Here is a 54,390-nt window from a genome sequence, read left to right as displayed (position 1 = left end):
ACGGTTGTCCAGCCCCTCCACGACGAGGTTCAGTATCATAGTTTCGGCGGGCGTCAGGCCGGCATCGCGGACGGCGCCAGGTTGCGCGGCCCGATCCTGCCCGAGGAACCTGCCGAGTTCAGAGTAGAAAACAGGCCAGGCAGGTTCGTCCGGCAAGAGCACGTGGTTCTTGCTTTCCAGCGGAACGAAGCGGGCGCCAGGAATCGTGGCAGCCAGCCTGCAGCCTTCGTCGAATGGAACACGCATATCGCCACGGCTGTGTGCTATCAAGGTTGGGACCCGCAGAGCGGCGGCAAGGTCCATCACGTCGATCCCCTGCATCTGCCATAGCAGTTGCGCGGCAACCTCGGCTGTCGCCGTCTCCCGCTCCAGATCACCCCACCAGCGGTGCTGCTCCGGCGTCCCGTCCGGAATGAAGAGGTTCGTGAAGAACTGGCAGAACGCAGGGTTGTCACGTCCCCAGCCGATACGGATGAAATTGACCAGTGTCTCGGCCTCCAGACGATCGGTGTCGGTTTGGGCGCGAGCCCGCGCGCCCAGACCGTACGCGTTCACGAGCACCAGATGCGAGACGCGCTCGGGATGCTTCACGGCGTAGGCAATGGCCAGCGCACCGCCTTGCGACAGGCCGAGCAGGACAAAGCGCGGCTCCTTGATTGATGCGGCCACGGCCTCCAGGTCCGAGTGCCACGCGTCGACGGACAGGTCTGCGACGTGCCGCTCCGACATCCCACATCCGCGCGGATCGTAGCGCACGAAACAATTGCGCGCCGACAGTTGGCTGAGCCACGGCCGCCACACTGGACTTTCAAGATCATAGTCGACATGGCTTAGCCAATGCGCTGCCCGCAAGATAACCGGCCCCTCGCCGCATGACGCCATAGCGATGCGGGTGCCGTCTGCAGAGGTACAGAACCGTATGCTTTGACTAAGCTTCACGGCGCCATGATAGCGCGACGCAAGGTCACGCGACAGGCCGGCGTCTGGTGTGGTCGATTGACTGCGCACCGGCCAATCGTGGAACGCGTCCGCTTTGCGCCGCATGTCTGCCCTTGAGGCGATCTTTGCGATGCCGGATAGCAGACGCTGCCGGCGACCACCTTGGACATCTTATTGCGCCAGGGCAGATATTTCCGATCGCGGGGCAGGCGGCCCCGGATGAGTCGCTACTTCGGCATTGGGAGGAGACTTCTGAAGTCCGATCCCTCTCCGCCCCAGATCGGTATTGATGTACCGACACCGGGCAGTCATACTTACGGGGTAAGTCACGAGAAACGAGCCACAATGCGTCTGCTGCCAAATCTGCTCTCCCGTTTTGTAAAAAACGGGCGCCTGACTGTCATATTCGAGGACGGTTTCAGGCAAGCCTTCGGCAGTGGACAGGATGGGCCCGACGTGACGATCCGCCTAACCGACAAAGCGGTCGAACGCGAGATCTTCTTCAATCCGGAACTGAAGGCGGCCGAAGCCTACATGGATGGCCGCTTGGTGATCGAGAACGGTGGCAAAGCATTTGACCTCTTGTCACTTTTTTCTGTCAACCGCACTGGGTTGGCAGCCCACCCCGTTCAGAAGGCGTTGCGGAAAGTCTGGCGTGCGTTGCGCCGACGCCAGCAGAACAACAAGCTGGGTCTCGCCGCAAAAAACGTTCAGCATCACTACGACATCCCGACGAAATTTTATGAGCTATGGCTCGACGAGACAATGACCTATTCGTGCGCCTATTATACGGCACCGGACAACAATCTGCTGCAAGCGCAGATGGACAAGCATCGCCACATTGCCGCGAAGCTCAAGCTAGAGCCGGGCATGCATGTGATGGAAATCGGCTCAGGCTGGGGCACTCTCGCCATCTATCTCGCCAAGTATTGCGACGTGAAGGTCACGGCGATCAACGTTTCGACGGAGCAATTGGCGGCGTCTCGGCTTCGAGCGATCGAGGCCGGGGTCGCTCATCAGATCGATTTTCGCGAGGTCGACTATCGCGAGGTCAGCGGACAGTTCGACCGTGTTGTCTCGATCGGAATGATGGAGCACGTGGGCGTCGTTCATTTCGACAGCTATTTCACAATCATCAGTAGATTGTTGAAGGAGGGCGGCTTCGCATTGGTTCATGCGATCGGACGCATGTCACCGCCTGGTACGACGGCGCCGTTCATCCGCAAGTATATCTTTCCAGGTGGGTATGTGCCGGCTTTGTCAGAGGTGTTTGCCTCGTTGGAGCGCACGGGGATCTGGTGCGCCGACTGCGAAAATTTGCGGCTGCACTATTACTGGACGATCCACGATTGGCGTCTCGGTTATGAGGCCAGGCGCGAGGAGGCAGTCGCCATGATGGGCGAACGCTTCTGCCGTATGTGGGATTTCTATCTGGCGTCGGCCGAACTCGGCTTCCTAAACGGTTCAAATTTTGTCTTCCAGATTCTGATCTCGGCTCGCCGTGACGATGTCCCAATCATCCGCGATTATATTGTCGAAGAAGAGCGACGCCTACTGAGCTCGATGCAGACGAATGCGTAGTTTCGCTATCTACACCGTGGGCCCGGTCCGCTGGTTAGCTCGCCCTGCAGGACTCGGATGACATCATCCCGCCGTCAATCTTCGTCCGACGGAAGCGCCAGTGCAACCAATCGACAAGTCCGAAGATCAAAGCGGTCGGCCACGAATGACAGCTTTGCACCTAACTCCGGCCGTTGAGCAATCTCTCGCCAGTGCACAAAAGCTGCCGGTCCGCTCAGATCGCCGCTCCTCCGTGATTGGGAGGTGTCCGCCCACTCGTTCGCCCCGAAAGGAGCGCTGCGTTCCCGTGAACGCTCCACATCCGCTTTCTCAGTCCTTTTTCTTATGACTTCGATAAGCCTGGCGAGGTTGTCGGCTCCGTGACCTTCTCTTATGGCGTCTTCTGTCAGGCGCGGCCTGGCGCTAGGAGTTACGGGTACGCGTTCGTCCCGACATGAATTCGGGCTAGGCGTTCTTGCCAAAAGACGTGATGTGAAGCCGGCGACTATCCGTCGGCTCTACCAACCACATCGCTTCGCCAATAGACGGGCCCGGCTTTCAAAGCGGTCATTGTGTTGCCGGCCAGTTGAATTGGCCTGCGATAGGCGACAAAGCCCGGATGCGCTGTATCACCCCGACTGCATTGACTTCCCGCTCAAAGAACGCTCTTTTCAGGGCCATAAGCTTTGGCGAGACGGACCATGCCTTTCGTTCGAAGGCGTTGGTACCAATAGAATAGTATCATCAAGCCGGTTGTTGTGCCGGCACCAAGGCACAGTGCAGGCGCCAACGCTGATCCGACATATAGTGCTAGAAGGGTCACGCCCGCCGCCGCGACAATGGCATTTACGAAAGCGATCATCGTCGCGGCTGTGGTCAGATGCGCCAGGAGCGGCCCGGCACGCAGCGACGGTTCGGCGTCGTTTTCTGGCCAACGGCCGAACTCTTCGGAAAACTGAAAAGCGGCATCCTCCCCCAGCGTTCGGTAGTAGGCCCTGATCCGGGCGATGCCGATATGGGCCTGCATGTTCTCGGCGGCTATATCGATCAACCTTAAGACGGTGAAGCTACCCAGCAAAAAGAGCGATGGCAGCACGGCTAGGAGAAACGGCTGAAGGAATTCAGGCGACTGCGCGACAAAGCCCGTCGCCACTAGAGCGCTCGATAGAGACATGATGTAGATGGTCGTTCGCGACGCCATTTCGCTGATAGTTGCGCTGATCGCCGATTGCTGCACGAAATGCTCTGTCGTGAGGGCCGCGAGAAGCGCGGTGTGGGGTGTTGTCGTGTCGGCCATTTTATATCTCCTGTGGTGAGCATGCCGCCGCTGGCGCATCCTGAGCGACAGAGCCGTCGACACAGGCTGCATTCGCCTACGCGATTGTGCAGATGTTCAAAGAGTGTTCATCAACTTGGCAATTCCGTTTAAATGGCGCCGGAATTCGGCTTGCCCGATGCCTGTATAACGCCGGAAATCGCGGCTCGCATGGGCTTGATCGAAATAGCCTTGCATGGCGGCCAATTGCGCCAGTCCGCCGGCGGGCGCGTCGGCCAGCAGAGCCCCAACTAGTCGATAATAGCGCATGACGCCCGCGTATCGTTTTGGTGAAAGGCCCACGAGGTTCCGGAACAGTCGATAGAGCGAAGAATAGGACAGCCCCAGCGCGGCCGCGGCAGTAACAACGCCCTGGTTTGGATCGTCATCTATGAGGCGCACGGCTTCCGCAAGATTTTGAATCTGCTGGTGGGCATTGCTCACCCGTCCGGATAGGGCAATGTCGCAACTACGCTCGGTCCCAAACAGTCGCGCCAATTTGGTTAAGGTCCTGGATGGGGTTTAGGTTAGACGTTCGTCCTCGGCAAGATAGTCACAATTCGGTCACTCGCCGCCAAATTGCCGAATGTCCGGACACGGCGGACTGAAGCAACGCAGAATTTTCCACTTTGAGGCGAAGTAATTCTCAACTATGGTCCGCCAAGCTTTTGGTATGGGGGGGAATATTGCCGATGGTTTTATCACGCAGGGGTGTCGTGCTCGGCGGCCTGGCGCTGGTCGCGGTGGGTGCAACCAGCAATATTGCTCAAGCCGCGGCGGCAAAATCCTTTTTCGCCGGTACCGCCAGCGACAACAATTTTGTCTATCGCAAGACCAACTTCGCCAAGATCGACAAGAGATGGCATCGCCAGATCGTCAAGTATTTCAGCAGCGAGCCGGTCGGCACCGTCGTGGTCGATACCCGCCACCACTTCCTCTACGTCATCATGGAAAACAAGACCGCCATCCGCTACGGCGTCGGCGTCGGCAAGGACGGCTTCAAATGGTACGGCCGCGCGACGATCGACCGCCGCGCGCTGTGGCCGCAATGGGTCCCGCCCCCCGAAATGCGTAAGCGCAAGCCGGACCTACCGCACATGGTCGCAGGCGGCGCGTCCAACAATCCGCTCGGGCCGCGCGCGCTCTATCTGCACCGCAACGGCGCCGACACCGGCTACCGCCTGCATGGCACGCTAGAGCCATGGAGCATCGGCACCGACGCTTCCAGCGGCTGCATCCGCATGTTCCCGGAAGACATCATCGACCTCTACCAGCGCTGCCCGATCGGCACCGCGGTGCAGGTCCTGCCGCACATCGCCGACCAGGCGCCCGCTTCCACCCCTGTCGAATGACTGGCGCCTCATGAACCGCATGATTGAAAACACGCGCCGGCTGCTCGCCGCCGGCCTGCTGGTGCTGGCCGCATCCTGCTCGACCAGCAACACGCTGGCCCCTTCCACGCCCGACATCACCAACACCGAGGTTGCCGGCTTCCAGAACGTGCAGCCGGGCAGCGAGGAGGATTTTATCCTCAATGTCGGCCGCCGCACCTATTTCACGCAAGGTTCGGCCGCGCTCGATTCTGTCGCCAAGGCCACCCTCGACACCCAGATCGCCTGGTTAGCAAAGCATCCGCGCTGGCTGCTCAAGCTGCAGGGTTTCGCCGACGATCCCGGCGCAAGTGAAACGGCGCTGTCGCAGCAGCGCGCCGATGCGGTGATGGACTACCTCGCCGCCGGCGGCATAGGCCGCAACCGCATGTGGGCCAAGGGCTACGGCAAGGACAGGCTCGTCCGCGACTGCCCCGACACCGCCTGCAGGTCGCAGAACCGCCGCGTTGTGTCTAATTTGCGCGATGAGAGGGACGAGCCGTAGGGGGCCGCTGTTCTGCTTGTGACCCGAAGCAGAGTCTCACACGCGACGGCGGCAGGGCTGCTTTGCGCCTCATGTCGGCCGTAAAGATCAGCTTTGCGGCTTCCTGAAAGTAGACAGTGCTGGAGGTCGCGGTTGCGCCATTGCCAAGCACCGAGCGAGCTAATGAGACGCCGGGCCGTCCTCGAGCGGACGCTCACTCTTTCAGCCGTGTATAGAGGCCGCGTGTGGCCAACGTCTCTTGCTGTCCGGGACGCGTGAAATAGAGCTCAAAGACATGGCGATCGTTGTTCTCGATTTTGATTACTGTGCGCATGCCGATCGACTTGCCGACCGTGTCTTCGCCAGCCACACCCTGGTCGGTGAAGGCCCCGGACATGCTGATGGGCCTTTGATTTCCGGATCCAGGGATGCCTTCGTAGTACATCATGGTTGTGTTGACAGGATCGATCGTAATCCACTCGTATCGGTCGTCCATGATACTATAGCCGAGCCAGCCTTTGCGCCAGATTGGCGCTCCATCCAGCGTCCCCTCCATCGTGTCTTCGATGTAACGGCCGCCTGCCAACCACTGCCGACGGCTAATGAGGTCGTCCGTCACGAGCGGCGGCTGATCGGGGCTGCGGCCGAGCGTGCCGTAGAAGCTCAACTGGACCCGCCAGGTGCCAACTAGTGGCGCCAGAACCTCATGCGCCTGACCCGGCAAGCCGCGACTAAGCCATTTGGGTAACTCGGACTGCGTCGGGGGCGCGGCCGCGGCCGAGCCATCTTGAGCCAATGCGCCGGAAGGAACGGGGAGGGCGAACGCAACGACAATTAGGGCAACGTGTAGTGCCTCAATGATTCTTCTCATCTGCGGTCCATTGTTTATTGGAAATTGCTGTAACGCGCTTGGTTGAGGGTCACCGTTGTGAACTTTCCGCGTGAACCGGATCGATACTGATCTCTTAACCCTTGAGGCTCTATCTGTTAGATCATTCGATGCTGACCAGCGTTTCACCTCCTGAAACTTCTAGAATAGCGCCGGTCACGAAATCATTAGTCATCAGGAAAAGTGCGGCCTTGCCGATATCGTCGATTTTTCCAACGCGACCTGCTGGGAAGCTCTCGCGCACCAGCGCGAAAAACGCCTCCCGCTTGGTTTGCGGCATGCCGGCCCACATTTCGCTGTCTATGACGCCTGGACGGATTGTGTTGACGCGGATCGGACCGAGTTCGAGCGCAAGGGCTCGTCTCAGCGCCTCCAGACCAGCGAACGCGACCATCATCATCGAAGCGCCCATGCGAGGCTTGGTCACCAAGCCTCCAGTAGTGAATGTGATCGAACCGCCTTTCCGCATCTTGGGCGCCGCGTGCCGCGCGCAAGACCAACTGCCCAGGAGCTTGCCATACAGAACGGGCTGCGCGTCGGCCAGCGTTTGGGAGAGGAAGGTTCCTCCAGGATTTGGTGGAGTTGCGGTGATGAGAAGGTGGTCGAGCGCCCCCAGCGTTTCGAATACTTGCTCGACCGCCGCATCGTCGGTCATGTCCAGCGACTGGAAGGTGATTGAACCGTGGGCGCTTTGTTCTGCAGCCAATTTCGCCGGTGGCCGCCGCCCGAGCGCGATGACCTCGGCGCCTGCGCGCGAGGCCGCAAGAGCCGCCCCCATGCCCATGCCGCTTGTCCCGCCAACGATCACGACTCGCTGATTCAGAAGAGACTGCTCGTCACCGGTCATCGCGGATCTCTGCCGCTGGCATATGGGCTCAGCATCTCAAGCCACTGCGTCTCCATGTCGCCCGGTTCGAGCTCACCACCATCTACGACGAACCTCTGGACATAGGCTTCGCTGAAGTGGCTCTTGACTGCATCGACACTGCGCCAGACTTCGTAGATGACGATGAGATCGGGGTCGGATCGATCACGATGGATGTGGAATTGTAGACAGCCCGTTTCTGATCTCGTCGCTTCGAGATCCTCAAGCATCCGGGTAACGAGCGCTTCGCCTTGACCAAGAGCGGCGCGATGCTTGGCGATAATGCAATAGGGCGTGTGTTCGCCAGTGGCTGGTGGGGGAAGATCAGGCAACACCAACGCCATATGAGTCTCCTTCTGGTAGCGGCCTAGGAGGTATTGTCATGCGTTCATGGCGCATGCGAAATCCCGGCTATTGCTCCTTCGATAATCCGCCGCGATGCAGTCGCTGCTTTGACTCGCGAATCGGTCGAAGTGGTTACGGCATTTGAGAATTTGCAGATCCTGGCGCGGCGCCGCTATGGCAGAAACGCTTGAATGTCTGACCGTTTGTCGCACTGATTACATTAGCCGTGGATCGCATCAGGCGATATGCAGGACCGATCCCGTCTCTGTTTTGCTCACCCGCGCCCGGAATCTCGGACCGCGCCTGGCGAGACGCCTATGAAGCGTTTGAATGCCCTGCTGAAGGATGCATCGGACTCATATCCCAACTCAGACGCGACCTGTGACAGCGACATATATCCGTTCCGCAACCAGGATTCGGCCAGCCTAAGCCTCCATTGCAGGAGATAGCGGGCGGGAGATACCGACAACAGACCCTTGAATCGCTGCGAAAACCTCGATCGCGACAGCCCAGACAATGCAGCCAGGCGATCGACTGGCCAGTCTTCGCCGGGGGAGCGATGGATTCTTGCAAGCGCAGACCCGATTTGCGGATCCCGCACGGCCGCCAGCCAACCAGTCAGATTGTCGGAACACGTCTCGACCCAGGATCTGATTACTTGCGTCATGACAATATCAGCAAGGCGCGCCATTACCGTTGCCGATCCGATTCTTTGCCCATCAGCCTCCCGCGCCATCATAGAAAGGAGGTTTGGCAGGACAGTATCGCTGTGCTCTGCATAGCGGATATGCATCACCGGAGGCAGCAGTTCCAGGAGCGGATTTGCCGTCGGCCCCTCAAAGCCGATCGTACAGCATGCGATCAGCGATCGCGGACCGCCGCCGCCAGACTTCAATTCGTAGGTTCCATTCCCGATCAACGCCGGTTTGATATCGTCCAGTGGCAAGGCTCTCCCTTTGGGCCGGTCGGACATGGTGTGCTCTGTTCCGTGGGGAAGAAGAAGCACATCGCCACATTCCAGCAGCAGCGGTGGCAAGCTCTTGGCTTGTATCCAGCACTGACCCTCGAGCATCGCATGAAATCGTACGCCCTCCCTGAACGGCACAGCGATGCCCCAGGGCGCCGTTAATTCGCTGCGGCCATATCTCGCATGGGCAAGGCGCAGGTCGCGCAGCACCTCGCTCAACAAATCATTCTCGGCCGGCTGGTAGCCCATCGTTGCACGTCCAAGACCGGGCCGATTCATGGATCTAAGCGGATCGTCCATATGCATTCCTTTGCCTCGAACCTTTGCATACTTTATCCATCCCGTTATCTCTTGGTGGGCAGAATATGCTACGGATCGATCCTCTAGGTCCTAAATCTAATAGGTCTGCATGATGGCGGCTGCGCGACTACCGAATTTTCTCGGCTCGCGCGTTCCCATACCGAGGCGACGGCGCAATGTCGGTGTTTGGCAGACTACGTCGTGTGGCTGATCTGCTCGACGATAGAGTTCCAATCAATGTCCGGCTCTTTCGTGCGATATGGGAAGTCCGCAACGGAACATCAGCGCAGGTTGTCGCGAATGTCGGCTATCTGATAGCAAAAGATGGGGGATTCCTGCGCCGAGCTGTATGTCTGCTCACCTACATATCAAACTACAAGCTGCCGGTCCGCCCTCGGCCCCACTTGCGTCATCGCCTGCTTCAGCCCGACCGATCGAACTGGTCATCGGCCCAATGCAGGATTCGTCCGCACTGAGGCAGAACAGTGATGCGTTGGCGCAATAGCAACGCTGAGCACTCCCCCGGCCCAACGACCGGTCATGGCGCGGCTGCTCGTCGCTAAGGTTCTTTCTTCCGCAGGTCTTTGACGACATCGAGAAAGGCCCGCAGTGCGGGCGGTACGGCTCGATGTCCGGGGTAGTAAACCGCAACTTCTTCCGCAGCGGGCATCCACGCGGTCAGGACCTTGCGCAGCCGGCCGTCGGACAAGGCCGCTTCGGCGGCCCAATCGGCCACGTAGGCGACTCCCAGATCCTCAATTGCGGCTTCGACCATCAGTTCTTCGTCGTCGAGGACGACGGGGCCGTTTGCCTCGATCACGAGTTCCTGGCCGGCGCGTTCGAACTCCCATCGGTAAAGCTTGCCGCTGGGCATGCGGTGGCCGATGCAATGGTGGCGTTGCAATTCCTCGGGGGTTCCCGGGTCGCCGAAGCGATCGAGGTAGGCGGGCGACGCGACACAGATGAACCTCAACCGGCGTGCAAGCGGCACGGCGATCATGTCCTTGGGGACCGATCCGAGGAGGCGCACGCCGGCGTCGAAGCCGCTGGACACGATGTCGATCAGCCGCCCCTCGACGACGATGTCCACGATCACGTCCGGAAGGCGCTCCGCCATCCGCGGAAGAACCCCGCGAACGAGAAGCCCGGCCACCAGTCGCGGGGCGTTGATGCGGACGGTGCCCGCGACATTGCCCCTGAACCCGGCGACGCTGTCGAGCGCCTCGTCCAGCGAGGCGAGTGCCGGCTGAAGGCGGCCGAGCAACTGGAAACCGGCTTCCGTCGGCGAGACGCTGCGTGTGGTGCGGTTGAGAAGGCGCACGCCCATGCGCTCCTCGAGCGCACGCATGGCGTGGCTCAATGTGGAAGGTGCCGTGCCGATCTCGTCCGCTGCGCGGCGGAAGCTGCGGTGCGTGGCAACGGCCACGAAGGCGGTGAGATCGTTGAGGGACAGGCGGGGCATTGATGGTAATTTTGCATCACCTCATGCCGATTTCAACGGCTTATGCGCGTAATGCGATTGCCCTATCTCCTGCCTGTATCAACTCGGCGCCTCCGGCGCGCTGCCGTTTTCAAGACAGAAAGGAACACGAAATGCCTGCACGTGACGCCATCTATCCGGCCAAACGCCACGCGTTATACGATATTCATCGATATTCCGCGGCCATTCGCTCCGGCGATCTTCTCTTCGTCTCGGGGCAGGTCGGCAGCCGTGAGGACGGCTCGCCCGAGCCCGCATTCGAGGATCAGGTTCGGCGGGCTTTTGCCAATCTGCGCGCGGTCCTGGCCGCCGCCGGGTGCAGCTTCGACGACGTTGTCGACGTCACCACCTTCCACACCAACCCGGACCAACAGATCGAAACGGTGCTGGCCGTCCGGGCGGAGGAGATCGGCGGACCTCCCTATCCGAACTGGACGGCAGTGGGCGTCAATTGGCTTGCCGGCTTCGATTTCGAGATCAAGGTCATCGCCCGCATCCCTTCGACGACCAGCGGCCAGCCGGCGGACAAGCGTTGATCGTTCCCCCTCACTTCCCCTGATGCAGGATGGGTCAGCAACTCCCATGATCCGGCCGCGTGACGCGTTCTTTCAGCCCTTTTCGTAGCACGTGACTGCCTTTCCCCTTCTGGTATTGCATTATGATCGTAATATGTTATTATGATCATAATTCAACCGGCGAGAGAAGTCTGGCCCTCACGATTTGGAGCACGAAATGAATGCGAATTCCGAAAAAACCGCTGTTGTGACCGGAGCCTCCTCGGGCATCGGCCTCGCCAGCGCCGAGGCGCTTGCGCGGGCAGGATTCACCGTCTTCGGGACAAGTCGCCGCTCCGTCGGCAACGGCCCGGACGGGGTGACCATGCTGGTTTGCGACGTGACCGATGGCGCTTCTGTCAGCGCCCTCGTTTCAACCGTGCTGGCGCAGACCGGGCGGATCGACCTTCTGGTCAACAATGCCGGCGTCGGTCTGCTTGGCGGTGCCGAGGAATCCTCCGTCGCACAGGTGCAGGCGCTGTTCGACGTCAATCTGTTCGGCGTCATTCGCATGATCAATGCGGTGTTGCCGTCGATGCGGCGGCGCGGCGAAGGGCGCATCATCAATATCGGCTCGATTCTGGGATTGGTGCCGGCGCCATACTCAGCTCATTACTCTGCGGTAAAGCACGCGCTTGAAGGCTATTCGGAATCGCTCGATCACGAGGTTCGTGCTTTCGATATTCGCGTCTCGGTCATCGAGCCGGCATTCGTGCGTACCGTCTTCGACCAGAACGGGATCGAGCCGGATTCGGTGTTGAAAGAATACGATCGGGCGCGCGCCGGGCTCAAGGCGCTGCTGGGCGATGTGATGCCGAAAGCCGATCCGCCGGAAGTGGTGGCGGATGTGGTGGTCAAGGCGGCGACCGATGTCCGCCCGCGGCGTCGCTATACCGCCGGCAAGGCAGCGCGCCAGGTCAGCATTCTGCGCCGCTTTGCCCCCGCAGAGATGTTCGACAAGAGCTTGCGCAAACAGTTCCGCCTGCCGGTCTGAACCCGGTTAGCAGTGCTCCACCGCCAACGGCTTCGCATCGAAGTGAACAGGGGTGTTCAGCAAGAACAGTCGAGCGCGCTGTCTCGCAAGCTGGCAGATTGCTCTCACACAGGAGAGCATGATGACGACGCGGCAAGATCCCTACCACGCGCGCATGAAACGGGTGTTGAGCTACATCGACCGGCATCTTGAGGATGATCTTGGCCTGGACACGCTTAGTGCCGTTGCGGCCTTGTCCAAGTACCATTTCCACCGCCAATTCAGAGGATATTTCGGCATATCAGTGCATCGCTACGTCCAACTCGTTCGCATGAAACGGGCGGGACAGGTGCTTGCCTTCAAGGACGAGGCGAGCGTGACCGAAACCGCGCTGGACGTCGATGCGCCCGACGCCTTCGCCCGCGCGTTTCGGAAAAGCTTTGGGCAATTGCCTTCCGCATTTCGGGACACGCCCGACTGGAGGTGTGGTTTGCCAGCCTGTGGCCATTGACCAACGCGAGGAGCAAGCTCATGAAAACGGCGTATTCATTGGCTGACGTCAACATCATCGACGTGCCGGAAACACCCGTCGCCGTCCTGCAGCACCGAGGCAATCCGGCCCTGGTCGCCGAGACTATCCAGAAATTCATCGCCTGGCGAAGGGCTGCAGGTTTGAGCGCGGCGTCCAGTGCAACCTACAATGTGTTTCATTCGGATTCCGACATAACGCCGCCGGACGAATTTCGCCTCGACATCTGTGCAGCGACCGATCGGAAAATCGAGATGAACGACCAGGGCGTGGAAGCCGGTGTTCTTCCGGCCGGACGATGTGCCGTGATTCGCGCAATCGGCGCAGAAAATGTCGAGCCGGCGATCGAATTCCTGTATCGCGACTGGTTGCCGGCAAACGGTGAGGCCCTTCGGGATTTTCCCCTCTACTGTCAGCGGGTGAGTTTTGTTCCGATGGTTGCCGAGCACGAAGCCATCACCGACATCTTCCTGCCATTGGTGTGATTGCTGACCTTCCAATGGCGGTCATCTCCGCTACAGTCGAACGTGGGTCAAATCATCACTGGAGACAGCTAAATTCCGCGCCGAGCTGATGTCTGCTTGGTCCGCACCGCGACCTCCAGAATGGTTCGCCAACAAACACGAGCGGTTGCACAGTGCAGAGAGGCGCCTTCAGGACTCCAAAGAGCGGCATTGTCAGTCGTTTTGAACCAAGAAGCCCTGCAGCGCCTGACATCGCGTATATGGATTGGGCCGGTCATCACCGCGATCGCGTCGGTAAGGAGATACAATGGAAAAGGTGCTCGGCATCGGTGGCTTCTTCTTCAGAGCGAAGGAGCCCGATGCGCTCGCTTGATGGTATGCCGACCATCTCGGCGTGGCGCTGCCGCCAGAAAGCTACGATCAACGCTCGTGGGAGCAACAGCAGGGCGCAACCGTCTTCGCACCGTTTGCTGCGGATAGTGACTATTTCGGTCGCGCCGACCAGCCGTGGATGATCAATTTCCGCGTGCGCGACCTCCAGGCCATGGTCGCACAGCTCACGGCAGCCGGAATTGCGGTTGAGGTCGACACCGAACATTACCCTAATGGTTGGTTCGCCCGGCTTGCAGATCCGGAGGGCAACCCGATCCAGCTCTGGCAGGCGGAGGGGGCCGACCGTGACTAAAGGCACCCGAGCAGGCGGAAACGCAAGCGCCGAACCTGGGCTTCGGTTGAGATCCTTCTAGAGCATCTTTCCTGAACGCGGGTCGGCTCGAGGCGTTGTGCTCCAGAGAGCCGCCTTGCGGCCTCAGTTTCCAACGTCGATCGCCGACGACATGTCCGCCGCCGCCGCGACAATGGCACGTCTCAACCATATGTGCCTGGGCGCGTCCTGCTGGCGCGCGTGCCAGACAAGGCTCATCGTGAAGCTGCCAAGATCGAGGGGCGGCGGCAACGATACGAAGCGCTTCATGTTGGCGGCCGCTCGCGCCAGGCTCGAAGGCAGGGTCATGATGAGGTCGGACCGGGCGGCGATCTCGAGCGCCGCGAAGAAGTTCGGCACGCGCAGCTTCACCCGCCGCGTTCGCCCGATGCGGGCAAGCACCTCGTCGACAGGCGCAGGCCCGACGCCGGTGACGCTCACCACGATATGCTCAAGCGCCAGGAAACGCTCGAGCGTCAGCTTTCGGGCGAGCGCCGGGTGCTCCGCGCGCATCAGCGTCACGAGCGTCTCGTCATAGAGGCCGCGCCGACGGATGCCGGCCGGGGCTTCGTCGACCAGCGCCACCATCGCATCCGCGATACCCTGCTCCAGCGCTTCGACTGCGTCCGTGCCCGGCGCGACGATATCGAGATCGAGGGACGGCGCCTCGCGTCCAAGGCGGGCGAGCAGATGCGGCGCCAGCACGGCGGCCTGGAGATCGGGCATCAGCAGCCGGATCCGGCCGGTGGCGGTGGCGGGATCGAACGCGTTGGCCTCGACCATCTCTCGCACACCCGCCAAGATGCCGCGCAGCACCGGGCGCACCTCTTCCGCACGGGCGCTGAGGACGTAGCCGCCCGGTCCATCGACCAGCAGCGCATCCGAAAACAGCGCGCGCAATCGGCCGAGCGCTCGGCTCGCGGCGGGCTGGCTCATGCCGAGCCGGCTTGCGGCACGGGTGACGTTCTTCTCGTCCAGCAGCGCTTCGAGCGCCACCAGCAGGTTCAGGTCGATCCGGCGTAAATCCACTTCGCGCATGACGACTATATACGCCATGCATTGGACGCATGAAATGCCTGCGCCTATCGTTCCCCCGTCAAGCGAGATGAAGGTCAATCGAGATGAAGGTCAGGCCGGATGAAGGTCAGGCGAGCAGAAGGAGAAGAAGTGATGTATGTCGTGCTTGGAGCAAACGGACGGGCCGGCGGCGAGGTCGCGCGCGCCCTGATCGCAGGCGGCGAAGCCGTGCGGGTCGTCCTGCGTCGCAAGGAACGGGGCGAAAAATGGACAGCCCTCGGCGCGGAGGTAGCCGTCGCAAGCATGGAGGACGTCGGCGCCATGGCCGCTGCCCTGACCGGCGCGCGGGCCGCGTTCCTGCTCAACCCGCCGCCGGTGAGCGGTGATCCCTATCAGCGCACGGAAGAAATCGGCGCCGCGCTTGCCGATGCGGCACGGCGTGCGGGTCTGCCAAAGGCCGTCGTCCTGTCGTCCATCGGCGCGCAGCATGCCTCCGGCACCGGCGTCATCGCCACCCTCAACCGCTTCGAGGCGCTGCTCGACGGTGTGGCGCCGGCCACCGCCTTCCTGCGGTCGGGGTATTTTGTCGAAACCTGGAGCGAGGTGGCGCAACCGGTCCTGTCGCAAAGCATACTGCCGACCTTTATCGAGCCGTCGCAGAAAATCCCGATGGTGAGCACGATCGATGTCGGGCGCGCGGCAGCGACCGTGCTGTGCGAGGAGTGGACCGGAAAGCGGGTCGTGGAGCTGGGCGGACCGGAAGACTGGAGCGCCGGCGACGTGGCATCGGCCTTCGCGGACGTTCTCGGCCGGCCGGTGACGCCTGTGCTTGTTGCGCCGGAGGAGCGTGCCGCGCTGCTTGCCGAGGAAGGCGTGCCGGGCGAGGTGGCAGATGCATTGCTCGGTATGTATGAGGGAATCGCCAATGGCCTGTTCATGCGCCAGGACAGCAGCGAGCACCGGCGCGGCACGACCTTCCTGGCGACGGCGATAGAGCGCGTTGTCGCAACACCAGCCGGCCGCTGATCCTCGGCCGAGTAGCGACGGCCGAAACGGATCACGGGCTTCCAGCCACTTGCAGGGAACGTTTTCGGCCGCAATACCCCCCGCGTCTCGCCGACCAACGCTGTCGGCGACGTGCGGAACTCGCGCCTCTCGTTTGGACTTAACTCTATTCCGGACGGCAAAAAGGGAATCCTGAACATGAGACTGCCTGCCTCACGCCAAATGCGTCTCTCCGGTGGAACCGAGCTTGCCTACGTCACTGCGGGCGATCCATCCAACCCCGCTTTGCTCCTCCTGCATGGGTTTCCCAGCTCCGCAAATGCATTCCGCGATGTGATTCCCGGATTGGCGGACGCAGCCTATGTGATCGCGCCCGACCTCCCGGGCCATGGCCAGTCCGACGTCCCGCCGACCCCCTCCTTCGCCGCGATCAGCGAGGCGATTTCCGAATTGCTGACCCACCTCGCGATCGGGCGCCGCTTCATCCACATTCATGATTGGGGCGCCGCCGTGGGTCTGCAGATCGCCACGCAAGCGCCCGAGCTGGTTTCGGGTCTCATCATCCAGAACGCAAACGCGCATCGAACCGGCTTCGGTCCTGTCTGGGACGCCGTGTTGAAATTCTGGTCAGAACCGACAAAGGAGAACGAAGCTGCCGCGACCCCCGACCTGACCTTTGAGTTCACGCGCGAGCAATATACCGGCGGCCTGCCAGAGGATGTCGCTGCCACGATCAGGGGCGACCCCTGGGTCGAGGACTGGAGGGTGATGAACCTTCCCGGCCGCATGGAGACCCACCGCGCGCTTATCGGCGACTACAAAAGCCATGCCGGGCGTTTCGATACGATCGCCGCCTATTTGAAGAGATGGCAACCGCCGGCGCTCATGCTTTGGGGCCGTCACGACCCCTATTTCGATATCGCCGAAACGCTGTCCTGGATGCAGGATCTGCCGCGTATAGAAGCGCATGTTTTTGACGGCGGGCATTTCCTGCTCGAGACGCACGCCGAACCAGCACTCTCCCTGATAATCGAGTTCATCAAGCGAACACAGGAGATGCACCCTGATCGAGCCCATCCCGGACCAGTGCGAGGAGTGCAGGCATGACATCCCCCACGCAACAGCGGCTGCGCCTGTCCGGCGGGACCGAGCTTTCTTTCATCACCGCGGGAGATGCGTCCAATCCCGCGCTGCTGCTCCTGCACGGCTTCCCGAGCTCGTCGCGCACCTTCCAGGGCATCATTCCCGGCCTTGCGCGGGTCGCCTTCGTCATCGCCCCCGACTTGCCTGGCTACGGCCAATCGGCGCCGTTGCCCGCGTCGTCATTCGAAGCGTTCAGCGGCGCAATCCAAGAGCTCCTAACTCATCTCGCGATCGATCGGCGCTTCATCTACCTGCACGATTGGGGCGCGCCTGTTGGTCTCCAGGTCGCCATGCAATCCCCCGACCTCGTCTGCGGCCTCATCATTCAGAGCGCCAACGCACACCGCACAGGGTTCGGACCGCAATGGCAAGCCACATTCGAATTCTGGTCAAACCCCACCGAAGAGAACGAAAGGGAGGCTTCCGCGTTTTTGACTTTGGAAGGCACCCGCGAGCAATATTTGGGCGGCTTGCCGGAGGATGTCGCCGCCCGGATCAAAGGCGAGCCCTGGATCGAGGACTGGAGGGTGATGAATCAGCCTGGCGGCATGGAAACACAACGCGCGCTCCTCGCCGACTACGCCAACCATGCCGCGCGCTTCAGTCTCATCGCCGACTATATCGAAAAGCGGCAACCGCCGGCGCTCATGCTGTGGGGCCGCCACGACCCGTTCTTCGACATCGCCGAAACACTGTCGTGGATGCAAGACCTGCCACGCATGGAAGCGCACATCTTCGACGGCGGCCACTTCCTGCTCGAAACCCACGCCGAGGCGGCAGCCGCGTTGATGACCGACTTTATTGAGCGAACGCAGCGGCCTTGAGCAACCGCTCGCGATCCAGGACCGACTTGCCACGTTTGCGCTGCCCCTCATTGCCCTGCCGGGCATTTCTCCCCGTATAGTGACGGGGAGAAAGACGCCTTCGCAGAGGATTTCGCCACTCTCCAGCGTTGCAGAAGGGTGCCGAAGTTGCGGCCAGCTTCCCTTCTCCCCGTCACTATACGGGGAGAAGGTGCCGGCAGGCGGATGAGGGGCAGCGCAAACCTGAAGCTATTGTCTTGCAGCCTGCTACCGCACGATTTCGCGATGGCCGCCGGGCAGGCGGGTGGCGATGAGCTTGTCGATGCGGCGGCCGTCGAGGTCGACGACCTCGAAGCGCCAGCCCTGCGCATCGACGCATTCGCCGGTCGTCGGCAGATGGTGCAGGTGCGCCAGCACATAACCGGCGACAGTCTCGTAGTCGCGGTTCTCGGGCAGGTCGATGCCGAGAACGTCCGCCATCTCGTCGGCCTGCATGTAGCCGGCGAGCAGCCATGAGCCGTCGTCGCGCTTGACGGCGTTTTCCTCGTCGCCGGCATCGAGGTCCGCTCGGAACACGCCGGTGATGGCTTCCAGTATGTCAGCCGGGGTAACGATGCCTTCGAAATGGCCGTATTCGTCATGGACCAGCGCCATCGGCACGTTGGATTCCTTCAGCGTCGAAAGGACATCCAGCGCGTCGGCCTGGTCATGGACGATGGGAGCGGTGCGCACATGCCGGCGCGGGTCGAGCGCGCGACCGCCGAGCATCGCGGCCAGCACGTCGCGGGTCTGGACGACGCCGATCATGGCGTCGACGCTGCCATCGCCGGCCGGCAGGCGCGAATGCTGGGTCTCCATCAGGAGTTTGCGGGTCGCCGCGTCGTCGGACTGCAGGTTGATCCAGTCGACCTCGGTGCGCGGCGTCATCACCGCGCGGACGGCGCGGTCGCCGAGCCGCATGACGCCGGCGATCATGCGCCGCTCGTCGGATTCGATGGTGCCGTGATGCTCGGCCTCGGCGACCAGCATCTTGATCTCCTCGTCGGTGACCTTCTCCTCGCTTTCACCGCGCTGGCCAAGCAGCCACAGCATGGCGCGGCCGGAAATGTCGAGCAGGAAGACCAGCGGCGCCGAAACGGTGGCGAGGATGGTCATCGCCGGAGCAACCCTGGCGGCGACGCGTTCGGGATCGCGCAGCGCGATCTGCTTGGGTACCAGTTCGCCGATGATCAGCGAGAAGTAGGTGATGAGGGCGACGACGATGCCGACGCCGATCGGGTCGGCAAGGCTTTCGCGGAGGCCGGTCGATGCCAGGAACACGGACAGCCGCTCGCCGAGCGTGGCGCCGGAAAAGGCGCCGGACAAAACACCGACCAGGGTGATGCCGATCTGCACCGACGACAGGAATTTGCCTGGATTGGAGCCGAGCGCCAAGGCGCGTCCGGCGCCGGTGACGTTGCGGTCGATCATCGCCTTGAGGCGGGCCGGCCGTGACGAGACGATGGCAAGCTCGGACATTGCCAAAAGGCCGTTCACGCAGATGAGGACGACCACGATAGCGATTTCAGCGTAAAGCATGCGCGGTCAATAGCATTGCGGCGCGGTCTTCGAAAATAGACGGCCGTCATTTTTCATGCCGGCGGGCGCACCATCTCATGCGGCATCCCATGGCGGCGACGAAAAATGCTCGATCAGGGCGTCGACGACGACACGGACTTTTGGCGTCAGGCTGCGCGTCACCGGCCAGATGGCGTGCATGACGACGTCTTCGAGGAGACAGTCCGACAGGACCGTCTCTTCGTCTTGTGCCTACGGCAGCTGCCGCAGCAGGCCAACCACCGCCTTGCCATCGGTGAAATAGGGATCGCCGCCGCCATTGCGCCCGGTCTTTGTCGCACCGATGCCCGATATCTCGCTGGTCGAGATCAGCATGCCAGCGGCAGACAGGTCGCGGATCAGGAAGTCGCGCTCGGCGTCGATGTCGGGACCGATATGGTGGGTGATCTGGCCGGTGTCGTGGCTGAGGCCGACGCCGCGATCGTAGCTTGCCGCACCCAGCCAGAGCGGCCGGCCATCGTCTCCCGTCGCATCGGTCTGCCAGAAGCGGACGTGATGGCGCCGGTCGGCACTGTCGCCGACCGGCTTCTCGAAGGCCAGATCCTGTGCACGGCCTTCGAACAACAGCCGGCTGACCGGCGCGTCGGGATAGGGCCGATCGAACAGCACGCTTTCGCCGATCTCGATCGCCGTCTCCAGCGTGAGAGCGTCGGCGGTGTCCCATCCGGCGACGGCGAAGGCATGGACCAGCTCTTTTTTGGTGCCGACGAGGCCGACATTGATCGGATCGCCCGCGATGCCTTGCGGCGTGTGCGTCACCATCTCGAAGCGCTGCGTGCGGAAATTGCGGTCGCGCAGGGTCCAGAATTCCGGCGCGGCGAAATAGGCGAGCACGAGATAGCCGGCACAGAACGCCACCAGCCAGATCGTTGCGCGTCGTCGAAGGCTTCGTCGGCTCATGCGACACCACCGTGGTGATATGACATCACCTTATGTGACGTCATTCTACGCGGCGGCGCACACCTTGGGCAGTGGGCACGCGCTCGGGCTCAGCGGCAGGCGCGGTAGCCGTTCTTGCGGTTCTTGATGTCGAAATGGAAATGGTTGCGGTGGTCGTAATTGTAGCCGGGACCGAGCACGGTGGTGAAATACTGGCAGCCGTCGGCGCGCACAGTGTTGAGGAAGCCGCGGGTGCGGAAGGCGAACAGGCCGGGCTTGCGCACGTCGATCTGCTTGCCATTGCTAAGCTCGATGCTCATGACGTCGAGCGCGTTGCCCTTGCCGTGCTCCGACAGCGTGCCTTCGCCGGCGATCCTGCGGCAGGAATAGCTCGAGCCCTGGCGAATGGTCCTGACGCCGGAGAAATAACGCCAGCGGGCGGACGGGACCAGTTCATTCCTGGCCCAGCCGGCGAAGGTGGCGGCCATGTCGCAGGTCAGCGTCGCGGCCGGCTTCATTCCGATGCGGCCGATGGCCGAGATCTTGACCGGGTAGTCGATGCCGCACTGGCCTTCGCGGATCGGCGCAAGGTCGCTGTAGACGACGCCCAGGCGCTTCAAATCCCTGCGGCACTCGACCTCGCTGGCCGGCATCTGTTCGGTCGGCGCCATCGGCTCGTCCATGCGCGGATAGGCGGCGGTCATGTAGGGGTTGGACGGGACGAGGCGCTGCATTCCAGCGTATTTCTGGCCAGCGTATTCTGGGACAGCTGATGTCTGGCTGCCGACATCGACGGCCGGTTCCAGGGAAAGCACGCTGCCGGTGGTGCAGGCCGAGACCGCTGCGATGGCAAGCCCGCCGGCAATCATGCGCGCGCGTCTCACTTGCCGCACGGCTACAGACGCGGCGCGAAATACCCCGGCCATTGGCAGGTTCCCGGTCCCCGAGCCGATCAGGCTCCATGTCATCGTTTGATCATGATCTTTCTCCGAAAACCGGATCCCACTTTTCGGGGTCATGATCAGATGAAACGGAGCTTACCCGCCAACAGTAAAGGAAAAATCAGCGGCTGCGTTTACGGCTGCGGCCAAATTGCGGCGCGTCGGTCCGCAACCATATCACTGGCAGAAGGTGCCGCCGTTGCGGCGCGGTGCAAGATCGAGATGGAGATGCAGCGAATGATCGGCATCGCTGCCCGGGCCAAGCACGGTCTTGAACGGTCCGCAGGCTGCCTTGCGTATTGCGTTCAGGAATTTCGCCTCCTTTTCCGGCGGCGCCGGGCGGATGTCGATCCTCCTGCCGTCCGAAAGCGTGAAGCTGGCGATGTCGAGCGCGTTGCCGAAGGCGTGCTCCGACAATTTCCCGCCGCCATTGCGGTGGCGGCAGACGAAGGCGGATGCCTGGCCGACCGACTTGAGTTCGGCGCCGAGCTCGGCCTTGGCCGCCGGCTGGACGATATCGGCGGCGAAGCGCGCGGCGGCCTCGGCCATCCGGCAGTTCAACTCGGATTCGGGGTTGATATCCAATGACTTGCCCAGCGTCTTCAGTGCGATCGGATAGGGGACAGAGCAGCCGACCGCCGCATCGTGCTCGGCTTTGCGTTCCTCGAAGTCGACGCCCATCGACTTCAGCCGCCTGCGGCAGGCCAGTTCCTCGTCCGGCATTTTCTCCTGCGGCATAGCGGCCGAGCGCGGGTCGGGAGGAATTTTTCTCTCCGGCGCCTGCGCCGGCTTATCCGGTGGTTTTGGCGCGGCGGCCGGTGGTTTTGCCTCGGCGGGGTTTTCGGTCGGCGTCGGAGCGACTGCCGGCGGCTGCGGCCGGGCTTGCTGATGCTGGTCCGACTTCTGCTGGTCCATTTTGTCGGTCGCCGGTTGATCAGGCTTTGGCGCATCCCCAGGGCGCGGCTCGGGGATCGGCACGTCGGCAGGCGCGGCTTCTTGCGCTGATTGCGACTGATTGAGCTCCGGGACGGGCACCTTATCGGGCAGTTCCGGAGCTTGGGCCAGGGCCGCTCCTGCGGACAGCATCGCCGCCGCCAAAGGCAGCGCCAATCTGATCAATCCGGCCATTCTGATCGATGTAGGAGAGATCACCACCGCCATTCGCCCTTAACGGCGGGGGAATGCGGAAGTTGCCTGAACGAGGGCATTGGCCGATCACAAACAGTGACCGCGGTGTTACGCACCGATCGCTTCCAGCCCTTCCTCCAGCCAGTCGGCCAACAGCGGCATGCCGAGCAGATATTTCGCCGTGCGCTTGTTGGCGCGCTCGCGCGCGGCCGTCAGCGCGTCCGCCCATTCCGAGGCGTCATAGTCGCCGCGTCCAACCCAGGCGAGGGCGACGAGTTCGGCCGCCTCGTCGACATTGAGATCGTTGATCAGTTCGCGCAGCTCTTCTTCGGTGAGGTCCTCGGAACGCTCCTCGACGAGACCGTCATGGTGATGGTTGTCATGCGCCTCGCTATCGAGTTCTACCTCGTGCTCGGCGCCATCGGCATAGTCTTCGTTGACGGCGGCGCTCAACGCCTTCGCCTTGAGGATGAACAGGCGCACCGTGTCGGGACCGATCGAAAGCTCCCATTCTTTTTCAAGGCGCCGCTGCACTTGCCGTCTCCGCATACTCCGTTGGCGTTTGCTGGATGATAGCGGATTTGCAGCGCTCGTCACGTTTTGTTCGGCGCTTCCATTTTCCGACTGGCGCGGGCCGTTGAAAAGGCTTTCACTGGCCGTGGCTTTTTTCCGGGATGAAACCGCTTTTGCCCGGCGTTAGTCTTGCATTGTCATGCTTCAGGGAGAGTTCAATGCGCAGACGATTGCTGATCCAGGTTCTGGCGGTTGCCGCCCTGCCGCTGTTTGCTGTTCCGGCGTTTTCGGCCGGTGAAGGTGGAGGCGGTGGCGATGGCAGCCAGACGACACAGTGCAAGAAAGGCAAGGTCTGGGACAAGAAGCTGAAGAAGTGCGTCGCGCCCAAGCACGGCATGCTGGACGACGACAACATCTATGAGGCCGGCCGCGCGCTGGCGATGGCAGGACGCTATGACGAGGCGATCGCCGTGCTCAGCCTGGCTGCGGACAAGAAAGACCCTCGCATCCTCAACTACCTCGGCTACTCTCACCGCCATTCCGGACGCGTCACCGTCGGTCTCGGCTATTATGAGGAAGCGCTGCGCATCGATCCTGATTACACGCTGGTACGCGAATATCTCGGCGAGGCGCACCTGCAGATCGGCGATCTCGCCGGCGCCCGGGAACAGCTCCGCGAGATCGAGAAACGCATCGGCAAGGGATCTCGTGAATACGGCATGCTGTCCGAGCAGATAGACCGTTTCATGAAGAGCTGAATAGAAGCCCGAACTTTTCCTCACCACCGGCTGTGAGCAATCGCAGCCGGTTTTTATTGCCGCTCGCTCGGCCAGCCGGGCTGCCATGACAGCATTTCCGCGAATGGCGGGCGAATTTTTCAAAACCGATTTTTTGGCGTGAAAAACCCGCGAAGATTGCTATATTGGAGGAAATTGCGGTGACACGGTTCCGTTAGCCCGAGGCTGCCGGACCGTTTTCTTTTTGTACCCATCGACAAGGTCGCTCCCGGAATGCGGGGGCGGCCGCAGGAAAGGTCAGGCATTATGAACAAGGTCCCGATGACAGGCGAGGGGTTCGCGTCATTGAAGGAAGAACTGCGCTGGCGCCAGCAGGAAGAGCGGCCGCGCATCATCGAAGCAATCTCCGAAGCGCGCTCGCACGGCGATCTCTCTGAAAACGCGGAATACCACGCGGCGAAAGAGGCGCAGAGTCTCAATGAGGGCCGCGTCAACGAGCTCGAGGATTTTATCGCCCGCGCCGAAGTGATCGACATCACCAAGCTCAGCGGCGAAAAGGTCAAGTTCGGCGCGACCGTGGTGCTGGTCGACGAGGACACGGAAGAGAAGAAGACCTACCAGATCGTCGGCGACCAGGAGGCGGACGTGAAGTCCGGCCGCATCTCGATCTCCTCGCCGATCGCGCGGGCGCTGATCGGCAAGGAAGTCGGCGATGCCATCGAGGTCAACGCGCCAGGCGGCGCGCGGGGCTACGAGATCGTCCAGGTGCAGTTCATTTAGGACCTTTTGATAATTCTACTCTGGCGGCCGACTAGCGCGGTTTTCTGCGCTTCCTACAGCGCCGCGCGTCTTTTGGACGCGCAAAGGACGCTGTAGGACTTTTGATTTGTGCATGATCCTTTCCGAAAATCGATTCCGATTTTCGGGGTCATGCGCGAAGCTCACGTACTTTAAGTACGCTCCGCTCCGGTTCTCGAAAACCACGCTATTCGACTCGCCAGAGCGAATTCTTAAAAGGCCCTACGTCGGTGCTTGCGATTTGAGCGCCAGCAGCTTCTCTGCTTCCGCTATCACCTCCTCAGGCGCGACACGACTGCCGGGCGTGGCCAGCAGCGTTGACGAGAACGGCCCGCGCGGGCCGGTCAGGCCGGGTTCTGTCGCCACAAACACCGCGACGGTCGGCAGGCCGAAGGCGCTGGCGAGGTGGGTAAGGCCGGTATCGGCGCCGATGATCAGCACCGACCGGCCGATGATCGCGGCGATCTCGGCAAGCGGTGATTTCGGCACCAGCACGGTCTGTGGAACGGCTTGGGCGATCGCCTCGGCAACCGTCTTTTCCCTGTCGTTCGACCAGGTGGTGACCGGCGTCATTCCTCTTTCGACGAGAAGCCGGGCCGTCTCGATCCAGTCGCCGACCGGCCATTTCTTGTCTTCGCGGCTGGTGCCGTGCAGCAGGAAGGCGGTTTTTCCGCCGACAAAAGTCCAAGCGACGGCCGGCGGCACGATGCCGGACTCGAGCCCGGAAAAATCCGGTTCATAGCCGAGTGCCAGCCCGAACAGCCGCCTTGTGCGTTCGATGGCGTGCAGATCGCGCGGCACAGCATAGCGGCGGTCGTAGAACAAGGTCGCCGAAGGCTCGCGAGCGCTCGACCGGTCGAAGCCGGCGATCGGCGCCGCGGCCTGTTTCGCCACCACGGCCGACTTCAGCAATCCTTGCGCGTCGATGACGAGATCGTAGCGGCGATCCCGCAAGGCGCGGCGCAATCCCGCTGCCTCGTGCCATGTGCCGCGGCCGAGCGGGCTTGTGCGCCAGCGCCTGATTGCCACGGTGTGGATGGTTGCGATCGCCGGATGCAACGCCACGATGCCGGCAAAAGCCTCTTCCACACACCAGTCGAACGACACGTCCGGCAGCTTGCGGCGCGCATCCTCGACGGCTGGAAAGCTGTGGATGACGTCACCCATCGAAGATGTCTTGACGATGAGCACCCTCATGCGGCGGCCGGCATTTCCAGCAGCCGTTCCGCCGCTGCCGCGACCTGCGCCACCTCGAGCGTGTTCAGGCAGTTGAGATGGCCGAGCGGGCAGATTTTCCGGTGGCAGGGCGAACAGGACAGGCCGAGCCAGACCAGTTCGCGCTGCTCGGCGAGCGGCGGCGTATTGTGCGGCGAGGTCGAGCCGTAGACGGCCACGATCGGCGTGCCGACCGCCGCGGCGACATGCATCAGTCCACTGTCGTTCGACACCGCAAGCCTGGCTGCGGCGATCAGGTCGATGGCGTCCTCCAGCCGCGTCTGGCCGGCGAGGTCGACAACATCAGGTGCAAGCGTGGCGATTTCCGCCGTTACGTCGGCGTCGTTCTTCGACCCGAACAGCGCGACCGCAAAACCTTTGGCCATCATGTCGCGGGCGAGGCCGGCATAGCGTTCGCTCGGCCAGCGTTTGGCCGGCCCGAACTCGGCGCCCGGCATCAGCGCGACGAATTTTTTCGCCTCCAGCCCGAAGCGGCCCAGCAATGCCGCCTGGTTTTTCGTGTCGACGGCGAGCTTGGGGGCACGGAACGTGCCGCCTTGCGCGAGGCCGAAATAGGCCTGCGCCGTGCGCCGTTTCACATCGTCGGGCAAGGCTACGATATCGGTCAGCAGCCCATAGCGCATTTCCTTGAGGTAGCCGACACGGCGCGGAATGCGGGCAAAGAACGGGACCAGCGCCGACTTCCAGCTTCCAGGCATGACATAGGCGATGTCGTAGTGGCCGCGCAGCAGGCGGCCGAAGCGCCTTCGCATGCGGAATTCCAGCGCTCCGGATTTCAGCGGCAGATCGACCTGCCGGCGTATTTCGGGCATCCGCTTGACCAGTGGCGCCGCCCATGCCGGCGCCAGCACGTCGATCGCCGCGTTCGGGTGAAGCTCTCCCAGCGCCGAGAACAGGCACTGCGCCATCACCATGTCGCCCACCCAGCGTGGGCCGATCACGAGGATCGTTGGGCTTTCAGCCATTCGACATAGTCTCTGACGCCGGTTTCCACTGTGCGAAACTGACCATTGTAACCGGCGGCGCGCAACCGGGACATATCAGCTTGCGTAAAACTCTGGTAGCTGCCCTTCAGGTGATCGGGGAAGTCGATGAACTCGATCTCGCCTTTGCCGAGCGCGCCGATCACCGTTTCGGCAATGGCGCGGAACGGCTGGGCTCGGCCGGTGCCGCAGTTGAAGATGCCGCTCGATCCGCGTTTCCACAACCATAGGTTGATATCGGCAACGTCGCCGACATGGATGAAGTCGCGGCTCTGCTCGCCAGGTCCGAAACCGTCATAGGCGCCGAACAGCTTTGGGTTGTGGCCTTGCTCGACCTGGTTGAACAGATGGTAGGCGACCGAGGCCATGGCGCCCTTGTGCGCCTCGCGTGGCCCATAGACGTTGAAGTAACGCAGGCCTGCCACCGGCGAATGGTCGGTTTCGAAGACGGTGCGGCGGACATAGTCGTCGAACAGCTTCTTTGAATAGGCATAGACATTGAGCGGGCGCTCGCAGTGCGGCTCCTCGCGAAACTCGGCGCCGCCGCCATAGACGGAAGCCGAGGAGGCATAGAGGAAAGGCAGCCGCAGCGCCAGGCAGGCATGCAGCAGCCGCTTCGAATAGGCGTAGTTCACCTCCATCATGAACTTGCCGTTCCACTCGGTGGTGGTCGAACAGGCGCCCTGGTGGAAAACGGCCTCGATGCGGCCGAGGTCGCCGGCCTCCATCCGCGGCAGGAAATCGTCCTTGTCGAGATAATCGGCGATCTGCAGGTCGGCGAGATTGGCGATCTTGTGGCCGTCGGTCAGGTCGTCGACGACGAGAATGTCGCTGATCCCTTCGGCATTGAGCGCGGCGACGATGTTTGAGCCGATCATGCCGGCGCCGCCCGTGACGATGATCATGAAAGCCTCTGGTATCTTGTGCCGATTCCGGCCCTTATAGGGGAGGCTTGCCGGGCTGTCGATAAAGCAGGTCGCAAACCGGCGGTTGGGTGGGCGTCAAACGGCGGGCAATGCCTGATGCGGCGTGCGGGCGGCGCGGTGCTGGTCGGATTGGGTGTTCATGTCGCTTTGCAAAAAAGTTGATCCGCCAACCGGCGTTGGCTGTGGTCGGTTCGGAGCCTGCCGTTGCGCTGAGCCGAATTGCGGTATATCGGCTTCGCCATGAACGACCAGCCCTGCCAGTCCAGCGTTTTCACAGCATCGGGACCGGCTCTCATTGCACGTCGAAGATGACATGAGCGAGCAATCCCTGCCTTCTCCCGAACCGCTTCACCGCGCCATCTCGCGGTTCGGCAACGTCACCGTGCTGGTGGTCGGCGACTTCATCCTCGACCGTTTCGTCAACGGCGTCATCGAGCGGATTTCGCCTGAAGCGCCCATTCCGGTGCTGCGCGGGCGTGGCGAAACCTCGGCGATGGGTGGCGCCGGCAATGTCGTCGCCAACATCGTCTCGCTCGGCGCTGCCGCGATACCGGTTTCGGTGATCGGCGCCGATCCGGCCGGCGACAATCTCATGCGCATGCTCGCCGGGCTTGGCGTCGACACCGGCGGTCTCGCGCAGGACGCCAACCGGATGACCTCGTCGAAAAGCCGTTTCAGCGCGCTCAACCAGCAGGTGCTGCGCTTCGACGAAGAGGAAATCAAGCCGCTGGGCGACGCCGAGCGGGCGACACTGATCCGGCTTTTCCGCGCCGGGCTGGCGCAGGCCGACATCGTCATCCTGTCCGACTATGGCAAGGGCATGTTGCTCGACGGCGTCGCCGGCGAGCTGATCTCGATCTGCCGCGAGGCGGGAAAGCCGGTGCTGGTCGATCCCAAGGGCCGCGACTATGCTTGCTACTCCGGGGCGACGGCGATCACCCCCAATCGCAAGGAACTTGGCGAGGCGGTCGGACGCGCGGTGTTTGCCGATGACGAGATCGTCGCCGCGGCGCGTGAGCTGATCTCGGCACATGGCTTCGAGTTCGTCGTCGCGACGCGCAGCGAAAAAGGCATGAGCGTCGTCGACGCCGACGATGCCCGCCACATTGCCACGCAGGCGCGGGAGGTGTTCGACGTTTCCGGCGCCGGCGACACTGTAATCGCTACGTTTGCGTTGGCCCTGGCTGCGGGCGCCGACCGCGTCATTGCCGCGGCCATCGCCAACGCGGCCGGTGGCGTGGTGGTGGGAAAGCGCGGCACCGCACGGCTGACGGTCGAGGAACTCACCGGGGCGCTGTTTCGCTCGCATGGACCGATTGCCCACAAGGATGCAATCCTCGATGCCGCCGCCGCCGCACGGCTGGTGGCGACGTGGAAGGACGAAGGCCTGAGCGTCGGTTTCACCAATGGCTGCTTCGATATCCTTCATGCCGGCCATGTCAGCCTTTTGCATGCGGCGCGCAGCCAGTGCGACCGGCTGGTGCTCGGCCTCAACAGCGATGCCTCGGTGCGCCGGCTGAAAGGGCCGGGGCGCCCGGTCAACGACGAGCATGATCGCGCCTGCGTGCTGGCGGCGCTTGCCTCGGTCGATGCCGTCGTCGTCTTCGAGGAAGACACGCCGCTCGCGCTGATCGAGGCGCTGAAGCCCGACATACTGGTCAAGGGCGCCGATTATACGATCGATCAGGTGGTCGGCGCCGAAATCGTGCAAAAGGCGGGCGGCCGCGTCGTGCTGGTCGATCTCGTCGCCGGCAAGAGCACCACCGGCACCATCGGCAAGTTGCGCGCCGGCAGCACAAACTGAGGTTTTCATGTCCGAACTGAACGATTATCTGGTCCGCTCGGCGGCCGCGATCACCGCGATGGTCGAGCGCGACCTCACCGGCGAGATGGAGCGGGCGGTTACCGCCGTCGTCGCCGCGCTTTCGCAGGGCAAGGCGCTGCTGATCTGCGGCAATGGCGGCTCGGCCAGCGACGCCATTCACATCGCCGGCGAACTGGTCGGCCGCTTCCTGAGGGAGCGCAAGGCCTACAACGTCATCGCGCTGCCAGCAAATGCGGCGGTGCTGACAGCCTGGGGCAATGATTACGGCTTCGACACGGTGTTTTCACGCCAGGTCGAGGCGCATGGCGCCGCGGGCGCCGTGCTGCTCGCCATCTCGACCAGCGGCAACTCGCCCAGCATCCTCGCCGCCGCCGAACAGGCGCGCATGATGGACATGACGGTGATCAGCCTGACCGGCGACAGCGGCGGCAAGCTCAAGCCGCTCTCCGATATCCTGCTCAACGTGCCCTCGACCTCGACGCCGATCATCCAGCAGGGGCATCTGTGCCTCTATCATCATCTGTGCGAAATGGTCGAAGCGCGCCTCTGTGATGGCTGACATCGGCCCGGTCGTGAGGTCCGATTACCCGCTCGAAGCGCCGGGCCTGTGGGTCGAGCGGATCAGTGGCCCGGTTTTTCCAGCTGGCACGCCGGCGCTGTTCCTCGACCGCGACGGCACCATCAATGTCGATAGCGGCTATCCCAGCGATCCGGCTGACATCGCGCTGCGGCCGCAGATGCTGCCGGTGATCCGAGCGACCAACATCGCCGGCCTTCCGGCAATCGTGGTCTCCAACCAGTCAGGCATAGCCCGCGGCTATTTCGGCTGGCCGGAGTTCGCCGCGGTCAATGCCCGGCTGCTGGCGCTTCTCGAAGCGCAGAATTGCCGGATCGATCTGGTGCTCGCCTGCGCCTACCATTCGAGCGGGACGGGCGAACTGGCGGCAGGTGATCATCCGATGCGCAAGCCCAATCCGGGCATGCTCCTGCGCGCCCGCGATCTGCTGGGCGTGGATATCAGCCGATCGATCATCGTCGGCGATAAGGCCGATGACATGGAAGCCGGACGGCGAGCCGGGCTCTGCGAGGGTTGGCTGGTGAACGGCAGATCCAATCGGACTTCCGGCGAAGGTGCGTTCAGGACGCGTAACCTGACGACCGATAACGATCACAGCAAACTCTGCGACGCCATCGCCGAGCGCGGCCGGGATTAAGGCCTCGCTTCGCTGAAAGCCACCAGGCCCTCGTCCTTGACGCGACGGATGGTCAGTGCCGTCCGCACCGTGTCGACATTCGGTGCCGAGGCCAGTTCCTCGATGACGAAGGTCTGAAAGGCGCCGAGGTCGCTCGCCACGCAATGCAGCAAAAAGTCGGATTCGCCCGACACCATCCAGGCGTCGCGAACGATCGGCCAGCCGCGGGTGCGTTCGGCGAAGCTTTTCAGCTCCGCATCGGCCTGGTGATGCAGACCGATGAGGCAAAAGGCGACGACGTCCAGGCCGAGCGCCGGCGCATTGAGCAAGGCGCGATAGCCGCGGATGATGCCGGTCTCTTCCAGCCGCCTGACGCGACGCAGGCATGGCGGCGCCGAAATGCCGACGCGGCCGGACAATTCGACATTGGTCATGCGCCCGTCGTGCTGAAGCTCGCGCAGAATCTTCCAGTCGATGGCATCGAGATCGGCTTTGAGCGGCATGGATACCTTCGGCGCTTCACGCAAGAATCTTTCGTGATTTTGTAAACGACTTTGGTGTCCATTCCATCCCTTCAGTCGCTGATTTTGGGACAGTCGCCGCGCCACGATGCTCATGGACTCGTCTGTTTGTGCGCAAGCTTTCCGGGGACGAAGGCCAGGTCGTCTTGCTGGCGTCGCCTGCAACACCTAGATTAGGGCCGAAATCGATCCCTGTGCCGGACGCTTCATTCGCGTCCGGTTGTTGTGAAAGCCCTGACATGACGTCCAAGCACGCACCCGTTCTCATCATCGGCTCCGGTCCCGCCGGCTATACGGCGGCAATCTATGCCGCCCGCGCCATGCTGAAGCCGATGCTGGTCGCCGGCCTGCAGCAGGGCGGCCAGTTGATGATCACCACCGATGTCGAAAACTATCCGGGCTTCGCCGATCCGATCCAGGGTCCGTGGCTGATGGAGCAAATGCTGAAACAGGCCGAGCATGTCGGCACCGACGTCATCAACGACATCATCACCGAGGTCGACCTCAACGTGCGGCCGTTCCGTGCCAAGGGCGATTCCGGCGCCACCTATACCGCCGACGCGCTGATTATCGCCACCGGTGCGCAGGCGAAATGGCTGGGCATCCCGAGCGAACAGACCTTCATGGGCTTCGGCGTATCGGCCTGCGCCACCTGCGACGGTTTCTTCTATCGCGGCAAGGATGTCGCGGTGATCGGCGGCGGCAATTCGGCGGTGGAGGAGGCGCTTTACCTTTCCAACCTGGCCAAGAGCGTGACGGTCATCCACCGGCGCAGCGACTTCCGCGCCGAGCGCATCCTGAGCGAGCGGCTGTTCAAAAAGGACAATGTCCGCGTCATCTGGGACACTGTCGTCGACGAGATCACCGGCCAGTCCGGCAAGATGCCGCTGCCGCCGTCGGTGGAAGGACTGAAGCTGCGCAATCTGGTGACCGGCCAGGAGATGCATCTGACGGTCGACGGCGTGTTCGTGGCGATCGGCCATGCGCCGGCGGTCGAGCTGTTCGCCGGCAAGCTGAAGCAGAAGCCGAACGGCTATCTGTGGACGGCCCCGGATTCGACCTGCACCGACGTGCCGGGCGTGTTCGCCGCCGGCGACGTGACCGACGACATCTACCGCCAGGCGGTGACGGCAGCGGGGCTCGGCTGCATGGCCGCGCTCGAGGCGGAAAAGTACCTCGCCGGGATCGAAGTTCACCGCGAAGCTGCGGAGTAGACAAGCGGCCGAGAAAAGCCGCGCAAAAGCCTGATTTTTCATTCAGACGCCAGAAAACAGAATGGGGGCATCATGGCGTTGGACTGGGACAAGCTACGCGTGTTTCACGCTGCGGCGGAAGCTGGGTCGTTCACCCATGCCGCCGAGACACTGCATCTGTCGCAATCGGCGATCTCGCGGCAGGTCAGCGCGCTCGAACATGATGTCGGCGTGCCGCTGTTCAATCGCCATGCCCGCGGCCTGGTGCTGACCGAGCAGGGTGAGATGCTGTTCCGCACGGCGCATGACGTGCTGATGAAGCTGGAGACGATCAAGTCGCGGCTGACCGAAGCCAAGGATAGGCCTTCCGGCGTGCTCAGGGTGACGACCACGGTGGGGCTCGGTGCCGGCTGGCTGACCGAGCGCGTGCAGGAATTCATCGAGCTCTATCCCGAGATCAGCCTGCAGCTGATCCTGGCGAACGAGGAACTCGACCTCACCATGCGCCGGGCGGACTGCGCGATCCGGCTGCGCCAGCCGCAGCAGCCCGATCTCATCCAGCGCCGCCTGTTCACGGTGCATTTCCATCTCTACGCCGCCCCTTCCTACGTCAACAAATATGGCAAGCCGGCGTCGATCGCCGAGCTGAAGAGCCATCGCATCGTCACCTTCGGCGTGCCGGTGCCGGCGCATCTGTCGGAATTGAACTGGCTGGAAACGGTCGGCGATTTCGAAGGCGGGCAAAGGGTGCCGACGCTGCAGATCAACGACATATTGTCGATCAAGCGCGCGGTCCAGGGTGGCGCCGGCATCGCCATGCTGCCCGACTATGTGGTCAGCAAGGACTCAGGGCTGGTGCAGTTGCTGCCGGAGACCGAAGTGCCGTCCTTCGACACCTATTTCGCCTATCCCGATGCGATGAAGAACCAGGCGAAGCTGCACGTCTTCCGCGATTTCATCATCGCCAAGGCGCGTAGTTGGTCATTCTAAACCTCTGCACATCCCTTACCACCATGCATTGCGGACGATCCTCTCCTACTGGCCGCGCCATGGCGTCAGGCGGGGGAGCCAGCCTGGAACGGCATGGCGGTAGGCCTCGTACTCGGCGCCATAGCGGCGGGCAAGCGTCGGTTCCTCATGGAACTTCACGAACGAGACCGTGGCGACGGCGGCGATAGCGGCATAGGCGACGAGAGCCGCGCTCGAAAACAGCAGCGACTGGCCAAGGATGATCGCCAGCACAGCCACATACATCGGGTTGCGGACATGGCGGTAGATGCCGCCGACAACCAGTCGATCGGTTGGGGCGACCGGAGCGGGCGTGCCTCGGCCTTCGAGAGCAAAACGGGCAAAGGCATGAAGCAGCAAGGCCGTTGCGACGACAATCAGGACCCAGCCGACCGGGACCAGGCCGGGCAGGGTCGACCATGGCAGACGATAGCGATCGGCCAACAGCCAGGGCAGCAATCCCGCAACCACACCGGGCGCTGCGATGAAGAACAGCGCGCTGCCGGCGATCGCCTGACGGGTCCTCATCGGGGCTTCCTTGGTCGCGATTTTCGGGCCGATGCATGGCTGCCGCAAAAATAAACGCGCGCTGCCTGATTCGCCATCATTCGTTGTTTTCTGCGTTCTGAACCGAAAATCGGCGCTGGTTCGCTATTTCGCAGTGATTCTTGACTGGCTGCGCACCGCATTTCGCGCTTCTTCTGGTCCTACGAGGCCAAGCAACGGCTTAGACCACAGCCTGTGTCATTTTGCATGCGAGTGTTGCAAAATAGATGCTTGTTTCTTGGGCATGATGAGCACATATATGGATCATCTCCTGGGCGCGTTCTCCTCCCATTAGCGCCCTCGAGTGTTCCCCTCTGGAGGTTAGCCTTAACAGGCACTTCCAATCAAACTCAGCCGGATCTTCGTTGATCCGGCTTTTTTGTATCCCGAACCCTGCCGGCGCTGACGCAAAGCCGACCGAAATTGTCATGTAACAGTGACATGTAACCTCAGGTAACATGTCGCGGGCGCGCAGCATCGACTAAGCAGATCATAGGACGCGGTGTGGTTCGTGCGGGAGATGGGGGCATCACTCGGACGATCCGGGCTCAGGCGGCTACCGCGTCCGAACTATTCTTCCGCTGAGGCTGTCAAGCGTTGGCGGCATGTGCGGCGGACCTGCCATTTCGCCTCCCACGAAGACGGTCCGCAAGAGAACGGCGTCCGGATCATGTCCGGACGCCGTTTCCTTGTGTTCTGCAGCCTGACTGTCGCCAAGTTCCAGTGTTAGGCGGCCTTGCCATTGGCGTTCAACGCCTCATCGGCCAGGCGGCCGGTGAGTTCGGCCATATGGTCGAAGCTGGCACGATAGCTGGCCACGCCCGCGGTGGCCGAACGCAGCTCGATGATCAGATCGCCGATCTCGGCCTGCGGCATGGTCGCCTCGACGACATCCCATCCCGGCCAGCCGGGCCGCGCATCATAGCCGAGGATTTGGCCGCGCCGCTGCGGGATCAGGGCGATGATTCTCGATGTTGCGTCGGACGGCGTGACGATTTCCACCTTCATGATCGGTTCAAGCAGCACCGGCGAGCAGGCGGCCATGCCTTCCTTCATCGCCAGCTTTGCCGCCATCTGGAAGGCCATGTCCGACGAATCGACGGAATGATAGGAGCCGTCGGACAGGTTGACGGCGACGTCGACCACAGGAAAGCCGAGCGGGCCCGATTTCAGATAATCGCGTACGCCGGCCTCGACCGACTGGATATAGGTTTTCGGCACGGCGCCGCCGGTGATGGTGTCGGTGAACTGGAAACCGGAGCCGCGCGGCAGCGGCTTGATCTCAATCACCACGTCGCCGAACTGGCCATGGCCGCCCGACTGCTTCTTGTGACGGCCACGCTGCTGCGCCGCTTTGCGGATCGTCTCGCGGTAAGGCACAGCCGGCGGATGGCCTTCGACCGGAATCTGGTTCTTGCCCTCCAGCCGCTCGCGCACGACACGCAGATGCATTTCGCCATGGCCCGACAGCACGGTTTCAGCCGAATCCTGATTGTGGCGCACGCTGAGCGAGGGATCTTCCTCGGCAAGGCGCTGGATGGCCGCCGACATCTTGACCTCGTCCTTGCGTTCCTTCGGTCGCAACGCAAAGGCATAGACCGGTTGCGGCGGCGTCAGCGTGACCAAGGGCTTGATGCCGCCCTTGACCGAGCTCAAGGTCTGACCGGTCGTGACCTCGTCCATCTTGCCGAGCGCGACCGTGTCGCCGGCCGGGGCCGAGGTGAGCTTGGTCTGGTCCTTGCCGAGCATTCTGTAGATGCCGGAGACCTTTGCCGTCGCGCCGTTCGACAGGAAGAGTTCGGAGGCGTCGGCAAGCTGGCCGGACAGGATGCGCGAGATCGACAGCTTGCCGCCATGCGCGGTGTGGATGGTCTTCATCACCTGGACGACGGTCGCATTGCCGTCAGCTGCGTCGAGGCGCTTGCATGTTGCTTCAACATCAGGCGCGTCGTGGCGGATCGTTTTTAGCAGCCGCAGCACACCATTGCCCTTCTCGGCGGTGCCGATCAGCACCGGCGTCACGGCACCATCGCGCAAGTCGGCGGCCAGGTCGTCGAAGATGGCGTCCTTGGGCGGCTCGATTTCGTCGAGCAGCTGCTCCATCAGTTGATCATCATGGTCGGCGAGCGTCTCCAGCATGGAAAAGCGCGCTTCGAGTTCGCGCGCCTTGTCGTCGCTGGGAATCTGGGCGACTTCGCTTTCGGCATATTCGCGATAGATGTAGGCGCGCTCCAGCGCCAGATCGATCGAGCCGATCACCACGCCGTCCTTGCGCAGCGGAATCTGGCGCAGCAGCAAAGGCACCGAGCTTGCCGGCTGCAACATCTTCAGCGTGTCGCGCACGCCTGATATCGCCTTGTCGACCTTGTTGAGGAACATGATGCGCGGCACGCCGAGATCATCGAGCTTGCGCATGATCAGCTGCAGGGCAGGGATCTTCTTCTCGTCGGCTTCGGCGACGACCACGGCGATGTCGCAGGCGGCCAGAACCGGCTCTGCCTCGAAGGAGAATTCGATGGAGCCGGGACAATCGACGAAAGTGAGTTGCTCGCCCATGAAGTCGGTGGTGGCAAACGTCGCCTCAACGCTCATGGCGTGGGCGCGTGCCTCGGGCGAATGATCGGAAACTGTGTTTCCCGAGGAGACCGGATTCTGGCGGGGGATGGCGCCCGTGCGGGCCAATATGGCTTCGAGAAGTGTCGTCTTACCGCTTGCAAAGGGACCGACGATGGCAATGCATTTCGGTCCCGTGCGTCGTCCTCCGGCGCGAGTTCCCATGACTGACCTCCACTCAGGCGTTTCCCTGGGAGCGGCGGCCGGCCTGTCGACCGTCGCGGGCGGGGCTTTTTTCAGTTTGCCGCCTACCCAAAGGCATCGTCCCACGGGTTAGGCGGGAGGGCAAGTGATTTGAGAATCGGGTGATTTGAGAATCGGGGGATCGCCTGATGTCGCGGATGTTGAGCCATGATCGGCGAAGCCGTCGAATGCGGGCCTGGGCTTTCCGTCAATGCCGTGACAGGGTCCGTCGCCGAACAGCCGCAAAAGCGGTTGCGCCATGATGGGTTATCGGATGAAAGTGCCGCTTCCTGCGACAAAAAGGAACGGTCGTCGCCGACCGATCCGCCATCAGTTTGAGGACTTTGCGACGATGAAGATCTTTGCTTGCGGCAGCGTGCCGACCGTCATTGCGCCGGAAAAGTACTTCACCGGCCGCGTGTGGCAGACGCCGATCATCGAGAAGGAAGCGCCGGCGCGGCTACGCGCCATCATGGTCGGTTTCGAGCCCGGCGCGCGTACCCACTGGCATACGCATCCGCTGGGCCAGACGCTCTATGTCGTGTCAGGCGCCGGCCTGGCGCAAAGCTGGGGCGAGCCGATACAGGCAATCAGGGCCGGCGACGTCATCTCGTTTGCGCCTGACGAAAAGCATTGGCACGGCGCCGGTCCAAAATCGGCGATGGCCCATATCGCCATGCAGGAGGCGCTCGACGGCGTCCATGCCGACTGGCTGGAGAAGGTGACCGACGAGCAGTATGGCGGCGTTGATCGGACCTAAAAGCGCGTCGCGTCTGATCATTGGTCGCGTCTGATCATTGTAGGTGATTTCCACGCTCAGGTTTGGGTTTCATGTCGAACCGTCGCTTGCCTCTTGTTGCCGCCGTCTATCTCGGCACATTCGTCGCACTGCTCGACATCAGCATCGTCAACGTCGCACTGCCGACGATCCAGATTGCGCTCGGCATCGATTTCGCCGGGCTGCAATGGGTGATCGACGCCTACACGCTTTGCCTGTCGGCCTTCATGCTGTCGGCAGGCCTGATCGGCGACCGCTACGGGCGCAAGCGCTCCTGGCTGGCAGGCATCGGCATCTTCGTGGCTGGCTCTGCCATATGTGCAATCGCGCCCAACCTGTCGGTGCTGCTGGTGGGCCGGGTGGTGCAGGGGATAGCCGGATCGCTGATCATTCCGGGTGCGCTGTCGATTCTGACGCAGGCGTTTCCTGACGGTCGCGAGCGTGCCGGCGTTATCGGAGGCTGGGCGTCGTTCGCCGCTGTCTCGCTGCTCACCGGCCCGGTCGTCGGCGGCATCCTGGTCGAAACCGCCGGATGGCAGAGCATTTTCCTGATCAACCTGCCGCTCGGCCTGGCCACGATCGCGCTCGGTGCGGCTTCGATCGTAGAGACTTCACACCCCGAGCATGCCCATCTCGACCTTGTCGGCCTGGCGCTCAGCATTCTGTGGCTGGGCGCCTTGACCTTCGGCCTGATATCGGCAGGCGAAAAAGGTTGGGGCGATCGAGAGGCTGTTATCGCCCTTGTCGTCGGCTTCGCCGGCCTGGCAGCCTTCCTTGTCTTCGAGGCGCGTACGCCGCGGCCGATGCTGCCGCTTGGCCTGTTTCGCGACGTTCGCTTCGCCGTCGCCAATGTCGCCTCGTTCGCGCTCGGCCTCACCTCCTACACCGGCGTCTTCCTCTATTCGATGTTCCTGCAGCAGGCACAGGGCTGGTCGCCGACACAGACCGGCCTGCGCATGGCACCGCTGTTCCTCGTCCAAATGGTCGTGTCGCCGGCGATCGGCAGGCTCAGTCAGCGCTACGGACACTCGGCGCTGATGACATCGGGTTATCTTGCGAGCGGTCTTTCCATGCTGGGCATGTGCTGGGTTGGACCCTCGACACCCTATGTGACGATCGGCCTGCTGTTTGCCGTCGGCGGCCTCGGCAATGCGCTGTCCATCCCGACCGGCAGCGCTGCCGCTATGTCGTTTGCGCCGCGCGAGCGTTCGGGCATGGTGTCGGCGGTGATCAACGCAACCCGCCAGGGCGGCACCGCCATCGGCATCGCCCTGCTCGGCGCCTTGATGAGCATGCGGGCAACAGCCCTGCTGACGGCGCGTCTTGAAAATGCCGGTGTCGCCAATGCCGGAGCGGTGGCCCGCGCCGCGGTTTCAAGGCACGATTTCGCAGCCGATGCGGCGATGGGCAAGGACGGCCTGCGCGATCTGTTCGCAGCCGCCTATGCCGGGGGCTTCCATGCGGCGATGCTGACGGCCGCCATCGTTTCGTTCGTCACGGCCGGGCTTCTGGCCGCCATTCTGGCGCCGGCCGAGGCTCGTTCGGCGCGCGAAACGAATCACAGTCGCCAAGGATGAGGCTGGCGCCGACCGCCAAAACCCGATTGCGAGCCGGGTTTTGGTGTTCGAGATGCGCTTGATCAGGTCAGCGAGGCGGTGAAGCGCTGGATGCGGGCGCAGGCCTCTTCGAGCAACGCCTCCGACGTGGCATAGGAGATGCGGAAGTTCGGGCCGAGGCCGAATGCCGAACCGAACACGACCGCCACGCCCTCGGCCTCGAGCAGTTCCGAGCAGAAGGCTTCGTCGCTGTCGATCAGCTTGCCGGTTTTGGTCTTCTTGCCGATCAACTGGGAACAGGACGGATAGACGTAGAAAGCCCCTTCGGGAGACGGACATGTGATGCCGCGCGCCTGATTGAGCATCGACACGACGAGATCGCGCCGAGCCTGGAAAATCGCCTTGTTTTTCGCAATGAAATCCTGCGGACCGTTCAGCGCCTCGACCGATGCCCACTGGGCAATGGTGCAGGCGCCGGAGGTCTGCTGGCCCTGGATCATGTCCATCGCCTTGATCAGCGCCACCGGCCCGGCCGCATAGCCGATGCGCCAGCCGGTCATCGCATAGGCCTTCGACAGGCCGTTCATGGTCAGGGTGCGCTCATAAAGCTTCGGCTCGACCGCGGCGATGGTCGTGAAGACGAAATCGCCGTAGATCAGGTGCTCGTACATGTCGTCGGTCAGCACCCAGACATCGGGGTGTTCGAGCAGCACGTCGGCCAGAGCGCGCAATTCAGCCTCGCTGTAGGCGGCGCCCGACGGGTTCGACGGTGAGTTCATCAACAGCCATTTGGTGCGCGGCGTGATCGCCTTTTGCAACGCCGCCGCCGTCAGCTTGAAGCCGTTGTCGATGGAGGTGTCGGCAAATGCCGCGGTGCCGCCGCAGATCGCTACCATCTCGGGATAGCTGACCCAGTACGGCCTCGGAATGATGACCTCGTCGCCGGGGTTCAGCGTCGCCATGAAGGCATTGAACAGGATCTGCTTGCCGCCGGTGCCGACGATGGTCTGCTCCGGCCGGTAATCGAGATTGTTCTCTCGCTTGAATTTTTTGGCGATTGCCTCGCGCAGCGGCACGATGCCGGAAACCGGAGGATATTTCGTTTCGCCGCGACGGATGGCCTCGATCGCAGCGTTCTTGATGTTGTCCGGCGTGTCGAAGTCCGGTTCGCCGGCACCCAGCCCGATCACGTCACGGCCGGCGTTTTTCAGCTCGCGCGCTTTCTGCGTCACTGCGATGGTCGCGGAAGGCTTTACGCGGGAAAGGGCGTCGGCAAGAAAGGCCATGACGGCGTTGTCTCCTTGTAGGCTTGGCGGTGCGTCCGACCGCGGCGTCTCTCATGTCGCATCATCCCGCCAAGCGCAAGCATTGTCGGATGAGCCAGACCTCAAATCCCCGGCAAATCCGGCAACAATAAATTCACTTACACGCGGTAAAACCCGGGGTGGCTGGATCACGACCCATTCCACCAGTCTCGCAACGGGAGGAACCGTGTCGCGCAGCATCGGGCTTGCCCATATCGTCCGCCACGATGACGGCACCGCCAGCGGTGTCTGGGGCAATTATACGCTGCAAAGCGCGTTCCAGCCGATTTTTGCCTTCAGCAACGGCAAATTGTCCATCACCGGATTCGAGGGCCTGATCCGGCCGTTCCGCGACGCCGAGCCGCAGACGCCGGTGAGTTTTTTCAACGCCTGTCCGACGGTCGACCGCCTGCATATCGAGGCGCTGACAAGGACGCTGCACCTTTTGAACGCCGGCGCGTGCCTGCCGCAGGAGGCATTTATTTTCATCAACTTCGATCCGTCGGTGTTCACCGATCGCAGCATCGCCGACAGCGCGCTGCGCGACATGCGGCTGGTGCTGCATGAGGCCGGGATCGATGCGAACCGCGTCGTCTGCGAGCTGACCGAGCAAAAGTCGGCGTCGCAGGAAACGCTCTACAATTTCGTCGAGGCGCTCAGGGCCAACGGGTTTCGCATCGCGGTCGACGACTACGGCGCCGAAGAGTCCGACATCAACCGGATCAAGGAGCTCAGGCCTGACATCGTCAAATTCGATGCCCACTGGATCATGCAACTGATGGAGTCCGGCGCCGGCTTCGCGCTGCTGACCGCCATGGTGGCAAGTTTCGAACAGCAAGGCATCCGCACCGTGTTCGAGGGCATCGAGGAGGGCTGGCAGCTTGAACTGGCCGAGAAATCGGGAGCCTCGATGGTGCAGGGATTTGCGCTGGCGCGCCCGGAGCTTGCACCGACCAGCTTTCACGTCTTCGGCAACGAAAGCCAAGTCTTCGGCAAGGAAAGGCAGATGCCGGTGACGGCGCCTGACGCCGGCGCGGCGCCTGCGACCGTCTCGCCTTCGCCGCGGTCGAAACGGGCTTTCGGGCGCAAGGTGGTGCCATGACCAGGCGGCCCGACAGGCGGCGCAATGTCGGCGAGGCAATCTTTGCCGACGAAGTCGGGATCGAATATGGCGTCTATGGCGCGTTCCGGCTGAGGAGCGCCTACCAGCCGATCTTTGCGCCGCGCGGCAGGTTTTTGAAGGCCGTCGCCGTCGAAGGCCTGATCGAGCCGCACCGCGCCGGCAGGCCGGTCGCGCCGCGCGTATTCTTCGAGGGCATCCCCGTGGCGGATCGCCTGTTCGTCGAGACGATGTGCCGGGTACTGCATCTCAGGAATTTCCGCAACATCGGCGTCGGCGGGCTCGACCTGTTCTTCAACTACAATCCGCTGATCAACGATGACCCCGGGCGAGCGCTGGCAGAAATCAGGCTGATGACCAGGCGTCTCGCCGAGTTCGACCTCCACCCCGGCATGCTGGTCTGCGAGATCACCGAGCAGGCGGCTGAAGACAAGGTGCTCGTCAGCCTGGCGCGCGAGATGCGGCGTGACGGCATCCGCATCGCCATCGACGATTTCGGCACCGGGCATTCGACGGAAGAACGGGTCGCTCTTGTCCAGCCCGACATCGTCAAGATCGACGGCACCTGGTTCGCGGAATTCTGCCGCCATGCCGCCGCCGAACGGTTTTTCCGGCCGCTGGTCTCCGCGCTGCATGACCGCGGCGCCAAAGTGCTGGTCGAAGGCATCGAGCAAGCCACGCATCTGCGCGTCGCGCTGGACGGCGGCGTTGACCTGATGCAAGGATTTTACCTTGCCCGGCCGGCGCTGGCCGGCACGGTCTTCGACGAGGAGCCGCTGCCCATCGACAGGCTGCTTGGCATGGCCAACAACGTCGTGCCGTTGTTTGGGTGATCTATCACCGGCGCTGATGGTTGCGCCAAAACAAATCACTGGATGAAGCCGTCGCTGCCAGCATAATTGCCGGTAAAGGCGGCTCCGCCGAGGGGAGCGGCGATGGGAGCAAGAATGACCATACTCTATGGAATGATCGACAGCGGCAATTGCTACAAGCCGCGCCTGTTGATGGCCAAGCTCGGCATCGCTTTCATCAATGTCGAGGTCAGCTCGCACACCGGCGACACGCGCAAGCCAGACTATGTCGCCAAGAACCCGAACGCCATGGTGCCGCTGCTCGAGCTCGACGACGGCCGGCGGCTTGCCGAATCCAACGCCATTCTGCTCTATCTCGCCGAAGGCACGCGGTTGCTGCCGGCCGACAAATACGAGCGGGCATTGGCCTACCAATGGCTGTTCTTCGAGCAATACAGCCACGAACCCTATATCGCGGTGCGCAAGGCGCTGCTGACCTTTCCCGAACGGGCCAAGGACGCGACACCGGAACGGCTGGCGCTGACGCTGGAGCGCGGCAACAAGGCGCTCGGCGTGATGAACAAGCATCTGGCGGGCAGTGCGTTCTTTGCCGGCGAGGCCTTGAGCGTCGCCGACATCGCGCTCTACGCCTATACGCATACGGCCGAGATGGGCGGTTTTCAGCTCGACGCCTACCCGGCGGTGGCGGCCTGGCTGAAACGGGTCGATGCTGATCCTGGGCATGTGCCGATGGAGTGGCTGGGGTAGTTCTGTCCTTACGGCTACTTCAGGAGGCGGTCATATTCGGAGTGGGTGCCGATCCAAAACCAGACAACGTCATCGTGGTCACGGACAGCTACGGCGCGGTAGTTGAGATCAACCCGCGCCGACCAATAGCGTCCGACCTGTTGAAATGCAGCGACGGGTGAAACGGATCAGAACGCAGCTTGGCGAAACGTTTGTCCGCCTTTGCTCTGATCGACGAGGGCAGTTTTGCATAAGCCTCCCAGAATAAGGGAGTGGCGACATGATTCACAAAGACCGGGTCCGGCCGGCGCGATGGTCGGCCAAGGCCTGCTCGGCAAGTTTATCCAGCCTGCCAGCCTTGGCGTCGGCTTCGATCTGCCGATCCCACATCTCCGCTTTCAGTGCCTCGAACCAGGCGGCAAATGCCTTCAGTTCCTCAGGGCTCAGTTCGGCGACGGATTTCTCAATCTGTTCAAGCTTACTCATCGCCTAAAAATACCATGATTGGCACAATAAGGCCAAGGTAGCTGTTTCATCCGGAAATCCGGACAGCAAAAAGGCGGGACAAAATCCCGCCTTCCCATGCTTGGTAGCCTGATCGGGAGCGCTTTGGCCGGGCCGGCAGCAATCTGCTGCTTCGGCTTGTCGGGTTCTTTCCGCTCCGGCGCGCTTCTCGCGCGACCGTCAGTACATCCGTGACTTGCCGCGCGCCCCGAGCTATCGCCCGGCGCGCGCCATTCGCAAAATCAGGCTGCCTTGCTCAGAGATCCAGCGGACGACTTGCCAGTGCGGCGGTCCTGCTCGATCTCGAAGTTGATCTTCTGGCCTTCGACCAGCGTCGACAGCCCAGCGCGCTCGACTGCGGAGATGTGGACGAAAACGTCCGCGCCGCCGCTGTCAGGCTGGATGAAGCCGAAACCCTTGGTGGAATTAAACCACTTGACCGTACCTGTTGCCATTTCGATAGTCCTTATACGTTTGCTTTAGCTTGACTGAACCGAAGTCCAGCCGGTTTGTATCGAGATTTTGGAGATAGACGTCAGCAAACGCGAATATCGCGAGGCCCGGATCGATCGGCCGAAATATCAATGGACCTCATATAATCCGCTTCTCCGCAAAAAACAAGACTGCACGAAAAAAGGTGCTGATGCGGCGCTGCCCAATGGCCGTCCCAATCGCGTGAAAGCGTTGCAGCGTCGGGCGTTGCCGGGTCGCATGGCCTATGGCGCACGCTGCGGGAAGGGATCGTGCCGCCTCCGAGCGTCCGGTCCTGTTTGGGGAGAGGACCATGAAAACTGTCCTGTTTGCCGCCTGCCTGACGCTGGTCGCCGCCCAGGCGCAGGCGATCTCGCGCTATGACCCGAGCCGCATGAGCTGCGGCACGGTGCGCGCGACCATCGCACGCGAAGGCGCCGTCATCCTGCGTTATCAGTCGACGCGCAGGCCGAGGCTGCCGCTCTACGACCGTTATGTGCGGAGCCAGAGTTTCTGCAACATGGGCGAGGTCAGGGCACGCGCTTCGGTGCCGAGCGCCGATACCAACTCCTGCATCGTCTACAAGTGCAAGCGCGTGGAAACAGACCGGCATTTCCGCCGGCGCATCTTTCCGGACTAGCAATGCCGGCCTCAAAATCCAAAAGAGACCTGCGCCGGCGGCGGCGGACCGACGCGCACGCCTTCCATCGCCAGCATCTTCTCCTTGGTGGTCGAGCCGCCCGGCGCTGAAAAACCGCCGATCTTGCCGCCGGCGGCAAGAATGCGGTGGCAAGGGATGACCAGCGGCACCGGGTTGGCGCCGAGCACGGCGCCCGTCTCTCGCGCCAGCCCGGCATGGCCGGCGCGCCTGGCCAGTTCGCCATAGGTGGTGGTCTCGCCATAGGCGAGCTTGCGCGCCGCGTCGTAGATGGCGAGGCGGAAATCGTCGACACCGGTGAGATCGACCGGCACACCGGAGAAATCCACATCTTCGCCGGCGGCATAGGCCTTTATCGACGCGATCAGTTCGGTAATCCATTGCGGTCGGGCGCTCGAAGCGGCGCTGCCGGCATGGCGCAGCAGCCGCCGTTCCACCGCGTCGCGGCTGCGCTCGGGCAAGCAGAGCCGGGTCAGGCCACCCTCGCTCCAGGCGATGCCCATGAAGCCGATCACGGTTTCGAAGACGGCGTGGCCGGCGATGGCTTGAGAGGTGTCTTTCATGATGTGCTCCTTTCCCTGGGAACCAATGGCAATCCAGTACATATCGAGAACGGATATCGCATTTTCAGGGGTCTGTTGCCACCCGAAAACCATTGGAAATCCCAACTGGCTGCGGATTGCCGGGGGAAAGCCGCTGGTGTAAGGACTTCTTAACAGACGAACCGGACCCGAGCGCGGCTTGCCAGCAAAAATCATCTTTCCCGCGATCGGCGTGATGCTCGCTGCGGCCGGTCTCAGCGGCTGCACTTCGACCGCGCTGACCAAGGCCGTGCCTTCCCCGACTGAAACCGCCGCAGCTGGTAGCGAAGCCGGCTATGCGCTGGCGCTGCCCGACACCGTTTCGGTGCTGCCGGAATCGTCCGGCGTCACGCCCGTCCAGACCGCGGCGCTGGCCGTCGATCTCGCCGCGACGCCTGCCCAGCCAGCTGCCTTTGCCGGCCCGATCCCGTTGGCCGCAACTGCACCTGCAGCCATGATGGCCGATGCCGCGCCAGCCGGCACAGCGCCTGTCCATGCGACCACCGCCGTTGCGATGCCGGTCACCGGCGAGACAGGCAAGACGATGCCCGGCGTCCAGCAGGTCGCCTACGCCCTGCCTGAGAATCAGTCCGCCCTGCCTTCGACCAGCCTTGCCAAGGAGTATTCCGCGGGACCGCGCGGCGAGATCGAGCGGCTGATCGAGAAATATGCCGTCCTCTATCAGGTTCCGGTCGATCTGGTGCGCCGCGTCGTCAAGCGCGAGAGCACCTTCAATCCCAAGGCCTACAGTCGCGGCCACTGGGGGCTGATGCAGATCAAGCATGCGACGGCGCGCGGCATGGGCTATGACGGGCCGGCGAGCGGGTTGTTCGACGCCGAGACCAATCTGAAATATGCGGTGAAATATCTGCGTGGCGCCTGGCTGGTGGCCGGCGGCAACGCCAAGCGCGCCGATCGGCTCTACCAGAGCGGCTATTATTACGACGCCAAGCGCAAGGGCATGCTGGAACAAACCGGCCTGGGCCGCGACCGCAGTCGGCGTCGCCTGCAGCCCGACGCCTGAACGCCATGCCTGAGCCGCGCCCGCCGGCGCCGAACGACATAAGGCTGCGCAAGATCCTCGACGACACGCTCGCCCCGCCGCGCTGGCCGGAAGGTTTCGTCATGCGCGGTTTTGAGGCCGCCGACGCGCTGGCCTTGCATACGCTGCTGACCACCGTATTCGACGACGGCGCCGACGGGCCGTTCGACGAATGGTGGCCGCGCATTTCAAGCGACGCGGAATTCGACCCTGCCTTGTGTTTCCTGGTTATCGACATCAAGGGTCGGCTGGCGGGTGCGGCACTGTGCTGGACGAGGGCGTTCGTCAAAGACCTTGCCGTCCACCCCGAGGCGCGCGGCCGAGGCATCGCCGAAGCGCTGATGTGGCACGTCTTCACCACCTTTCACGCACGCGGCGCTGCGCATGTCGATCTCAAAACCAACACGGTTGAGAATGCTGCCGCCGTCAGGCTTTACGAGCGGCTGGGGGTGTTCGAAGTCGACTGGGCGGGGTGAGGAGCGGTTGGCGAAGCCGATCAGCGAGCATTGCGCGGAAACGAAGTGTCCACCAAGTCGGCAGGCTGCTTCTTGCCGGCAACCGTTCGGGCGTTAAGCTGCGATCCTGCGGCTTTCGTGCCGCGGGCGGGGTCTCGACCGAAACCGGAGAAAACACGATGCGGCTTTTACTTTTCAAACCGGGTCTGGCCAAAATGGGTCTGGTGATCCTCGCCCTTCCGCTTCTTGCGGGCGTCGCGCGCGCCGACGAATGCGCCGACGCACAGGATCAGGCGACCATGAACGAATGCGCCGGCAAGTCGTTCACCGAAGCCGACAAGAAGCTCAACCACGCCTACAGGCAGATCGAGGGCAGGCTGAAGGACGACGCGGCGACGAAGAAGCTGCTGGTCAGCGCGCAGCGCGCCTGGGTCGCCTTTCGCGATGCCGAATGCGCTTTCCAGGGCGGCCCGACCGATATGGCAGGCAGCATGTATCCGATGGTCATAGCCGGCTGCAAGGCGAGCCTCACCAACATCAGGTTGAAGGATTTTCAGGGCTATCTCAACTGCCAGGAGGGTGACACGAGCTGCCCAGTGCCGCCGCAGTAGCCTCTGTCGCCGGCTAAGGCGGAGCCGTTAAGGCCTTATCGCCGGGTTAGGCGTGCAAAATGTCGGAACCCTGCTTCGCGATGCGTCCTTGAGAGGCAAGGTGCGCTGCCGCATAGGGCGCGCGCGCCACAAGCACGGCTGATGGAGATGACGATGATCACCTTTCCCAACGAATCCGCTGAATATCGCGCCGCCCGCGAAACGCTGCTGCAAAAGGAAATCGAGCTGCGCCGCGCCATGGAGGATGTGGCCGTCGCCCGCCGTGCACTGCCGCCGGGCGGGCTGGTGCCTCAGGATTATGTGTTCGACGGGCTTGGCGCCGACGGCAAGCCGGCCCGCATAAAACTGTCGGAGCTGTTTTCACCCGGCAAGGACACGCTGATCATCTACTCGATGATGTTTCCGCGCCACCCGCAGGAGACGCGCGACGTGGCGACAAGCGGCGGCACGGCCAAGCTCGCGCGGGCCGACCAGCCATGCCCGTCCTGCACGGCGCTGCTCGACCAGTTCGACGGCGCCATCGGCCATCTCGGGGCCGCCGGCTTCAATTTTGCCGTTGTGGGCAAGACCGCGCTTGAAAACCTGATCACGCTTGGCCGCGATCGCGGCTGGACGAACATGCGGCTGCTCTCCTCGCCCGGCAACAGCTTCAAGCGCGACTATCACGCCGAGGCCGACGACGGCGCGCAACTTCCGATGCTGTCGGTGTTCCATCGCGACGCCGATGGCATCCGGCATTTCTGGAGCTCGGAGCTTGGCTTCGCGCCGTCCGAACCCGGTCAGGACCCGCGTGCCATCGGCACTTGCGAGCCCTTGTGGAATCTGATGGATTTCACGCCGGAGGGCCGGCCGGACTGGGACGAGCAGCTGCAATATGCCGGCGCCTGCTGCCACTGAGTGGGCCGTCCCTTCTCCCCTTGTGGGAGAAGGTGGATCGGCGCATAGCGCCGAGACGGATGAGGGGTGCTGGAAGAAATGAGGCGTTGGCAAATGTGCACGGTCTCTGCGCTGATGGGCGGCTCGACCTAGCGCACCGCCAAGCTGGAACACCCCTCATCCGACCGAGCTTCGCTCGGCCACCTTCTCCCACAAGGGGAGAAGGAAGAGCGCAACTTCGCCGCTGGTGTCGCGTTGGACTCTCCGAGGATCACAAACCCGGAGATTTCCTGTGAAAACAAATCTCACGCTTGCCATGGTCGCCTTGCTTGCCGGCGCGCCGGCGGCCTTCGCCCAATCCGCCACGCCGGCCGATATACCTGCTGTCGGCCAAACCAAGATCGACACCGAGACCTTCTCCAGAACCGTCCCCAGCGCCAACCGGTTCGAGATTGAAAGCAGCAAGCTGGCCGAACAAAAGAATGTCGCCGCCGATGTGAAGGATTTCGCCTCGCTGATGATCAGGGATCACACCAAGGCTGGCGAGGATTTCAAGGCAGCTCTCGAGCAGAGCCAGATCACGGCCTCGGTGACAATGAGCGGCCCGGCTTTGCTGCCGAAAGACCAAGCGATGCTCGACCAGCTCAAGAACCTCGATGGCGATGAATTCCAGGCGAAATACATCCTCCTGCAGAGCGAGGCGCACAAGCAGGCGCTAGCGCTGTTTTCAACCTATGCGCAGTCGGGTGAAGACCCGGCGCTGAAGGAATTCGCCAAGAAGACACTACCGACGCTGCGGATGCACGAAGAGCGCCTAAAGGATCTGGTGGCCGCTCACAGCTAATGCATGTCACCCAAACGCATGCCCTCGGGCCTGACTCTGGGCCTGACCCGAGATGCGCAGCGGTTTTGGGAAACGCATAAAAGAGAGCTTAAAGCGCGTCGCGTCGCGCTTTAAGTCGGCGCTCTCTCAGCTGTTTTTGATCTGCTCGACCGCCGTCGCCAGCAGGTCGTTCATGACGCCGCGAATCTGAACATCCGACTGGGCGATGCCCGCCGCGTCGAAATCGGCGCGTATTTTGCGCAACACGTCGTCGTCCCCGGCCTCTTCGAAGTCCGCGCGCACCACCTCTTTCGCATAGGCGTCGGCGTCCTCGCCTGACTTGCCGAGCTTTTCGGCGGCCCATAGGCCGAGCAGCTTGTTGCGGCGCGCCATGGCCCTGAACTTCGTGTCCTCGTCCATCGCAAACTTCTTTTCGAAGCCTTCCTGACGGTCTCTCATACTGCTCATAATTTGCCTCGTTCAGGTGTGGGTCTCCGACCTTCATCCGATGAAGAAGAAGGGCGGCGGGTAGGGGCCGAACATGGCGTGCATGGATGTCATAAGCAAGACCGGACCGTTCAATCCGCAGGGCAATCGCTTCGGGAGCTGGCGCTGCCCCTCACCCTCACCCTCTCCCCGTGAAGGACGGGGAGAGGGGGTGCCAGCGTTGCGGCTAGGTCCCTTCTCCCCGTTCTTGCCGGGGAGAAGATGCCGGCAGGCAGATGAGGGGCGGCGCCGACATCGACAACCGATAGCTTCGCCCAGAGCCTTCGCACCGATGTGAATTGACGTTGCCGCGCCGTGACCTAGTCTCGATTGGCGGGATGAGCCGAGGAGGCGAGCGATGCAGTCACCTTTCAACCGGATTCGGTGCGTCACGCTGGCAGCGGCAGTGATCCTTGCCGCTGGCACCGCAGCTTACGCCCATCACGGCTGGTCGTGGACCCAGGATGGTTTTTTTGAGCTCCGGGGCAAGATCACAGCCATCTATATCGGCAATCCGCACGCCACGCTGGATGTCGACGCCGACGGAGAGGCCTGGCGGGTGGATTTGGCGCCGCCGTCCCGCACCATGGCCGCCGGCTTCACCGAGGAGGTCGCCAAGGTCGGCGACGAGGTGACCGCGATCGGCCATCGCTCGCGCGACGAGACCGAGAAGTGGATGAAAGCAGCCCGCGTCATCGTCAACGGCAAGGCTTATGACGTCTATCCCGACCGCGTGCCGCCGGCTTGAATGGACGAGCTCCTCGCCGGCATCGAGCAACTCGCCATCGTAAGGGGGCTGAAGGCCTCCTTCGTCGCCTATCCCATAGTCAATGCGCTGCACATCATGTCGATCGGCGCGCTGCTGACCAGCGTCTGGCTCATGGACCTCCGGATCTTGGGCGCCTTCCGCTCGCTGCCGCAGGCGGCGTTCATCGCGCTGCTGCGCCGCACCGCATTGGCCGCGTTCGCCGGCGCACTAATCACGGGATCGCTGCTGTTTTCAGTCAGGGCGAGGGAGTATGCGGCGATGCCGATTTTCCTCACCAAGATGACGATCATACTCCTCGCCGGCGCCAATTTTCTCACCTTCATGCGCTACGCAAAACGCGGCGCCGAGCCGGCCGGCGGGACCGTTACCATCCTGGCGGTGCTGTCGCTGGTACTGTGGACGTCGGTGCTGTTCGCGGGGCGGTTTATTGGATTTCTGAACTGAGCGGCGTCGGCACAGCGTGCCTTGGACGGATCACGGTGCGCAGCGTTGGCGGGACGCGCCCCCTCTGGCCTGCCGGCCATCTCCCCCACTTGGGGGGAGATCAGCTAATTGCTTCAGGCAAAATACTCCTGGAGCGGCCTGACTTCCAAACTCCCCGCGCGCAACGCTGCGATCGCCTCCGCCACTGCCGCAGCCCCCGAGAGCGTCGTGTAATACGGCACCTTCTGCATCAGCGTGGCGCGGCGCAGCGATTTTGAATCCGACACCGCCTTCTGGCCGTCCGTGGTGTTGAAGACGATCTGCACCTGGCGGTTGCGGATGGCGTCCTCGATGTGCGGGCGGCCTTCCAGCACCTTGTTTATTTTCTCGGCAGCGACGCCGTTCTCGGCGAGGAAGCGGGCGGTGCCCGAGGTGGCCATTACCTTGAAACCCTGGCCGGCGAGGCGCTTGACCGCCGGCAGGATGCCTTTCTTGTCCTCGTCGCGCACCGAGACGAACAGCGTGCCGGCGCGGGGGAGATCAACACCCGCTCCCAACTGGCTCTTGGCGAAAGCCAGCGCAAAGTCGCGGTCGAGGCCCATGACCTCGCCGGTCGAGCGCATTTCCGGGCCGAGCAATATGTCGACGCCGGGGAAGCGGGCGAAGGGGAACACCGCTTCCTTGACCGCGATGTGGCCGGGATTTCTGGGGTCGGGCATGGCGCCGTAATGGGCGAAGGCGTCTTCCAGGCTCTCGCCGGCCATGATGCGGGCGGCAATTTTCGCGATGGGCCGGCCGATGGTCTTGGCGACGAAGGGCACGGTGCGCGACGCGCGCGGATTGACCTCGAGCACATAGACGGTGCCGTCCTTGATCGCGTACTGCACGTTCATCAGGCCGCCGACATTGAGCGCGCGGGCAAGTGCGGCCGTCTGGCGCTCCAATTCGTCGACGAGCTCCGACGGCAGCGAGTGCACCGGCAGCGAGCAGGCGCTGTCGCCCGAATGGATGCCGGCCTCCTCGATGTGTTCCAATATGCCGGAGACGAAAGTCGACTTGCCGTCGCACAGGCAGTCGACATCAACCTCGATGGCGCCCGAGAGATAGGTGTCGAACAGCAGCGGGTTCTTGCCCAGCAGTGTGTTGATCTGGCCTGTCTTGTCGTTGGGGTATTTCTGCTTGATGTCCTCCGGCACCAGGCCGGGCACGGTGTCGAGGAGATAGGATTGCAGCATGCTCTCGTCGTGGATGATCTGCATGGCGCGGCCGCCGAGCACATAGGACGGGCGCACCACCAGCGGGAAGCCGAGCTCGCCGGCGACGAGGCGGGCCTGCTCGACCGAATAGGCGATGCCGTTCTTCGGCTGGCTGAGGCCGAGCTTGTGCAACAACTTCTGGAAGCGGTCGCGGTCTTCGGCGAGATCGATCATGTCGGGCGAGGTGCCGAGGATCGGGATGCCGGCCTTCTCCAGCGCATCCGCCAGCTTCAGCGGCGTCTGGCCACCGAATTGGACGATGACGCCGACCAGTTCGCCCGACGCCTGCTCGGCGCGCAGGATCTCCAAAACGTCCTCCGGCGTCAGCGGCTCGAAATAGAGCCGGTCCGAGGTGTCGTAGTCGGTCGACACGGTCTCCGGGTTGCAGTTGACCATGATCGCCTCGAAGCCGGCGTCGCGCAGCGCAAAGGCGGCGTGGCAGCAGCAATAGTCGAACTCGATGCCCTGGCCGATGCGGTTCGGGCCGCCGCCGAGGATGACGACTTTTTTTCGCGACGAGACTTGCGCCTCGTTGGCGAGCGCGCCGGCGAAGGGCACCTCATAGGTCGAGTACATGTAGGCGGTCGGCGAGGCGAACTCGGCGGCGCAAGTATCAATGCGCTTGTAAACCGGATGAACGTCGAGCCTTTCGCGTATCTTTTGAACCTCTTCGACGTCTTTCCTGACCAGGGACGCGAGGCGGGCATCGGAGAAACCCATCGCCTTCAGCATGCGCAGATTGGCGGCGTCTTCGGGAATGCCGTGCTCGCGAATGCGGGCTTCCATGTTGAGGATGCCGGCGATCTGTTCGAGGAACCACGGGTCGATCTTGCACATGGCGTGCACGTCTTCCAGAGAGGTGCCCATGCGGATCGCTTGCGCCACCATGCGCAGCCGGTCGGGCGTCGGCGTGCCGAGGGCAGCGCGAATGGCGTTGCGGTCGTCGGCGTGGCTGGCTGCGCCGTGCGCGATGCCGGGGATCTCGATCTCGTCCAGACCCGTCAGGCCGGTTTCCAGCCCACGCAGCGCCTTCTGCAGCGATTCCTGAAAAGTGCGGCCGATGGCCATGACCTCGCCGACCGACTTCATCGCGGTGGTCAGCACCGGCTCGGCGCCGGGGAATTTCTCGAAGGCAAAGCGCGGGATTTTTGTGACGACGTAATCGATCGACGGCTCGAACGAGGCGGGCGTTGCGCCGCCGGTGATGTCGTTCTCCAGCTCGTCCAGCGTGTAGCCGACGGCGAGCTTCGCCGCGATCTTGGCGATCGGAAAGCCGGTCGCCTTGGAGGCGAGAGCCGAGGAGCGCGAGACGCGCGGGTTCATCTCGATCACCACCAGGCGGCCGTCGGCCGGGTTGACGGCGAACTGCACGTTGGAACCGCCGGTCTCGACGCCGATCTCGCGCAGCACCGCGATCGAGGCGTTGCGCATCATCTGGTACTCTTTGTCGGTCAAGGTCAGGGCAGGGGCGACCGTGATCGAGTCTCCGGTGTGCACGCCCATCGGGTCGATGTTCTCGATCGAGCAGACGATGATGCAGTTGTCGGCCTTGTCGCGGACAACCTCCATCTCGTACTCCTTCCAGCCGAGCACGCTTTCCTCGATCAGCACTTCGGTGGTCGGCGAGGCATCGAGGCCGGACTGGACGATCTCGTAGAATTCGGCGCGGTTGTAGGCGATGCCGCCGCCGGTGCCGCCCATGGTGAAGGACGGGCGGATGATGGCGGGCAGGCCAACATGGTCGAGCGCCTGTGCGGCGATCGCCATGCCATGGCTGATGTAGCGCTGCTTGCGGTCGCCCTCACCGAGGTTCCAGCGCGTTTCGAGCGCGTCGAGCGCGGCGTCGAGGTTTTCGGGCTTCTCGGCCTTCAGGGCGGCGCGTTCGGCCTCATGCGTCTTGCGGTCGGCATTCTTGACGTCGGTGGCGTTGGCCAGCATCGATTTTGGCGTTTCCAGGCCGATCTTCTTCATCGCCTCGCGAAACAGCGCCCGGTCCTCGGCCTTGTCTATTGCCGTGGCGTCGGCGCCGATCATCTCGACATTGTAGCGCTCAAGCACGCCCATGCGGCGCAGCGACAGGGCGGTGTTGAGCGCGGTCTGGCCACCCATGGTCGGCAGCAGCGCGTCCGGCCGCTCCTTGGCGATGATCTTGGCCACCACTTCCGGCGTGATCGGCTCGATATAGGTGGCATCGGCCAGTTCCGGGTCGGTCATGATGGTGGCCGGGTTGGAATTGACCAGGATGACGCGAAAACCCTCTTCTTTGAGCGCCTTGCAGGCCTGGGTGCCGGAATAGTCGAATTCGCAGGCCTGACCGATGACAATGGGGCCGGCCCCGATGATCAGGATCGACTTGATGTCGGTGCGTCTTGGCATATCGAGGGTCCGTTCGGCAGGCGGCTTGCACGAAAAACCGGACGGGAAGACCCGGCCGGTTGTGCTCGCGATTCTGGTATCAGGCTAGGAGGGCCTTATAGGGAAGAGTTTTGCCGGATGTAACCCCCTAAAATGCGGAGTGTAGGGCAGTAGGGCAGTAGGGCAGTAGGGCAGTAGGGCAGTAGGGCAGTAGGGCAGTAGGGCAGTAGGGCAGTAGG

The 54,390-nt window shown here is 62.7% G+C and carries 54 protein-coding genes and 4 pseudogenes (1 of these 58 only partly in view); 31 read left to right on the top strand and 27 right to left on the bottom strand.

What is annotated here, in order from left to right:
• Positions 1-939: the 5' portion of an alpha/beta fold hydrolase gene (locus AC0L3O_RS12810; RefSeq protein ID WP_473615841.1), read on the bottom strand. Its footprint begins 120 nt before the window's first position; the window shows 939 of its 1,059 coding nt (coding positions 1-939); it begins with the start codon at positions 937-939; its stop codon lies beyond the left edge, outside the window.
• Between the two features lie 345 nt (positions 940-1,284).
• On the opposite strand from AC0L3O_RS12810, the gene AC0L3O_RS12805 reads away from it, so the two are divergent.
• The gene (locus AC0L3O_RS12805; protein WP_473615840.1) at positions 1,285-2,520 is read left to right on the top strand and encodes a class I SAM-dependent methyltransferase; all 1,236 of its coding nucleotides are present in this window, start codon (positions 1,285-1,287) and stop codon (positions 2,518-2,520) included.
• A 634-nt stretch (positions 2,521-3,154) separates the two neighbouring features.
• On the opposite strand, the gene AC0L3O_RS12800 is transcribed toward AC0L3O_RS12805, so the two are convergent.
• Together AC0L3O_RS12800 and AC0L3O_RS12795 are read right to left on the bottom strand one after the other, a co-directional pair.
• Complete coding sequence (locus AC0L3O_RS12800; RefSeq protein ID WP_473615748.1) at positions 3,155-3,796, bottom strand: hypothetical protein; 642 nt, start codon at positions 3,794-3,796, stop codon at positions 3,155-3,157.
• Positions 3,797-3,892: 96 nt separating this feature from the next.
• Complete coding sequence (locus tag AC0L3O_RS12795) at positions 3,893-4,312, bottom strand: helix-turn-helix domain-containing protein (RefSeq protein WP_473615747.1); 420 nt, start codon at positions 4,310-4,312, stop codon at positions 3,893-3,895.
• Between the two features lie 194 nt (positions 4,313-4,506).
• On the opposite strand from AC0L3O_RS12795, the gene AC0L3O_RS12790 reads away from it, so the two are divergent.
• Positions 4,507-5,166 (top strand): L,D-transpeptidase, encoded by a 660-nt coding sequence (locus AC0L3O_RS12790; protein ID WP_027155109.1) that lies wholly within the window; start codon positions 4,507-4,509, stop codon positions 5,164-5,166.
• A 10-nt stretch (positions 5,167-5,176) separates the two neighbouring features.
• Positions 5,177-5,689 carry an OmpA family protein gene (locus tag AC0L3O_RS12785; protein ID WP_128169603.1) on the top strand — a complete coding sequence of 171 codons (513 nt, stop codon included), beginning with the start codon at positions 5,177-5,179 and terminating at the stop codon, positions 5,687-5,689.
• A gap of 193 nt (positions 5,690-5,882) precedes the next feature.
• Here the strand turns inward: AC0L3O_RS12785 and AC0L3O_RS12780 are convergent, their stop codons facing one another.
• The 5 genes from AC0L3O_RS12780 to AC0L3O_RS12760 form a co-directional block, all read right to left on the bottom strand.
• Positions 5,883-6,539, bottom strand: a complete 657-nt coding sequence (locus AC0L3O_RS12780; protein WP_473615745.1) for a DUF1579 family protein — start codon at positions 6,537-6,539, stop codon at positions 5,883-5,885.
• 121 nt (positions 6,540-6,660) lie between these two features.
• Complete coding sequence (locus AC0L3O_RS12775; RefSeq protein ID WP_473615744.1) at positions 6,661-7,404, bottom strand: SDR family oxidoreductase; 744 nt, start codon at positions 7,402-7,404, stop codon at positions 6,661-6,663.
• Entirely contained in the window at positions 7,401-7,766 is a 366-nt protein-coding gene (locus AC0L3O_RS12770; RefSeq protein ID WP_128169600.1) for a putative quinol monooxygenase, read from the bottom strand. The genes AC0L3O_RS12775 and AC0L3O_RS12770 overlap by 4 nt, the downstream gene beginning before the upstream one ends.
• 275 nt (positions 7,767-8,041) lie before the next feature.
• Positions 8,042-9,034: an AraC family transcriptional regulator gene (locus tag AC0L3O_RS12765; RefSeq protein WP_287260269.1), complete on the bottom strand. Its 993-nt coding sequence runs from the start codon at positions 9,032-9,034 to the stop codon at positions 8,042-8,044.
• Positions 9,035-9,593: 559 nt separating this feature from the next.
• Entirely contained in the window at positions 9,594-10,496 is a 903-nt protein-coding gene (locus AC0L3O_RS12760; protein WP_473615742.1) for a LysR family transcriptional regulator, read from the bottom strand.
• A gap of 131 nt (positions 10,497-10,627) precedes the next feature.
• On the opposite strand from AC0L3O_RS12760, the gene AC0L3O_RS12755 reads away from it, so the two are divergent.
• The 4 genes and pseudogenes from AC0L3O_RS12755 to AC0L3O_RS12740 form a co-directional block, all read left to right on the top strand.
• Positions 10,628-11,050 carry a RidA family protein gene (locus tag AC0L3O_RS12755; protein WP_128176280.1) on the top strand — a complete coding sequence of 141 codons (423 nt, stop codon included), beginning with the start codon at positions 10,628-10,630 and terminating at the stop codon, positions 11,048-11,050.
• Between the two features lie 196 nt (positions 11,051-11,246).
• Positions 11,247-12,062 carry an oxidoreductase gene (locus AC0L3O_RS12750; protein WP_473615741.1) on the top strand — a complete coding sequence of 272 codons (816 nt, stop codon included), beginning with the start codon at positions 11,247-11,249 and terminating at the stop codon, positions 12,060-12,062.
• 121 nt (positions 12,063-12,183) lie between these two features.
• Positions 12,184-13,055, top strand: a pseudogene (locus AC0L3O_RS12745) (AraC family transcriptional regulator).
• Between the two features lie 364 nt (positions 13,056-13,419).
• Positions 13,420-13,719 (top strand): annotated as a pseudogene (locus tag AC0L3O_RS12740) (VOC family protein); the annotation flags it as partial.
• Between the two features lie 123 nt (positions 13,720-13,842).
• On the opposite strand, the gene AC0L3O_RS12735 reads toward AC0L3O_RS12740, so the two are convergent.
• A complete protein-coding gene (locus AC0L3O_RS12735; RefSeq protein ID WP_473522710.1) occupies positions 13,843-14,775 on the bottom strand; it encodes a LysR family transcriptional regulator in 933 nt (310 codons plus the stop codon).
• Between the two features lie 132 nt (positions 14,776-14,907).
• On the opposite strand from AC0L3O_RS12735, the gene AC0L3O_RS12730 reads away from it, so the two are divergent.
• From AC0L3O_RS12730 to AC0L3O_RS12720, 3 genes are all read left to right on the top strand, one after another.
• The gene (locus AC0L3O_RS12730) at positions 14,908-15,780 is read left to right on the top strand and encodes an NmrA family NAD(P)-binding protein (RefSeq protein WP_287240012.1); all 873 of its coding nucleotides are present in this window, start codon (positions 14,908-14,910) and stop codon (positions 15,778-15,780) included.
• A gap of 177 nt (positions 15,781-15,957) precedes the next feature.
• Positions 15,958-16,866 carry an alpha/beta fold hydrolase gene (locus AC0L3O_RS12725; RefSeq protein WP_473615740.1) on the top strand — a complete coding sequence of 303 codons (909 nt, stop codon included), beginning with the start codon at positions 15,958-15,960 and terminating at the stop codon, positions 16,864-16,866.
• Positions 16,863-17,726 carry an alpha/beta fold hydrolase gene (locus AC0L3O_RS12720; RefSeq protein ID WP_473615739.1) on the top strand — a complete coding sequence of 288 codons (864 nt, stop codon included), beginning with the start codon at positions 16,863-16,865 and terminating at the stop codon, positions 17,724-17,726. The genes AC0L3O_RS12725 and AC0L3O_RS12720 overlap by 4 nt, the downstream gene beginning before the upstream one ends.
• A 246-nt stretch (positions 17,727-17,972) precedes the next feature.
• Here AC0L3O_RS12720 and AC0L3O_RS12715 read toward each other — a convergent pair whose 3' ends face one another.
• The 5 genes from AC0L3O_RS12715 to AC0L3O_RS12695 form a co-directional block, all read right to left on the bottom strand.
• Positions 17,973-19,283, bottom strand: a complete 1,311-nt coding sequence (locus AC0L3O_RS12715) for a hemolysin family protein (protein ID WP_473615738.1) — start codon at positions 19,281-19,283, stop codon at positions 17,973-17,975.
• Between the two features lie 231 nt (positions 19,284-19,514).
• Positions 19,515-20,222 carry an LssY C-terminal domain-containing protein gene (locus AC0L3O_RS12710; RefSeq protein WP_031255203.1) on the bottom strand — a complete coding sequence of 236 codons (708 nt, stop codon included), beginning with the start codon at positions 20,220-20,222 and terminating at the stop codon, positions 19,515-19,517.
• 89 nt (positions 20,223-20,311) lie between these two features.
• On the bottom strand, positions 20,312-21,127 hold the full coding sequence (locus AC0L3O_RS12705) for an extensin-like domain-containing protein (RefSeq protein ID WP_128247256.1): 816 nt from the start codon (positions 21,125-21,127) through the stop codon (positions 20,312-20,314).
• Between the two features lie 192 nt (positions 21,128-21,319).
• A complete protein-coding gene (locus AC0L3O_RS12700) occupies positions 21,320-22,228 on the bottom strand; it encodes an extensin-like domain-containing protein (RefSeq protein ID WP_441295549.1) in 909 nt (302 codons plus the stop codon).
• A gap of 150 nt (positions 22,229-22,378) precedes the next feature.
• The gene (locus AC0L3O_RS12695; RefSeq protein WP_023799808.1) at positions 22,379-22,804 is read right to left on the bottom strand and encodes a DUF3775 domain-containing protein; all 426 of its coding nucleotides are present in this window, start codon (positions 22,802-22,804) and stop codon (positions 22,379-22,381) included.
• A gap of 197 nt (positions 22,805-23,001) precedes the next feature.
• Here AC0L3O_RS12695 and AC0L3O_RS12690 point away from each other — a divergent pair, with 197 nt between their 5' ends.
• Entirely contained in the window at positions 23,002-23,541 is a 540-nt protein-coding gene (locus tag AC0L3O_RS12690; RefSeq protein ID WP_419694369.1) for a tetratricopeptide repeat protein, read from the top strand.
• A gap of 285 nt (positions 23,542-23,826) precedes the next feature.
• Entirely contained in the window at positions 23,827-24,300 is a 474-nt protein-coding gene (greA, locus tag AC0L3O_RS12685; RefSeq protein WP_023799806.1) for a transcription elongation factor GreA, read from the top strand.
• Positions 24,301-24,540: 240 nt separating this feature from the next.
• Here greA and waaC read toward each other — a convergent pair whose 3' ends face one another.
• The 3 genes from waaC to rfaD are packed head-to-tail and all read right to left on the bottom strand — an operon-like array spanning position 24,541 to position 27,442.
• Complete coding sequence (gene waaC, locus AC0L3O_RS12680) at positions 24,541-25,515, bottom strand: lipopolysaccharide heptosyltransferase I (RefSeq protein ID WP_473535037.1); 975 nt, start codon at positions 25,513-25,515, stop codon at positions 24,541-24,543.
• Positions 25,512-26,519: a lipopolysaccharide heptosyltransferase II gene (gene waaF, locus AC0L3O_RS12675; protein ID WP_473615737.1), complete on the bottom strand. Its 1,008-nt coding sequence runs from the start codon at positions 26,517-26,519 to the stop codon at positions 25,512-25,514. The genes waaC and waaF overlap by 4 nt, the downstream gene beginning before the upstream one ends.
• Positions 26,492-27,442 (bottom strand): ADP-glyceromanno-heptose 6-epimerase, encoded by a 951-nt coding sequence (rfaD, locus tag AC0L3O_RS12670; protein WP_473535035.1) that lies wholly within the window; start codon positions 27,440-27,442, stop codon positions 26,492-26,494. The genes waaF and rfaD overlap by 28 nt, the downstream gene beginning before the upstream one ends.
• A 96-nt stretch (positions 27,443-27,538) precedes the next feature.
• Between rfaD and AC0L3O_RS12665 the strand changes: the two are divergent.
• The 4 genes and pseudogenes from AC0L3O_RS12665 to AC0L3O_RS12650 form a co-directional block, all read left to right on the top strand.
• Positions 27,539-27,625: pseudogene (locus AC0L3O_RS12665) on the top strand (LysE family translocator); the annotation flags it as partial.
• A 151-nt stretch (positions 27,626-27,776) separates the two neighbouring features.
• On the top strand, positions 27,777-29,267 hold the full coding sequence (gene rfaE1 / locus AC0L3O_RS12660) for a D-glycero-beta-D-manno-heptose-7-phosphate kinase (RefSeq protein ID WP_473615735.1): 1,491 nt from the start codon (positions 27,777-27,779) through the stop codon (positions 29,265-29,267).
• A gap of 7 nt (positions 29,268-29,274) precedes the next feature.
• Positions 29,275-29,847, top strand: coding sequence for a D-sedoheptulose-7-phosphate isomerase (locus tag AC0L3O_RS12655; protein ID WP_473535033.1), 573 nt, complete (start codon positions 29,275-29,277; stop codon positions 29,845-29,847).
• The gene (locus tag AC0L3O_RS12650; protein WP_473535032.1) at positions 29,840-30,502 is read left to right on the top strand and encodes a D-glycero-alpha-D-manno-heptose-1,7-bisphosphate 7-phosphatase; all 663 of its coding nucleotides are present in this window, start codon (positions 29,840-29,842) and stop codon (positions 30,500-30,502) included. Before AC0L3O_RS12655 ends, AC0L3O_RS12650 begins: the two co-directional genes overlap by 8 nt.
• On the opposite strand, the gene AC0L3O_RS12645 is transcribed toward AC0L3O_RS12650, so the two are convergent.
• Positions 30,499-30,984 carry an Lrp/AsnC family transcriptional regulator gene (locus AC0L3O_RS12645; RefSeq protein ID WP_287172536.1) on the bottom strand — a complete coding sequence of 162 codons (486 nt, stop codon included), beginning with the start codon at positions 30,982-30,984 and terminating at the stop codon, positions 30,499-30,501. The genes AC0L3O_RS12650 and AC0L3O_RS12645 overlap by 4 nt on opposite strands.
• Before the next feature lie 257 nt (positions 30,985-31,241).
• On the opposite strand from AC0L3O_RS12645, the gene trxB reads away from it, so the two are divergent.
• Both trxB and AC0L3O_RS12635 read left to right on the top strand, forming a co-directional pair.
• Positions 31,242-32,216, top strand: a complete 975-nt coding sequence (gene trxB, locus AC0L3O_RS12640; protein WP_027151125.1) for a thioredoxin-disulfide reductase — start codon at positions 31,242-31,244, stop codon at positions 32,214-32,216.
• Positions 32,217-32,288: 72 nt separating this feature from the next.
• Positions 32,289-33,185, top strand: a complete 897-nt coding sequence (locus tag AC0L3O_RS12635) for a LysR family transcriptional regulator (protein WP_023799796.1) — start codon at positions 32,289-32,291, stop codon at positions 33,183-33,185.
• 45 nt (positions 33,186-33,230) lie between these two features.
• On the opposite strand, the gene AC0L3O_RS12630 is transcribed toward AC0L3O_RS12635, so the two are convergent.
• Entirely contained in the window at positions 33,231-33,731 is a 501-nt protein-coding gene (locus tag AC0L3O_RS12630) for a methyltransferase family protein (RefSeq protein ID WP_473535031.1), read from the bottom strand.
• A gap of 744 nt (positions 33,732-34,475) precedes the next feature.
• Entirely contained in the window at positions 34,476-36,527 is a 2,052-nt protein-coding gene (locus AC0L3O_RS12625; protein ID WP_473535030.1) for an elongation factor G, read from the bottom strand.
• Positions 36,528-36,897: 370 nt separating this feature from the next.
• Here AC0L3O_RS12625 and AC0L3O_RS12620 point away from each other — a divergent pair, with 370 nt between their 5' ends.
• Together AC0L3O_RS12620 and AC0L3O_RS12615 are read left to right on the top strand one after the other, a co-directional pair.
• Entirely contained in the window at positions 36,898-37,305 is a 408-nt protein-coding gene (locus AC0L3O_RS12620; RefSeq protein WP_473615734.1) for a (R)-mandelonitrile lyase, read from the top strand.
• Between the two features lie 71 nt (positions 37,306-37,376).
• Positions 37,377-38,900 (top strand): DHA2 family efflux MFS transporter permease subunit, encoded by a 1,524-nt coding sequence (locus AC0L3O_RS12615; protein ID WP_023799791.1) that lies wholly within the window; start codon positions 37,377-37,379, stop codon positions 38,898-38,900.
• Positions 38,901-38,962: 62 nt separating this feature from the next.
• Here AC0L3O_RS12615 and AC0L3O_RS12610 read toward each other — a convergent pair whose 3' ends face one another.
• A complete protein-coding gene (locus tag AC0L3O_RS12610) occupies positions 38,963-40,165 on the bottom strand; it encodes a pyridoxal phosphate-dependent aminotransferase (RefSeq protein WP_473615732.1) in 1,203 nt (400 codons plus the stop codon).
• A gap of 205 nt (positions 40,166-40,370) precedes the next feature.
• Between AC0L3O_RS12610 and AC0L3O_RS12605 the strand changes: the two genes are divergently transcribed.
• The 3 genes from AC0L3O_RS12605 to AC0L3O_RS12595 all read left to right on the top strand — a co-directional run bounded on the left by AC0L3O_RS12605 (position 40,371) and on the right by AC0L3O_RS12595 (position 42,862).
• On the top strand, positions 40,371-41,285 hold the full coding sequence (locus tag AC0L3O_RS12605) for an EAL domain-containing protein (protein WP_473535027.1): 915 nt from the start codon (positions 40,371-40,373) through the stop codon (positions 41,283-41,285).
• Positions 41,282-42,136 carry an EAL domain-containing protein gene (locus tag AC0L3O_RS12600; RefSeq protein WP_023799788.1) on the top strand — a complete coding sequence of 285 codons (855 nt, stop codon included), beginning with the start codon at positions 41,282-41,284 and terminating at the stop codon, positions 42,134-42,136. Before AC0L3O_RS12605 ends, AC0L3O_RS12600 begins: the two co-directional genes overlap by 4 nt.
• 114 nt (positions 42,137-42,250) lie before the next feature.
• Positions 42,251-42,862 (top strand): glutathione S-transferase family protein, encoded by a 612-nt coding sequence (locus AC0L3O_RS12595; protein WP_473535026.1) that lies wholly within the window; start codon positions 42,251-42,253, stop codon positions 42,860-42,862.
• Between the two features lie 14 nt (positions 42,863-42,876).
• Here the strand turns inward: AC0L3O_RS12595 and AC0L3O_RS12590 are convergent.
• From AC0L3O_RS12590 to AC0L3O_RS12580, 3 genes and pseudogenes are all read right to left on the bottom strand, one after another.
• A pseudogene (locus AC0L3O_RS12590) lies at positions 42,877-43,130 on the bottom strand (type II toxin-antitoxin system RelE family toxin).
• A complete protein-coding gene (locus tag AC0L3O_RS12585; RefSeq protein ID WP_023799785.1) occupies positions 43,127-43,327 on the bottom strand; it encodes a hypothetical protein in 201 nt (66 codons plus the stop codon). Before AC0L3O_RS12585 ends, AC0L3O_RS12590 begins: the two are co-directional and overlap by 4 nt.
• A gap of 260 nt (positions 43,328-43,587) precedes the next feature.
• Positions 43,588-43,800 (bottom strand): cold-shock protein, encoded by a 213-nt coding sequence (locus AC0L3O_RS12580; protein ID WP_023678332.1) that lies wholly within the window; start codon positions 43,798-43,800, stop codon positions 43,588-43,590.
• Between the two features lie 329 nt (positions 43,801-44,129).
• On the opposite strand from AC0L3O_RS12580, the gene AC0L3O_RS12575 reads away from it, so the two are divergent.
• Positions 44,130-44,456, top strand: a complete 327-nt coding sequence (locus AC0L3O_RS12575; RefSeq protein ID WP_473535025.1) for a hypothetical protein — start codon at positions 44,130-44,132, stop codon at positions 44,454-44,456.
• Positions 44,457-44,467: 11 nt separating this feature from the next.
• On the opposite strand, the gene AC0L3O_RS12570 is transcribed toward AC0L3O_RS12575, so the two are convergent.
• Positions 44,468-45,037 carry a methylated-DNA--[protein]-cysteine S-methyltransferase gene (locus AC0L3O_RS12570; RefSeq protein WP_473535024.1) on the bottom strand — a complete coding sequence of 190 codons (570 nt, stop codon included), beginning with the start codon at positions 45,035-45,037 and terminating at the stop codon, positions 44,468-44,470.
• Between the two features lie 178 nt (positions 45,038-45,215).
• Here AC0L3O_RS12570 and AC0L3O_RS12565 point away from each other — a divergent pair, with 178 nt between their 5' ends.
• The 5 genes from AC0L3O_RS12565 (at position 45,216) to AC0L3O_RS12545 (ending at position 48,883) form a co-directional block, all read left to right on the top strand.
• Entirely contained in the window at positions 45,216-46,079 is an 864-nt protein-coding gene (locus AC0L3O_RS12565; protein WP_473535023.1) for a transglycosylase SLT domain-containing protein, read from the top strand.
• 5 nt (positions 46,080-46,084) lie between these two features.
• Positions 46,085-46,573: a GNAT family N-acetyltransferase gene (locus AC0L3O_RS12560; RefSeq protein ID WP_473535022.1), complete on the top strand. Its 489-nt coding sequence runs from the start codon at positions 46,085-46,087 to the stop codon at positions 46,571-46,573.
• A gap of 158 nt (positions 46,574-46,731) precedes the next feature.
• Complete coding sequence (locus AC0L3O_RS12555) at positions 46,732-47,163, top strand: lysozyme inhibitor LprI family protein (RefSeq protein ID WP_473535021.1); 432 nt, start codon at positions 46,732-46,734, stop codon at positions 47,161-47,163.
• A 153-nt stretch (positions 47,164-47,316) separates the two neighbouring features.
• Positions 47,317-48,060, top strand: a complete 744-nt coding sequence (locus tag AC0L3O_RS12550; protein WP_473535020.1) for a DUF899 family protein — start codon at positions 47,317-47,319, stop codon at positions 48,058-48,060.
• 271 nt (positions 48,061-48,331) lie between these two features.
• A complete protein-coding gene (locus AC0L3O_RS12545; RefSeq protein WP_473535019.1) occupies positions 48,332-48,883 on the top strand; it encodes a DUF4142 domain-containing protein in 552 nt (183 codons plus the stop codon).
• Between the two features lie 126 nt (positions 48,884-49,009).
• Here AC0L3O_RS12545 and AC0L3O_RS12540 read toward each other — a convergent pair whose 3' ends face one another.
• Positions 49,010-49,330 carry a DUF1476 domain-containing protein gene (locus AC0L3O_RS12540; protein WP_128247276.1) on the bottom strand — a complete coding sequence of 107 codons (321 nt, stop codon included), beginning with the start codon at positions 49,328-49,330 and terminating at the stop codon, positions 49,010-49,012.
• Between the two features lie 376 nt (positions 49,331-49,706).
• On the opposite strand from AC0L3O_RS12540, the gene AC0L3O_RS12535 reads away from it, so the two are divergent.
• Together AC0L3O_RS12535 and AC0L3O_RS12530 are read left to right on the top strand one after the other, a co-directional pair.
• A complete protein-coding gene (locus AC0L3O_RS12535) occupies positions 49,707-50,096 on the top strand; it encodes a DUF6152 family protein (RefSeq protein ID WP_473533145.1) in 390 nt (129 codons plus the stop codon).
• Positions 50,097-50,561, top strand: coding sequence for a hypothetical protein (locus AC0L3O_RS12530; protein WP_473535018.1), 465 nt, complete (start codon positions 50,097-50,099; stop codon positions 50,559-50,561).
• Between the two features lie 113 nt (positions 50,562-50,674).
• Here AC0L3O_RS12530 and carB read toward each other — a convergent pair whose 3' ends face one another.
• On the bottom strand, positions 50,675-54,172 hold the full coding sequence (carB, locus tag AC0L3O_RS12525; protein WP_473615731.1) for a carbamoyl-phosphate synthase large subunit: 3,498 nt from the start codon (positions 54,170-54,172) through the stop codon (positions 50,675-50,677).
• Positions 54,173-54,390 lie beyond the last annotated feature (218 nt).

The sequence above is a fragment of the Mesorhizobium sp. WSM4810 genome (genome assembly GCF_055811235.1).
This window is presented reverse-complemented; position numbering and strand designations above follow the sequence as displayed.

Excerpts from the sequence above, each read along its gene's own strand:
- AC0L3O_RS12645 (WP_287172536.1), bottom strand. The coding sequence starts at position 30,984 with ATGCCGCTCAAAGCCGATCTCGATGCCATCGACTGGAAGATTCTGCGC.
- AC0L3O_RS12600 (WP_023799788.1), top strand. The coding sequence starts at position 41,282 with ATGACCAGGCGGCCCGACAGGCGGCGCAATGTCGGCGAGGCAATCTTT.
- AC0L3O_RS12800 (WP_473615748.1), bottom strand. The coding sequence starts at position 3,796 with ATGGCCGACACGACAACACCCCACACCGCGCTTCTCGCGGCCCTCACG.
- AC0L3O_RS12615 (WP_023799791.1), top strand. The coding sequence starts at position 37,377 with ATGTCGAACCGTCGCTTGCCTCTTGTTGCCGCCGTCTATCTCGGCACA.
- AC0L3O_RS12635 (WP_023799796.1), top strand. The coding sequence starts at position 32,289 with ATGGCGTTGGACTGGGACAAGCTACGCGTGTTTCACGCTGCGGCGGAA.
- AC0L3O_RS12700 (WP_441295549.1), bottom strand. The coding sequence starts at position 22,228 with ATGCTGTCCGCAGGAGCGGCCCTGGCCCAAGCTCCGGAACTGCCCGAT.
- AC0L3O_RS12595 (WP_473535026.1), top strand. The coding sequence starts at position 42,251 with ATGACCATACTCTATGGAATGATCGACAGCGGCAATTGCTACAAGCCG.
- AC0L3O_RS12655 (WP_473535033.1), top strand. The coding sequence starts at position 29,275 with ATGTCCGAACTGAACGATTATCTGGTCCGCTCGGCGGCCGCGATCACC.
- trxB (WP_027151125.1), top strand. The coding sequence starts at position 31,242 with ATGACGTCCAAGCACGCACCCGTTCTCATCATCGGCTCCGGTCCCGCC.
- AC0L3O_RS12690 (WP_419694369.1), top strand. The coding sequence starts at position 23,002 with ATGCGCAGACGATTGCTGATCCAGGTTCTGGCGGTTGCCGCCCTGCCG.
- AC0L3O_RS12705 (WP_128247256.1), bottom strand. The coding sequence starts at position 21,127 with ATGGCCGGGGTATTTCGCGCCGCGTCTGTAGCCGTGCGGCAAGTGAGA.
- AC0L3O_RS12715 (WP_473615738.1), bottom strand. The coding sequence starts at position 19,283 with ATGCTTTACGCTGAAATCGCTATCGTGGTCGTCCTCATCTGCGTGAAC.
- AC0L3O_RS12580 (WP_023678332.1), bottom strand. The coding sequence starts at position 43,800 with ATGGCAACAGGTACGGTCAAGTGGTTTAATTCCACCAAGGGTTTCGGC.
- AC0L3O_RS12775 (WP_473615744.1), bottom strand. The coding sequence starts at position 7,404 with ATGACCGGTGACGAGCAGTCTCTTCTGAATCAGCGAGTCGTGATCGTT.
- AC0L3O_RS12710 (WP_031255203.1), bottom strand. The coding sequence starts at position 20,222 with ATGAGCCGACGAAGCCTTCGACGACGCGCAACGATCTGGCTGGTGGCG.
- AC0L3O_RS12765 (WP_287260269.1), bottom strand. The coding sequence starts at position 9,034 with ATGGACGATCCGCTTAGATCCATGAATCGGCCCGGTCTTGGACGTGCA.
- rfaE1 (WP_473615735.1), top strand. The coding sequence starts at position 27,777 with ATGAGCGAGCAATCCCTGCCTTCTCCCGAACCGCTTCACCGCGCCATC.
- carB (WP_473615731.1), bottom strand. The coding sequence starts at position 54,172 with ATGCCAAGACGCACCGACATCAAGTCGATCCTGATCATCGGGGCCGGC.
- rfaD (WP_473535035.1), bottom strand. The coding sequence starts at position 27,442 with ATGATCATCGTCACGGGCGGCGCCGGCATGATCGGCTCAAACATCGTC.
- waaC (WP_473535037.1), bottom strand. The coding sequence starts at position 25,515 with ATGAGGGTGCTCATCGTCAAGACATCTTCGATGGGTGACGTCATCCAC.
- AC0L3O_RS12790 (WP_027155109.1), top strand. The coding sequence starts at position 4,507 with ATGGTTTTATCACGCAGGGGTGTCGTGCTCGGCGGCCTGGCGCTGGTC.
- AC0L3O_RS12730 (WP_287240012.1), top strand. The coding sequence starts at position 14,908 with ATGTATGTCGTGCTTGGAGCAAACGGACGGGCCGGCGGCGAGGTCGCG.
- AC0L3O_RS12720 (WP_473615739.1), top strand. The coding sequence starts at position 16,863 with ATGACATCCCCCACGCAACAGCGGCTGCGCCTGTCCGGCGGGACCGAG.
- AC0L3O_RS12585 (WP_023799785.1), bottom strand. The coding sequence starts at position 43,327 with ATGAGTAAGCTTGAACAGATTGAGAAATCCGTCGCCGAACTGAGCCCT.
- AC0L3O_RS12785 (WP_128169603.1), top strand. The coding sequence starts at position 5,177 with ATGAACCGCATGATTGAAAACACGCGCCGGCTGCTCGCCGCCGGCCTG.
- AC0L3O_RS12780 (WP_473615745.1), bottom strand. The coding sequence starts at position 6,539 with ATGAGAAGAATCATTGAGGCACTACACGTTGCCCTAATTGTCGTTGCG.
- AC0L3O_RS12535 (WP_473533145.1), top strand. The coding sequence starts at position 49,707 with ATGCAGTCACCTTTCAACCGGATTCGGTGCGTCACGCTGGCAGCGGCA.
- AC0L3O_RS12760 (WP_473615742.1), bottom strand. The coding sequence starts at position 10,496 with ATGCCCCGCCTGTCCCTCAACGATCTCACCGCCTTCGTGGCCGTTGCC.
- AC0L3O_RS12560 (WP_473535022.1), top strand. The coding sequence starts at position 46,085 with ATGCCTGAGCCGCGCCCGCCGGCGCCGAACGACATAAGGCTGCGCAAG.
- AC0L3O_RS12540 (WP_128247276.1), bottom strand. The coding sequence starts at position 49,330 with ATGAGCAGTATGAGAGACCGTCAGGAAGGCTTCGAAAAGAAGTTTGCG.
- greA (WP_023799806.1), top strand. The coding sequence starts at position 23,827 with ATGAACAAGGTCCCGATGACAGGCGAGGGGTTCGCGTCATTGAAGGAA.
- AC0L3O_RS12650 (WP_473535032.1), top strand. The coding sequence starts at position 29,840 with ATGGCTGACATCGGCCCGGTCGTGAGGTCCGATTACCCGCTCGAAGCG.
- AC0L3O_RS12770 (WP_128169600.1), bottom strand. The coding sequence starts at position 7,766 with ATGGCGTTGGTGTTGCCTGATCTTCCCCCACCAGCCACTGGCGAACAC.
- AC0L3O_RS12725 (WP_473615740.1), top strand. The coding sequence starts at position 15,958 with ATGAGACTGCCTGCCTCACGCCAAATGCGTCTCTCCGGTGGAACCGAG.
- AC0L3O_RS12550 (WP_473535020.1), top strand. The coding sequence starts at position 47,317 with ATGATCACCTTTCCCAACGAATCCGCTGAATATCGCGCCGCCCGCGAA.
- AC0L3O_RS12620 (WP_473615734.1), top strand. The coding sequence starts at position 36,898 with ATGAAGATCTTTGCTTGCGGCAGCGTGCCGACCGTCATTGCGCCGGAA.
- AC0L3O_RS12630 (WP_473535031.1), bottom strand. The coding sequence starts at position 33,731 with ATGAGGACCCGTCAGGCGATCGCCGGCAGCGCGCTGTTCTTCATCGCA.
- AC0L3O_RS12570 (WP_473535024.1), bottom strand. The coding sequence starts at position 45,037 with ATGAAAGACACCTCTCAAGCCATCGCCGGCCACGCCGTCTTCGAAACC.
- AC0L3O_RS12625 (WP_473535030.1), bottom strand. The coding sequence starts at position 36,527 with ATGGGAACTCGCGCCGGAGGACGACGCACGGGACCGAAATGCATTGCC.
- AC0L3O_RS12555 (WP_473535021.1), top strand. The coding sequence starts at position 46,732 with ATGCGGCTTTTACTTTTCAAACCGGGTCTGGCCAAAATGGGTCTGGTG.
- AC0L3O_RS12610 (WP_473615732.1), bottom strand. The coding sequence starts at position 40,165 with ATGGCCTTTCTTGCCGACGCCCTTTCCCGCGTAAAGCCTTCCGCGACC.
- AC0L3O_RS12530 (WP_473535018.1), top strand. The coding sequence starts at position 50,097 with ATGGACGAGCTCCTCGCCGGCATCGAGCAACTCGCCATCGTAAGGGGG.
- AC0L3O_RS12805 (WP_473615840.1), top strand. The coding sequence starts at position 1,285 with ATGCGTCTGCTGCCAAATCTGCTCTCCCGTTTTGTAAAAAACGGGCGC.
- AC0L3O_RS12755 (WP_128176280.1), top strand. The coding sequence starts at position 10,628 with ATGCCTGCACGTGACGCCATCTATCCGGCCAAACGCCACGCGTTATAC.
- AC0L3O_RS12735 (WP_473522710.1), bottom strand. The coding sequence starts at position 14,775 with ATGCGCGAAGTGGATTTACGCCGGATCGACCTGAACCTGCTGGTGGCG.
- waaF (WP_473615737.1), bottom strand. The coding sequence starts at position 26,519 with ATGGCTGAAAGCCCAACGATCCTCGTGATCGGCCCACGCTGGGTGGGC.
- AC0L3O_RS12750 (WP_473615741.1), top strand. The coding sequence starts at position 11,247 with ATGAATGCGAATTCCGAAAAAACCGCTGTTGTGACCGGAGCCTCCTCG.
- AC0L3O_RS12575 (WP_473535025.1), top strand. The coding sequence starts at position 44,130 with ATGAAAACTGTCCTGTTTGCCGCCTGCCTGACGCTGGTCGCCGCCCAG.